The organism is Polaribacter sp. ALD11 (genome assembly GCF_002831685.1).
Taxonomy (GTDB): Bacteria; Bacteroidota; Bacteroidia; order Flavobacteriales; family Flavobacteriaceae; genus Polaribacter.
Genome location: NZ_CP025119.1, coordinates 842,400 through 900,070, shown reverse-complemented (window position 1 = coordinate 900,070; position 57,671 = coordinate 842,400). Strand labels below are relative to the sequence as shown.

Below are 57,671 nucleotides of genomic sequence, written 5' to 3'. Positions count from 1 at the left end.
AGAATAAAAAATAATTAACCAAGGAATAAAAAGTAAAACACAAACTAAAAGATACATATACTCCATACTAGCAAATATAAAAATATAAAATTACCAATTTATTTTCGATTGAATAGGGAAGTGGTCTGAAAATTCTTCAGAGAAAGTTGAAAACTGATTTATAATAGCATTTTCATCAGTTAAAATAAAATCTATTCTTAATGGAAACCAGTAATTATAAGACTTTCCAAAACCTTTACCAGCTTCTATAAAAGCATCTTTTTTGTTTTTAGAAACTTCGTGATACATCCAAGAGTAGGCGGTATTATTAAAATCGCCACAAATTATTTTCTTGCCTTTCCATTGTTGCTCATGCTTTAAAAATAAGTCGGTTTGTTCTGCTTGTTTTTTAAATGATGTAGAAATCCGTTTTATTAATTTTTCTGAATTTTCTTGTCCAAAATTCTCTTCATTAGGTTTTATTCTTAGAGATTCGAAATGTGCATTATAAATTCTAATGGTATCTTTCTTTTTTAATATATCTACAAAAATAATATTATTACCAGGGCTTTGTAAATTTAATGAACCAGAATTTATAATTTTATATTTAGAATAAATAGCCATACCGTATTTACCATTTTCAGTTTTAAATTTCACATATTTATATGGAAAGGAAAGTTTTATTTTTTTCGACTGGTAGTATTCTTGAATCGCTATAACATCGAGGTTTTTGTTGGCTATGAAATCGAAACCATTTTTAGAACTTGTAGTATCCTTTTTTTTTGTAAATAAATCAAAGGCCTTTACGTTATAACTCATCACTTTTAAATCGGAATTTAAGGATGAATTATTACTAGATATTTTATAAAACGGACTTGTAAAAAGCCATCCTATAGTTAAAATTATAAAGGATAAAAGAAATTGTTTTTTTAATTTAATAAGCCAATATACAGCAAAAGCCGCGTTTATTATGAGTAGAATTGGTACAAAAAGGCTCAGTATTGCAAATGCAGGAATAGTTTTTGGGGAAATAAAAGGCAATAGAAATGATAACAAAAGTAACGTTGCCATTAATGAGTTCACTAAATAAAGAATTTTGTCTAAAAAGGATAGGTTCTTCATTTATCTTTTTCCTTGTTTAAACAAAAACTCCTTTTCAGTTTTTGTAAGTGTATCGTAACCAGACTTACTTATTTTATCTAATATGGTATCTATTTGTACTTGGTTTGGTGCAGGTGTTTTAACTGTATTTTGTTTTCTTTTAGCAGATTTATGAACTGTTTTTAAAGGTTTCTCTTTTCTTTTGAAAAAGGAAGAAAACATGCTTGAAAGATCTATCTTTTTATTACTTGCTTGATTCACATATAAAAAGCCGAATAAACTTCCCCCTAAATGAGAAAAACTACCACCAGCATTATCTCCAATTAAACCAATAAAATCGAAAGCCAACCATATTACTGCCAAATGCCACAATTTTAAAAAACCTAAAAGAGGAATTTTAATTTGATAATTGGGAATATAGGTAACAATACCAATAAATATTGCCGAAATTCCTGCTGAAGCTCCAACTAATTTAAAAGAATCTCCTTCAAAAAGAGGAAAATAATTCTGACTTAATAGATAGAAAATTCCTCCAAACAAAGTTCCTAAAATGTAAAAAGTCAACGCTTGTTTCTGTGTAAAATATTGAATAAAAAGATTTCCAATAAAATATAACGTAATCATATTGAAAATTAGATGAATAAAATCAGCATGTAGAAAGCCATAAGTAATTATCGACCAAGGTCTGGTAAGAAATATATCTAAATTATCATCTAATGAAAACCATTTTGTAATAAAGCTAGCCTCTTCTTTGTATAAGCCTAGAAAAACAGTTAATAAAAGTGTAATCGCAAAAACTGCAACATTTAGGTATATTAATTTTTCAATTATCGTACCTGTTTTATACTTGTATTTTAAAGTGTCTATAAAACTCATTAATTCATTTTAAATTGATTTTTTCTTCCAATAATAGGCAATAATAAATCCAATTAAAGCACCACCAATATGTGCAAAGTGGGCAACATTACCAACAGAGTACTTCGTCATTCCGAAGAATAAATCTCCTAAAATCATTACAGGAATAAAGTATTTTGCAGCGATTGGAATTGGTAAAAATATCAAGGCTAACTTCGCATCTTTAAAATACAAACCAAAGGCTACTAAAACGCCATAAACGGCACCAGAAGCACCAACTGCTGGTGTGTTATATAAGGACGTTATTTTGTTAAATTGTTCTTGTGTTATTGAGCTAACAATTCTAGCATCATTTGTGCTTCCTTTTTCTAAAACAGATAAAATTTCAGAAGGATTTAGTCCTGCATTTAAAAAAAGATCATAAATACCATTAAATTGATAATAGTTTACTAGGGTATAAATTAATCCTGCACCAAGACCTGCAGAAAAGTAAAAGAATAAAAATTTCTTTTTTCCCCACATTTGCTCTAAAGGCGTTCCAAAAGCCCATAAACCATACATATTAAATAAAATATGTGGCAAACTACCATGCATAAACATATGTGTAATATATTGCCAAATTCCAAAATGCTCATTCTTAGGAAAATGCAATGCTAATATGTTTGTAACATCTAATTGTAGCAATTGTGGTGCTACAAACAAAATTACATTTATTATAATTAGGTGTTTTATACCGTCTGTAAGTTTCCCCATAATTAGCTATTAAATAGGTTGTCTATTTGGTTTAGTGTTAATGTTTTAAATGTTGCTTTACCGAAAGGAGAAACTGTTGGTTCTTTACAAGAAAACAAATTATTTACTAAGCTTTCTTGTTCTCTTTCAGATAATAATGTTCCTGTTTTTATAGACAATGTTTTTGCAAATGATTTTGCCATTACATCAAAATGACTAAAACTTGCATCTGGAACTTCTAAATTCATATCATTTAACAATTCTTCTAAAATAATAGTAATTTTGCTCTCAGTTACAGAAACCGGAATTCCTTTTATCGTAACACTGTCTTTTGTAAATTCATCAAAAGAAAAACCTGCGTTTTCTAACTCTGTTTTTATTGTGTAAATCATTTCTATTTCTGCAGAAGAGAAAGATATTTTTACAGGAAACAATAATTGCTGACTATTTGCTTCTTTAACGGTAATACTTTCTAAAAATTGCTCATATAGTACTCTTTGATGTGCCAAAGATTGGTTTATTAAAACCACACCAGATTTTATCAAACTCATTACATATTTACGCTGAATCTGAAACGTTTTTTGTGTTTTCTCTTCTTCTTGATGCTCAAATAAACTAGCATTTGGTTGCTCGTTCGAACTTTCTACTGAAGTGTATAAAGATTCCCAACTCTCCGTTGGTTTTTCCTTTTTAAAAGAAAAATTACTTTCTTTTTGGTATTGCTCTTCTTTAAACGGGTTAAAATCTGGGTTAACAGAAATTTTAGGAACAGAAGCTGGTTTTGCATCCGATTTAAATGCATAAGGTGTGTCTAAACCTGCATCTCTATTAAAATCTAAAACAGGGGCAACATTGTATTGCCCTAAACTATGTTTTACGGTTGCACGCAACATCGCATACAAAGCTTTTTCATTATCAAACTTTATTTCTGTCTTTGTTGGGTGAATGTTAATGTCTATTGTATTTGCAGGAACGGTTAAATATAAGAAGTAAGAAGGATGTGCTCCTTGTTCAAGTAAACCATCAAAAGCACTTACAACTGCATGATTTAGGTATGAACTTTTTATAAATCGGTTATTCACAAAAAAGAATTGTTCACCTCGTTTTCTTTTAGAAAACTCAGGCTTTGCAACAAAACCTTCAATAGCAACAATATCTGTTTTTTCATCAATAGGAACTAATTTTTCATTCATTTTAGTTCCAAAAACAGCCACAATGCGCTGACGAAGATTTCCACTTTTAAGGTGATATACTTCGTTGTTATTATGATGTAATAAAAATGAAATGTCTGAATGTGCCAAAGCTACCCGTTGAAATTCATCAATAATATGGCGCGTTTCTACCGTATCTGATTTTAAGAAATTTCTTCTTGCAGGAATATTGTAGAATAAGTTTTTTACAGCTAAACTTGTGCCTTTACCAGTAGAAACAAATTCTTGAGAAATTATTTTACTTCCTTCAATTTTTATACACGTACCTAGTTCTTCGTCAGTAGGTTTTGTTTTTAGTTCTACATGTGCAATGGCAGCAATAGAAGCCAAAGCTTCTCCACGAAAACCTTTGGTGTTTAAATTGAATAAATCTTCTGCCTTCTGAATCTTAGAAGTTGCATGACGTTCGAAACTCATTCTAGCGTCTGTAGTGCTCATTCCTTTACCGTCATCAATTACTTGAATAAGCGTTTTACCAGCATCTTTTATTAATAATTTTATATTGGTTGCACCTGCATCAATTGCATTTTCTAGTAATTCTTTTACTACAGAAGCAGGGCGTTGTACCACTTCTCCTGCAGCAATTTGGTTTGCTACATGATCTGGTAAAAGTTGAATGATATCAGACATTAATTATTTATGAATATAGATAAATCGAAATCGATGATGTAAAGAAAAACCAAAACTAAGATAGTAATGATAATTAAAAGTGTTCTGCTGGTTGTTCTATCAGGGTTTTTTAAATCGTCAATAGCATCACCAAACTTGCCTTTTAAGCCCTTGTTTTTACCAGCTGTAGTTCTGTATTGATCTAGTTTGTGCTCAATTTTAAAAGGACTTCCTTCTCCTTTGTAATAACGAGGTTGGTAATCAAATTTCTTGTTTGTACGTTTTAAAAATCCCATAATTTTAGAATTAATTGATGAATAGATTTTTAGAATAAATCAATTTTCACACCAATTGCAAAAGCATTTCAAATTTAAAGAATTTAAAGGAATTCGCCTAACTAAGATGTTAAAAGTATTCTTAAATCCTACATGGTTTAAAGTTTTGTAGGCCTAGAGAAAAATGAGTATACTAATACAATACCTGCAAGATTAAAAAAACTTGCAGGAAAAAGGCTATAATTTAAAAACCGATACTATCGTTTTTTCTGTCTATATTTTTTAATGCAGCCATTTTTACTGCAGCAACAGCACATTCTATTCCTTTATTACCTAAGTTTCCGCCAGATCTATCTAAAGATTGTTGTTTTGTATTGTCTGTTAATACACAGAAAATTACAGGAACATCATGTTTAATATTTAAGTCTACAATGCCTTGTGTAACACCTTCACAAACAAAATCGAAATGTTTTGTTTCTCCTTGAATTACATTTCCAATGGCTATAATAGCATCAACCTGTTGTGATTGAATCATTTTTTTGCATCCAAAAACCAATTCAAAACTTCCAGGAACATCCCAAGAAATAATGTTTTCTTTGGAAGCTCCACAGTCTATTAAAGTTTCAATTGCTCCTTTTTGAAGGTTTCTAGTAATTTCTGGATTCCATTCAGAAACAACAATCCCAAATCGAAAAGACTTCGCATTTGGGATAGTTGTTTTATCGTAATATGATAAGTTTGTTGTTGCCATGTTTTAGTTTTTAGTCATTAGTTTTAGTAGTTAGGTTTTACTAATTCCTAAAACCTAATTTCTAAATACTAGTTTGCGTATTTAGCAGCATTTATAAATTTCACAACATCTCTACCTTGGTCAGATGTTGGGTAGTTTTCTTTTATTTTAGTAAATAAAGATTCTGCTTTGTCAAACTTTTTTAACTCCATAGCAGTCATTCCTGCTTTGTATAAAAATAAAGGAGTTGTAAAATCATTTTGTTTTTTATTAGCAGCTTTTACATAATAGTCTAAAGCATCTTCAGGTTGGTTGATATCTGCAAAAGCATCTCCAACAGCACCTAAAGTAACAGGACCTAACATTTCGTCATCAGAATTAAATTTTTCTAAATACTCAATTGCTTTGTCATACTGTTTCATTTCCAAATAAGAAACACCAGCATAATAGTTTGCTAAATTTCCAGCGTTTGTACCGCTAAAAGAATCTGCAATGTCTAAGAAACCGTATTTACCATCTGCGCCTTCTAAACCTAAAGTTAACAAAGAATCGATTCCAGAACCAGCAGTTGAAGCTTGGTCGTAATATTTTCTTGGGAAAGCTAATTCGTTAGAAGCCTCTATTTCATTTGGCTCAGAGATGTATTTAGTATATCCTAAGTATGCTAAAAAGATAACAACTACACCAACTAAAGCATAGAATAAAGGTTTGCTGTTTTTTTCGATCCATTTTTCAGATCTCGAAGCAGTCTCGTCTAAAGTGTTTAAAACACCAGCTGTTTCGAATTCAGATTCGTCTACCTGTTGTTGTTCTTTTTTACCTTCTGCTTTATATTTTTTCTTGTAAGTTGCCATATTTCCTTAAAAATTAGTGGCGACAAAAATAGTTTTTTTAATTGGATTTTAAAAGGACATAATTCGCAAAATTTTCAATAATTTGCAAATCCTTTTAAAGACCCTTTTTAATTCATGTATTTACAGAAACTTTCTTTACTTAATTTTAAGAATTTAGAATCGCAATCTTTTGATTTTCAGCAGAAAATAAATTGTTTTGTAGGAGATAATGGTGTTGGCAAAACCAATGTCTTAGATGCTATCTATTATTTGTCTTTTGCTAAAAGTTATTTTAATTCTGTCGCAATTCAGAATATTAAACATGATGAAGCTTTTTTTATGATAGAAGGAGATTATGTTTTAAATGATAGAAATGAGAAAATTGTTTGCAGTTTAAAAAAAGGGCAAAAGAAAGTTTTAAAACGAAATGGTAAGAGTTACGAAAAATTTTCTGATCATATTGGGCAATTGCCTTTGGTTATTATTTCACCTGCGGATAGAGATTTGGTAACAGAAGGAAGTGACACGAGAAGAAAATTTATTGATGGCGTAATTTCTCAGCAAAATAAAAATTATTTAAAAGACCTGTTAGCGTATAATAAGGTATTAAGTCAGCGTAATGCGTTGTTAAAATATTTTGCAGCAAATAGAACTTTCGACGCTTTAAATTTAAGTGTTTATGACGATCAATTGTCTGAGTATGGTACAAGAATTTTTGAAGTTAGAAAAGCTTTTCTAGAAAGATTTATTCCTATCTTTAACGATAAATATCAGGTGATTTCTGATGATAAAGAAACTGTTAATCTTTTGTATAAAAGTCAGTTACTTGATTTTTCTATGAAAGATTTATTACAGAAATCTTTAGAGAAAGATAAAATATTACAGTACACATCATCCGGAATTCATAAAGACGATTTGAGTTTTGATATAGGCGAATACCCTATTAAGAAATTTGGTTCTCAGGGACAGCAAAAATCGTACTTAATTGCATTAAAATTTGCTCAGTTCGAGTTTATTAAGCAGCAAAATGAGGTAGTTCCTATTTTATTGTTAGATGATATTTTTGATAAGTTAGATGAAAAAAGAGTTTTGCAAATTATCAATTTAGTAAATAATGATGAGTTCGGACAAATTTTCATCACAGATACACATTCAGAAAGAACTGAGAATATTGTAAAACAGAGTAATAAACCATATCAAATTTTTAAGCTTTAGTTTTAAAGTTTTAAAAACCGAACAATACAATAATCTAAAGTATGTCTAAAAGAGAAAACGATTCTTTATCTATAGAAGATTTAATGCAATTCTTTATCAAAGAAAATAATTTGACGAAAGGGATGCAGAAATTAAAGATTGAAGAAACTTGGAACAAGATGATGGGACCTGGTGTTGCAACACATACAACATCTGTTAAACTACAAAACAAAACTTTAGTGATACAATTAACATCTTCTGTTTTACGCGAAGAATTAAGTTATGGAAAAGAGAAAATTGTAAAAATGATGAATGAAGAAATAGGAGAGGAAGTAATTTCTAAATTAATGTTGGTTTAGGTTTTTCGCTAATGGTTTGTATATGAAGCGTAGGAGAGTAGATCAGTAGTTGCATTTCAGTTTTGTACTTAACCAAATATAAATGTTGCTTGTGTTTTTTCAGTATTAAATATTAAAACTTTATACTTGAAGGACTTTGTAAATACAAAAAGACGTTTGGTTTAGCATCAAACGCCATGTTTTATATACATTGCTAGTAATAGTTTTTCTTAATTTTTTTGATTAAAAGGCAACTTATTTACATCAACATTTCCGCCAGAAATGATAACCCCTATTGTTTTGTTTTTATATGTTTCTTTTTCTTTTAATAAAGCGGCAAGTGCAACAGCAGATGATGGCTCTGAAACAATTTTTAAACGCTCCCAGATTATACGCATTGCATTTACAATTTCATTTTCGGTTACACGTATTATCATTTCGACTCCTTGTAGGATAATAGGGAAATTTATGTCTCCTAATTGTGTTTTAAGCCCATCGGCAATTGTATTAGTGGACGTGTTTGATTCAATATAGCCACTCTTTAACGAGCGATATGCATCGTCGACTTCAAATGGTTCTCCACCAATTACTTTACAATTATTACCAAAATAACGAGCAGATAGTGCTGTTCCTGCAATTAAACCACCTCCACCAATAGGTGTAAAGATATACTCTAAATCTGGATGCTCTTCTAATAATTCTTTAGCAGCAGTTCCTTGCCCTAAAATAACATCCATATCGTTAGAAGGGTGAATAAATGTAGCGCCTTCTTTTTGCTCAATTTTTTTTGCAGTATTTTCTCTGGCTATTAGGGTTGGTTCGCATTCTATAATTTTACCGCCATAACTTTTAACGGCATCTTTTTTAACCTTCGGAGCAGTAGAAGGCATTACTATAAATGCTTTAACTCCTAAACTTTGAGCAGCCAAAGAGAGTGCTTGAGCAAAATTTCCAGAAGAGTGCGTTACCACTCCTTTTTTTCTTTGTTTATCAGATAACTGCATAATAGCATTAGTTGCTCCTCGCATTTTGAAGGCTCCCATTTTTTGAAAATTTTCGCATTTAAACACCAAAGAGGCTCCCGTAATTTCGTTGATTAACCTTGAGCTCAAAACTGGGGTGTTGTGTATATAAGGTTTAATTCTTTGATGAACTTTAATAAGATTTTCTTTGTACATGATTTTAAGTATTTGATATGGCTGTTACTTCTATTTCAATTAAGCATCCAAAATGTAATTTTCGTGTTGGGATAATACTTCTTACTGGTTTATGATTTCCAAAAAAACGTATATACTCGTTGTTAACTTTGTCCCAGAGTTTTATATTGGAAATATATAGGCGTACTTGTAATATATTGCTTTTATTACTTCCTGCTTCTTTTAATATGGCTTCAGTGTTCTGTAAAGCTAAAATTGTTTGTTGTTCAATTGTAGCAGGAATAGCTTTAGTTTCCTTCATAATAGGTAGCTGTCCTGATAAATATAAAATACCATTGTACTTTATACATTGTGAGTAGTGGCCGTTACTAATAGGCATATTAGGTGTGTTTATAATTTTCATATTAATAATCTTTCTAATTTTGTCATTACAACTCCGTTTATTTTTATGAAACGCCATTCTTCTATTAAATTTGTCTTTACAATAAAACAATCTACATTTTTGATGGTTTCAGAATTGTTCGGGCACGCACTAGCTGTAATTACAGTTAACTTGTTTCTAGTACCACACTCTTTATCAAGATTAGCAGCTTCCATAATTGTATCGGTTTTGTGTCTAATCATGAATTTATTTTCTTCTATTATTTTGGACTTTAAAAAAAAAAAATGTTGCTGTCTTATCAAATAAAAACTTATTATTTACTTTTGTAAGTATAATTTTTATTAATAGGTTTTCTACCTCGAATAGATACATTAGTTTTATTAAATTCTGCTAAGCATTAAATATATCTTTATATTAAGATACTTTGCAAATATATAATTTATCTTTATATAAAGATAAATATATTGTAGTTTTGTTTCTATAAGAGTTATTTGAAGAAATTATGGAAGAAGAAAAAGACGTTATAGACAAGCTTATTGTCGAATGGAAAAAGGAACGACCAGAGCTTAATACTGAAGCTATGCAAATAGTTGGTCGGATTATTAAAATTGGTAAAATTTTGGAAAGAAGGGCAAGTAATATTTTAAGAGATAGTGGTATCTATTATACAGATTTAGATGTTTTAGCGACTATAAGACGTTCGGGAAAACCCTATGAATTAACACCAAAGCAATTAATGGAATCTGTTTTAATTACTTCTGGAGCTATGACAGCTCTATTAGATAGACTTACGAAATTGAAATTGGTTTATAGAGCGACAGATAAAAAAGATGGGCGTATAAAATTGGCTGGTTTAACAGAAAAAGGAATTTCTATAATTGATGAAGCGATAGAAGTAAGATTTAAAGAGGCTAACTTATCGGTAGAAATATTTAATAAAAAGGAGCATTTGATACTATCAAGTTTACTAAAAAAATTATTAATCTCATTAGAGCCAAATAGTTTAAAATAATAATCTTGATGTTGAACAGTGTTCATTAGTGTGAGATATGGTCGACTTAATGATATCAAAATGTTTCAATATTCCGCCTCAGAATTTAGCAAAGTTAGAGGAAATAAGTTTAGAAACTAACTAAGTTCTCTGTCGATTTGATCAATTAAAAGACAATAAAAAAAAACTCGCAACAATTAAGTTACGAGTTTTAATAAATATTTTTTGGTCTAAAAAATTCTAAAATTCTTAAAACTGCTCTCTTCCAGAAAAGTGAAAGTTTCCTTCAATTTGTGCATTTTCGTCAGAATCAGAACCATGTACAGCATTTTCTCCCATAGAAGTTGCGTATAATTTTCTAATAGTTCCTTCAGCAGCATCCGCAGGATTAGTAGCACCGATTAAAGTTCTAAAATCGTCTACAGCATTGTCTTTTTCTAAGATTGCAGCTACAACTGGTCCACGTGTCATGAATTCAACTAATTCTCCAAAAAACGGACGCTCATTATGCACAGCATAAAAAGTTTCAGCATCTGCTTTTGTCATTTGTGTTTTCTTTAAAGCTACAATTCTAAATCCTGCAGCGTTAATTTTGTCTAAGATTGCGCCAGTGTGTCCGTTTTCTACAGCATCTGGTTTAAGCATTGTAAATGTTCTATTTGTTGCCATTGTATTTTTTATATTTTTTTGCAAAAGTACACTTTTTTATATTAACAATAAATTATGGGTAGGTTTGAGATAATTCTTGTAATAATTTATTGTTTTTACCTCGCATTTGCATCGTAATTTTATGAGTATCAAAATCAAACTTTAAGATGCCAAAACTAATTTCAGAAACTACCTCTTGTACTCTAGATTTGTTTACTTCCGAAGTAAAACCATTGTAAGAATGTGTTAGTCCGCTAGAAGTAAAATCTATAAGAGGGAAAGAAAGGTCTGTGACTTTAGTTTTTGAAAACTCAGAAATATGTCTATCTCCAGAGAGTAATAGGACTCCTTTGGCATTGCTTTTAATAATCGTTTTTTTCAGTTTATCTACTTCATGAGGAAAATTTCCCCAGGTTTCAAAACCGTGTTCTGCGGCTAAAACTTGAATACTACTTACAATAATATTAAAATCTGCTTTAGATTCATTCAACTCATCGGTAAGCCATTTCCATTGGGTTTCTCCTAAAACAGTTCCATTTCCATAAGTGTTGGGTGTAAATCTCTTCTTCTTTTTTGTAGATTTTGTTAATGCTGTTCTAAAATACCTGGTATCTAAAACAATTACTTTAACACTTCCTTTTTCAGATTTAAAAATTTCTGAATGATAAATACCTTTTTGATTTCTTCTAGGACTTTTTATACCCACATTAAAAAAATCTAAAAAGATTGCTTGTGCTTCATCTTTTTTAGGAGACTCAATGCCACTATCATTTTTACCATAATCATGATCGTCCCAAGTAGCCATTACTGGAATGTTATTAACCAATTCTAAATATCCTTTTTGGTTCTTTAAAGTTTCGTAATCTTTTTTTAATTTATTCATGTCATGGGTATCAGAATAAATATTATCACCACCCCAAATCCATAAATTTGGTTTATTTTTTTTGATTTGTTTCCATAAAACATTTTCTACATATTGTTTATTACAAGAGCCAAAAGCAATGGTGAAGTCATTTGTATTACTATGCTTAACGTTTTTAGAAGGCGAACAAGAAATTAGAATAATAGACGCTATTAAACAGGTGATTTTTATGAAATTTTTCAAGACTAAATTGTTTAAGTTTAACGCAAATGTAAAGCGAAATATATTTTGAACAATGTTATTAAATTGTATATTCGCAAACTATGATTTTAAAGGGATTTGAAGCGTTAAAATTATTTCTTAAAAAACCAAGAAATATTGTAATAATTGGGCACAGAAATCCAGATGGAGATGCAATGGGTTCAACTTTAGGACTACAACATTATTTGTCAAAAAAAGGTCATAAAGCTACCGTTGTTGTACCAAATGAATACCCAGATTTTTTACATTGGTTACCAGGTTCAAAAAATACATATCGTTTCGATTGGCAAAATAGTCAGTCGAAAAAAGCAATAAATGCATCAGAAATTATTTTTCTATTAGATTTTAATGCGCTGCATAGAGTTGGTAATGACATGCAAAAAAACTTAGAAAAATATCCGAATGATTTTGCAATGATAGATCATCATCAACAGCCAGATGCTGTAAAATATATGTATTCTGACGTAGAAATTTGTTCTACTTGTCAGATGGTGTATCAATTTATTGAAATGAATAATGATTTGGATTTGATTGATGCTGATATTGCAACTTGTTTGTATACTGGAATTATGACAGATACAGGTTCTTTTAGATTTAGATCTACAACCAGTACAACACATAGAATTATTGCAAACTTAATAGATAAAGGTGCAGAGAATAATAAAATTCATAACAATGTGTATGATTCAAATTCTTACGGAAGATTATTGTTATTAGGGCAAGCGCTTAGTAATTTACAAATATTTCCAGAATATAAAACAGCTTTTATAACATTAACAGAAGTAGAAAAAAAGAAGTTCGATTTTCAAAAAGGAGATACAGAAGGTGTTGTAAATTATGCACTTTCTTTAAAAGGAATTACTTTTGCTGCCATTTTTATTGAAGATGCAGAACAAAACATGATAAAGATATCTTTTAGGTCTAAAGGTAAATTTTCTGTAAATAAACTTTCTAGAAACCATTTTAATGGTGGTGGTCATGACAATGCAGCTGGAGGCAGGTTTGATGGATCTTTAGAAGAAGCAATCACATTTTTTAAAGAACTTTTACCAACTTATAAAAATGAATTAAATATCTCTTATGAAGAATAAACTACTTTTTCTTTTCGGAATTTTATTTTTAATGAGTTGTACCACCTCTAAACCGAGAAGACCCATAAATCCAAAACCTTCAACTACTATCTTTCAAGATAATATCGAAGCAACTAAAAAAATCTTTGAACTAGAAGAGAGTGAAATTCTAGAATTTATTAAAAAAGATACTACTAAGCTATACGAAACTTCTTCCAGTGGTTTTTGGTATACTTATAATACTAAGATTGAAGAGAAATTAGCAATGCCAAAAACAGGTGATGTTGTTCGTTTTGAATACGATATTAAAGATTTAAATGATTCCGTTCTATATAGTAAAGCAATATTAGGCGTTAAAAATTACAAAGTAGATAAAGAAGATTTTATTTCAGGAATTCAGAAAGGAATAAAGTTGATGAAAATAGGAGAAACAATTACATTTGTAATTCCGTCTTACAATGCTTTTGGCATTTCTGGTGATGGAAATAAAATTGGAATTAACAAAACAATAAAGAGTACAGTAACATTATTAAATATAAATTAAATTAATCAAAAAAATGAGAATTGTAAAAAATTTAGCAGCAGCAGCAATAACAGTAACCATGTTTTCTTGTGGAAACCAAGTAAAAGAGGTGAAGTCTTTAGAAACAGAATTAGACTCTGTAAGTTATGCAGTTGGTATAAGTATGTCTAGTCAATTAAAATCTAACTTTAGTGAAGTAAACAAAACACTTTTAAACCAAGGGATTAGAAATGGTTTAGACTCTACCAATTTATTAATTGAAACGAAAGATATTCAGAAAATTTTAAGTTCTTATTTTCAAAAGAAACAAGAAGCTCAAATGAAAGAGCAGCAAGCAAAAGCGGCGAAAGCAGCAGAAGCTAAGTTTGGTGAAAATAAAAAAGCTGGTGAAGATTTTTTAGCAGCAAATAAATCTAAAGAGGGTGTAAAAACAACTGAAAGTGGTATACAGTACATCGTAATAAAAGAAGGAACAGGTGAAAAACCAGCAGGACCATCAACTAGAGTAAAAGTACATTACCACGGTACAAATATAGAAGGTAAAGTATTTGATAGCTCTGTTGATAGAGGAACACCATCTGAATTTGGTTTAAACCAAGTAATTAAAGGTTGGACAGAAGGTGTGCAGTTAATGAATGAAGGAGCAAAATATAAGTTTTTTATCCCTCAAGAATTAGCTTACGGACCACAACAAAAAGGAGAAAATATTAAACCATTTTCTACTTTAATATTTGAAATTGAATTATTAGAAGTTTTAAAATAAAATTATGAAGAACATTTTCTTTATTACGACCGTATTTGCAGTTTTTATTTCTTGTACACCAAAAAAGTATAAAGATTTAAAGGAAGGTTTGTACGCCGAAATTGAAACCAATAAAGGAAATATCTTATTAGAATTATATGCTGATAATGTACCCAAAACTGTTGCAAATTTTGTTGCTTTAGTTGAGGGTACAAACAGTAAAATGTTAGATTCTTTAAAAGGTAAAAACTTTTATGAAGGGATTCTTTTTCATAGAGTAGTTCCTAATTTTGTAATTCAAGCAGGTGGTTTTACTTCGGAAGGAAGAAAAAGTACAGGCTATCTTTTCGGAGATGAATTTCCAAGAACTGAAAATGGAGAGCTTATTTATAAGCATGATGACCAAGGAATTATTTCAATGGCAAACGGAGGGCCAACAACAAATAATAGTCAGTTTTTTATAACGCACCGAGCAATACCTCATTTAAATGGTAAGCACAGTGTTTTTGGTAAAACGGTTGTTAATTCTTTTGAATTAAAAAAAATACATAAGAAGTATACAGACTCTCTACAATTAAAAAATGCAATAGACTCTACTAGAATGGCAGTTGTATTAAATATATCACAAAATGATACCATTAATACTATAAACATAATTAGAATTGGTTCTAAAGCTGAAGATTTTAATGCTGCAAACATTTTTGATGCAGAAGTAGCTAACTTTAATAAATCTCAAGAAGAGAAAGTTAAAGAAGAAAATAAAGTTGAAGAGAAACGATATGCTAAATACTTAGAAGCTAAAAAGGCTTTTTTAGTAGAAAAAAATGAATCTAAAGCTGTAAAAACAGGTACAGGTTTACGTATTTTAAAACTTAAGGAGACAAAAGGTAAAAGGGTTATAGCTTCAAAAACAGTTACGGCAAATTACACTTTGTACATTGCAGATGGTAAGAGAATGCAATCTTCAGATGATGTTGGTAAACCCATTATTTTTGATTTAAATGATGAAGAAAAACCAATGATTAGTGGTTTAAAAGAAGGCGTTTTATCTATGAAAGAAGGCGAGAAATCTAGATTGTTTATTCCTTACACTATTGGGTTCGGAGATAAAAAATTTGGACCTTTTCCTGCAAAATCAGATTTAGTTTTTGAAATAGAAATCTTAAAAATCGGCAAATAATTTGATAGACATTATTCAGAAGGACAAAGAATTACTAGTTTTTTTAAATAACTTAGGAAGCGAACATTGGGACGCTCTTTGGTTGGCAATTACCCATCAACTAAATTGGGCACCATTGTTTATTTTTATAATTTTTTTAGTTATAAAATCTTTTGGTTGGAAACGTGGCGGGGTTATGATTCTTTCTATGATTGTATTGGTTGCTTTCTCAGATCAATTTACAAACTTAATTAAAAATTCTGTAGAAAGGCTACGACCAAACAATGACCCTGAAATAATGTATTCTTTAAGAACCTTAATCAATCCACAGAGTTTTAGTTTTATGTCTGGTCATGCAACAACATCAACATTTTTCTCTGTATTTGTTGTTCTTTTACTAAAAGAAACACACAAGTATATTTATCTTATCTTATTGTTCCCTTTAATATTTGCATACAGTAGAGTATATTTAGGAGTTCATTTTCCAATAGATATTTCAGTAGGAATCATTATAGGAACTATTTTTGCTAATTTGTATTATTTTTTATTCAAAAAAATTGATAAAAAATTATTTAACTGATTTTTTATTATTAAAATACAAGTACTTTGTTGCATGATAATACCCTTCCAATAAGCTATCCATTTCTTTAGCTCTTATCGGGTATTTTGCCTTCAAATCAATCAAATCTTTTTCATTTAAATTATACAGACCAATAGTTTTTGTAACATTGGTTTTAGAATAGTACAAACTGTCTTTTAATAAACCAACAGCAGGTTCTCCGTTAATTCCTAAGTAGACAAATGAAACTGAATTTGTATAGTTTACATCTAATAAATCGTTTCCTAAAGTATAATTTGTGTGATTAATTTTGGCTAAACTAATAACTGTAGGAAAAAGATCAATTAATTTTCCGTTTTTATGAAGTATTTTTGGGGCTACAAATTTTGGAGCATGAATTAAAAAGGGAACATGTTGTAATTGAATATTTAAATCGTATTCTTTTGTGTATAATTCTGTTTTTTTCATAGCGGTGTTGTGATCTCCAAAAAATGCAAAAATGGTGTTTTCATAATAACCAGATTCCTTAGCTCTTTCTAAAAATCGACCAATGTTAAAATCTAAATATCGTAAAGCATTTAATTGTGCAACAGATTTAAAACCACTTTTTTCTAGTAATTCAGAAGAAATTTCATTCTCTTTTAAAGGTTTGTAACTCTCTTTTTCATCTGGAACAGTAAATGGCATGTGATTAGAAGCTGTTTGAATATAAGCTACAAAAGGCTTCTCTTTTTTTGCTAATTTTTCTAATTCTTTATTCGTTTCTTTAAAGAGTTCGTAATCATCTATTCCCCAAACATCTGCTCTGTTTTCCGTTTCGTAGCTTCCTTCTTCAAAAATATTTAACCCCTTTATATTCGATTGAAAAACACTTCTAATATTTGCCCAATTTGCACTTCCCCCTAAAAAGTATAGTTTTTCATAATCTGTAAACTGGTCAAACAAAATGCGTTGGTCTTGTATTAATGGATTTCTAGAAGCTGTTCTAATATTTTCAATATCTGGTAAACCTGTAACACTTGCAAAAACACTTGCTGCTGTACCAGATTTATGAACATAAAAGTTAGAAAAACTTACGCTTTTGTCAATTAAAGAATCTAAAACAGGCGTACTTTTTATAGCATTTCCGTAATAACTCATAGGTTTAACTCCCACAGATTCCATCATAACAATTACAACATTTGGTTTTTTAGTATATGTTGAATCAAAAATTACTTTTCTTTCAAATGAAATTTTGTCTTTAGATAAATTTAAATGTTTTGCAATAACGGGGTAATATTTCTTGAATTCGGCCATATCTACACCCTCACTTCTATAAGCAAAACTGTCAAAGAAATATAAAACAGGGTTTAGAGTAAACTGATTCACAGCATTTTTTTTAGAGAAGAAGGCTTCACTCCAACGCAACGGATAATGGGTTAGACTATTATAAATTCCGAATGAAAGCAATAAAATAGTACTAATAAAGTATAAGGATTTAACTTTTTTAGAGAAGAATGTATTCTGATTTTTAAAGGAAGAATATATAAAGTTAGTCAGTTTGTAAATGATAAAGCACAAAATAAGCAAACCAAAAAAGCCTTTATATATTGGATAACTTTCTACTAAAACCTGACTAGATATTTTTAAATTACTTAAAAAACGAAGCGAAGAAGCATCTAAACGAATACTTAGATAATCATAATATCCAAAATCAAATAAAAAGAACAATGTAAGAACTAAGTATGCTAAAATTAGATAAGTAGTAGCTATCTTTTGATATATTTTTCGTTTTAAAAAATTGTAATTTGTTATTAAAACCAATATTGCTAATGGAAAAAAACTAATTACAGCTAACTTAAAATCAAAACGAGAACCTAACCAAAAGCCCTTTTGTATTTCTAATGAAGAAACACTTTCTAATTGTGCAAATAAATAGTAAAAAAGAACTCTAAAAGAAAAGATATAAAGAAAAAGTAAGAGAACATTTGTAAAAATGTATTGAATGTAATTGGGTATTTTTTTTAACATTATTCGTATTTATTTTGCAAAGATATTTAATTTTCACTGATTAAAAGATTTAGAAAGTTTTTGAGCTTTTTTTATATACAGTAAAAAGGAGTAATTACTTTTTTACTATATGAAAAACAGATGATTATATAAATAAGAGTTGAAGAAATATTTTCTATATCTTAAGATTATAAGTTTTCTTAATTTTTTGCAAATAAACTTGTGCTTTTAAGCAAAAAAGGGACTTGAAAAACCATAAAAAGCAGTAAATTTGTAGCTGAAAACATCAAAAAAAGTATATGAAAATTTCATACAATTGGTTAAAACAATTTTTACAAACAGATTGGGATGCTGTAAAAACAGGTGAATTATTAACTGATTTAGGTTTAGAGGTAGAAGGTATTGAAACTAAAGAATCTATTAAAGGAAGCTTAAAAGGGATTGTTGTTGGTAAAGTTTTAACCTGCATACAACACCCAAATGCAGATAGACTTAAGGTTACAACTGTAGATTTAGGATCTGGAGAGCCTGTACAGATTGTATGTGGAGCACCAAATGTAGCTGCAGGTCAGAAAGTACCGGTTGCAACGATTGGTACTACTTTATATGATGATAAAGGTGAAGGTTTTAAAATTAAGAAAGGAAAAATTAGAGGAGAAGAAAGCTATGGGATGATTTGTGCCGAAGACGAATTAGGTTTAGGTTCTGGTCATGACGGTATAATGGTTCTAGATGAAGATTTAATAGTTGGTACATCTGCAGCAGAAGTTTTCAACATAGAAATGGATGAGATTTTTGAAATTGGACTAACACCAAATAGATCGGATGCAATGAGCCATTTTGGTGTTGCTAGAGATTTACGTGCAGGTTTAATGCAACAAGACATTAATTTAGAGTTAATCTCTCCTTCTGTGAGCAATTTTCATGTAGATGAAAGAACGTTACGTTTTGACGTTGAAGTAGAAAGTAAAGAACAAGCACCAAGATATTGCGGAATTACTATTACAGATGTTACTGTAAAAGATTCACCAGAATGGATTCAAAACAGACTGAAGGCAATTGGTATAACTCCAAAAAATAACATTGTAGACATTACTAATTATGTTTTACATGAACTTGGGCAGCCATTGCACGCCTTCGATGCTCAGAAAATTAAAGGGAATAAGATTCTTGTTAAAACGTTAGAAGAAGGTACAAAGTTTACTACTTTAGACGCTGTTGAAAGAGAATTATCTTCAGAAGATATTATGATTTGCGATGCAGACTCTAATCCGCTTTGTATTGCGGGAGTTTTTGGAGGAAGTAAATCTGGAGTTACAGAACATACGTCATCAATTTTCTTAGAAAGCGCTTATTTTAACCCCGTTTCTGTTAGAAAAACAGCAAAAAGACATGCCTTAAATACAGATGCTTCTTTCCGTTTTGAACGTGGAATTGATATTAATTTAACAGAGTATGCTTTAAAACGTGCTGCTTTACTAATAGAAGAATATGCTGGGGGGAAAATGGGGTCTGATATTTCTGATTTTTATCCAGAAAGAATTGAAGATTATCAAGTTTTTCTTTCTTATGAGAATTCATATCGATTAATAGGTCAAGAGATTCCGAAAGATACTATTAAGAAAATTCTAGCTTCTTTAGAAATTAAAATAAATAGCGAAACAGCAGGAGGTTTAGGTCTAACAATACCTTCCTATAGAACAGATGTTCAACGTGAAGCAGATATAATTGAAGAAATATTAAGGGTTTACGGATATAATAATATTGAGTTTTCTCATAAATTAAACACGTCAATTTCTTTTGACTCCAATAAAGAAACGAAGATTGAAAACATTGTTGCAAACCAATTGTCGGCCTTAGGTTTTAATGAAACCATGGCAAATTCATTAACCAAGCCAGAATATGCAACATTGTCTGAAAATATTAACGAAGAAGCGAATGTAGCAATGTTAAATCCGTTAAGTAACGATTTAAAAGTAATGCGCCAATCTTTGTTATTTAGTGGTTTAGAATCTGTTTCTTACAATATTAACAGAAAAAATAATTCATTAAAATTTTATGAGTTTGGTAAAACCTATCATAAATACAATGAAAAATACCAAGAAGATAAGCATTTAACTTTATTTGTAACGGGAAATAGAACAAGTGATAATTGGAAAAATGAAAGTAAAACTTCAGATTTCTTTTATTTAAAAGGAATTATTACAAATGTTTTAAGCAGATTAGGAATAGATAAATTAAAAACGACGCCAACAAAACAAGATGTTTTTTCTGAAGGAATTACCTTGAGTTTAGGTAAAATGAAATTGGTAGAATTCGGAGTTGTAAAAAGAAGTTTACTAAAAGAATTTGGTATAAAACAAGAGGTCTTATTTGCTGATTTTAATTGGGATACTATTTTAAAATTGACAGGGAATAAAAATATAAAAGTGGTTGCTTTGTCTAAATTTCCAGCTGTAAAAAGAGATTTAGCGTTGTTATTAGATAAAAAAACTGAATTTAAAGAAATTTATAATTTAGCTTTTCAATCAGAGAAAATCTTGTTAAAAGAAGTCGATTTATTTGATGTTTATGAAGGCGATAAGTTGCCAGAAGGTAAGAAATCATATGCAGTTAGTTTTTTAATTCAAGATGAAACTAAAACATTAGCAGACAAACAAATTGATAAAATAATGCAAAAATTACAGCAAACATTTGAGAAAAATTTAGATGCTGTTTTAAGATAATTTAAAAGCTCCATTTATTTGGGGCTTTTTTTATAACTAATAAAGTTTCCTCGAACGCAGACGAGAGATGATTACAAAAATATTTTTGGTTTAGACTGTGCTAGACCTAACAAACTGTAATTATGTATAAACTTATAATCCGTCCTATTTTATTTTTATTTGATCCAGAAAAGGTTCACTATTTTACTTTTTCTTTGATTAGAATCTTATGTAAAATTCCTTTTGGAGCTTCTATTTTTAGAAATTTATATCAAGTAAATGATAAAAGGTTAGAACGTACTTTATTTGGGTTAACTTTTACAAACCCTGTTGGTTTAGCTGCTGGTTTCGATAAAAATGCAGTTTTATATAATGAATTAGCCAATTTTGGCTTCGGATTTATAGAAATAGGAACTGTTACACCAAAAGGGCAAATAGGCAACCCTAAGAAAAGATTGTTTCGTTTAAAAGATGATCAAGGAATTATTAATCGAATGGGTTTTAATAACGATGGAGTAGAAGAGGCTATTAAAAACTTAAAAAAGAACAAGCATAAAGTAATTATTGGTGGTAATATTGGTAAGAATACAGACACAGCACCAGCAGATTATACGCAAGATTATTTAGCAGTTTTTAAAGAATTACACCCTTTTGTAGATTATTTTGTATTGAATGTTAGCTGCCCTAATGTTGGTAGTCACGCAAAATTAAATGACAAAGAGTATTTAGTTGAATTGATTACTGAATGCCAGAAAGAAAATAATCAGTTTAAAATTAAAAAACCAATTTTATTAAAAATTGCTCCAGATTTAAATAATGCTCAGTTAGACGAAATTATAGAATTGGTTGCAGAAACAAAAATCGATGGTGTTATTGCTTCTAATACATCAACTACAAGAGATAATTTAAAAGCTTCAAAAGAACGTCTAGAGGAAATAGGAAATGGAGGCGTAAGTGGGCAACCAATATTAGAGCAAAGTACAAAAGTGATTCAGTATCTAGCAGACACTTCTAATAAATCGTTTCCAATTATTGGTGTAGGGGGTATTCATTCTGCAGAAGACGCTTTAGCTAAAATTGAAGCTGGTGCAGATTTGGTACAGATTTATACGGGTTTTATTTATGAAGGACCAAGTTTGATAAAGGAAATCAATAAAGCAATTCTTAATAGTTCTCTTTAGGTTAAATTTTTGATATCACTTTAAACGCAATTAAAAAATATTTTTTTCAATATTTCTTAGTTTTCTTTTTTTTATAACAATTACAAAAAGTGTATTTTTACTTTAATGATAGAAACACTTTTATCTTTTGCATTTGCAACATTAATTTTAGCAATCTCGCCAGGACCAGACAATATTTTTGTTTTAACACAAAGTATTGTAAATGGTAAGAAATATGGTTTAGCTACGGTTTTTGGTTTAATTTCTGGCTGCTTAATACACACAACATTACTAGCTTTTGGTGTTTCAGCAATTATAAAAGAATCTGAAAACCTATTTACTGTTATTAAAATTTTTGGAGCATTCTATCTATTATATTTAGCTTACAAAGTATACAAGTCGGATGCTAGCATTTCTTTGTCGGAAGAAAACACACCTAAGAAAACCACAAAACAATTATTTAAACAAGGATTTATAATGAATGTTTTAAATCCGAAAGTATCTATATTTTTCTTAGCCTTTTTTCCTGGGTTTCTTTTTAGTGAAACTTTAAATACGGTATTTCAGTTTTATGTTTTAGGATTTGTATTTATGTTTATTTCATTTATCGTTTTTTCAATGATAGCAATACTTGCAGGTTCAATTTCTGAGACTATAAAGGAGAATAACAAAATAGGATATTATCTAAAATGGACACAGATTATCGTTTTTATTTTAATAGCTATTTTTATGTAAATTATCAATTATTAAAGTCAATTTTCTTCATAAAAAAACCTCATAAACTTTTTAAGGCTTATGAGGTTCATATTTTTCTAGAATGTATTTTTAACTATCTCTACGTTTTCTACCGAAACCGCCAGAAGATTTTCTCTCTCCACCACCAGAACTTCTATCTGGTCTATCAGAAGAACGTCTATCAGAAGAACCTCCTCTGCTTCCAGAATCGCTTCTTCTAGAAGAAGATGATGAACCACCTTCTCTACGTCTTCCGAAACCACCACCTTCTTTTTTAGCAAAAGGTTTTTTACCACCTCTTCTTCCACCACCAGAACGTTCTTTTTTAGTAATTTCTATATTAACAGATCTTCCATCAAAATCTGGTTGATTAGAAGAAAAAGCCTCTAATGTTTTGTCTTCGAAGTTTTTATCGATTTCAAAGAAAGAAAAAGTATCTAAAATATCTATAGATCCAATTTCAACTTTATCACCAATATTTTGTTCGTTAATTAAACCAATTAATTTTCCTGGGTTTAAATTGTCTTTTCTACCAATGTTGATGAAAAAACGAGTCATATTTTCGTTTTCTGTTCTTGCTCTAGAATTATCTCTTGAAGATAAATCGTTTAAATCTTTAGCATTTTCATAATACGCTAACATTGTATTAAACTCTAAAGAAACAAACCTCTGAATTAATTGTTCTCTATCTAAAGTCTCTAGTTTTTCATAAATACTTGGTAAGAACTCATTTATTTGAGATTCATTAACTTCAATATTTACAACCTTGTCAATTAAACTCATTAATTGATTTTGACAAATATCTTTTCCAGAAGGTACTTTAGCTTCTACAAATTTCTTTTGAATGATTTTTTCGATAGGACGTAATTTTCCTTTCTCTTTTCCATTCACTAAAACAATAGAGATACCTTTGTTACCAGCTCTACCAGTTCTACCACTTCTATGTGTGTAGTTTTCTATCTGATCTGGTAATTTATGGTTTATAACGTGTGTTAATTCAGTAACATCTAATCCACGAGCTGCAACATCTGTAGCAACTAAGATTTGAATTGTTTTCTTTCTAAATTTACCCATTACAGAATCTCTTTGCCCTTGAGATAAATCTCCATGCAAAGCATCTGCACTGTAACCATCTTTAATTAAGTTGTCTGCAACTTCTTGTGTTTCTCTACGAGTTCTACAAAAGATAATTGCATAAATATCAGGGTTTAAATCTGCTATTCTTTTTAAAGCTGGGTAACGAGTTCTTTCTGTAACTGAATAATATTCATGACTTACATTATCTGAACCTTGATTTTTTTGACCAGAAGTAATTTCTACTGGATTTGTCATATAGTTTCTAGCAATCGACTCAACCTCTCTTGGAAAAGTTGCAGAAAACAATAATGTTTGTTTTGTTTCTGGTGTTGCTTCTAAGACTTTATCTAATTCATCTTTGAAACCCATATTTAACATTTCATCAGCTTCATCTAAGACTAACCATTGAACGTTTCCTAATTTTAGGGCTCTTCTTTTAATTAAATCTACTGTTCTACCAGGAGTTCCAACAACAATTTGAGAACCTCTCTTTAAAGATCTAATTTGATCTTCCATACTAGAACCACCATAAACGGTAGTTACTTTAACATCTGGTAAATATTTACAGAAATCTTTAATGTTATTACCAATTTGAACTGCAAGTTCTCTTGTTGGTGATAAAATAATAGCTTGTACATTACCACTATTACTATCTAAAAGTTCTAATATTGGCAAACTAAAAGCAGCAGTTTTACCTGTACCTGTTTGTGCAAATGCTTTTAAATCACTTTTTGATGAAATAATTTGTGGAATTGCTTTTTCTTGTATAACAGTTGGTTTTTCGTAACCTAAATCTGTTAATGCTTTGTTGATAGGTTCTTTTAAACCTAATTCTAAAAATGTTGACATTACTGTGTTTTTGTAGATTCACAGAACGCCGACCTGCAAACCCAATTATAAATTTCGACTTGATTTTCTATTGAGTTTCCTCAAAATTAAAATCGCGCAAAGGTACAGGAAAATAACGAAAAAACAACCATTACTGTGTTTAATTTATTTTACTCAATTCCTTTAGCTGTTTGTATATGTTTCCAGAAGAAATAGCAGCGTAACCATTTTCTACAATTCCGTTTTTATTCACGAGAATTGTTCGATTCATTTTGCTTGATAGAAAATTATTTTTAAGCGTTTTAGAATTGATAAAATATTGATTTTTAATATCGATATTTTTAATTCTATTTGTGTTGTCGCCGTCTATTTCTATGATAGCAAAATTTAAAAGTGGATATTTTTTTTGTAAAAAAGGGATTCTAGACCCAATAAAAGATGTAGACATATATTCTTTGCTCCAAAATAGTAAAACAGAGTTTTTATTAATCGTAAAATCTTCAATATTTATACCTTGATTTGTAAAATCTGAAATTGTAAAACCTTTTATCTCGTCACCTTTAAGAATAATTTTATTATCTTCTAAAATGTTTTTTACTAGAATTTGATCTTCTTTGTTTGAGGATAAGTCGAAAAAGACATCAAATGCTTTCTCATTAACATCACAGCTAGATTTTCTATAAAAATGATCTAAAACTGTTCTTTTTAAAAATGCATTCTTAGAATCTCTAGAACTTATTTCAGTGTTAATGGTGTGTAACAAATCTACTGTGAATTCAGATGAAAATTCTTCTTTCATAGGTTTATGACCCATTGCATAAGTTACATTATAAAGATAATTTGTAATATACCTTGCATAAGGAGTATAGTACATTAAAGAATTATTATTGTAATCTATTGTTTTTCTATATGCATAAAAAGAGGAGTTAATTTTCGGAAAATCACTTTTTCTAGAACTATAAATATGATTTATAGGGTATCTTTCTGCTCTAGAATAAATAGGATATGTTAAAGACGTTTTTAGAATTTCTAGGTATTTGGTAGTTTCATTTGGATGCCTCTTTATATACTCATTATAGGTAATTAATCTAGAATCTATAACGGAATCTATCTTACTTATATATGCTGTTGGAGCAAGTCTATTCAATTGATAAAAAAGTTTTCTTTCACTTTCGTCTTCTAAAAAAATATCTATTAAAATATTATTTCTTTCAGCTCCTCTGCCAGCAAAGACTATAGATTCATCAAAATCCCAAGTATTTAAACGTAGCATTAAACTATCTTTTGGTTCTAAATAGAGATACTGATTTTCATTACCGTGCTCAAAATAATACAAACCTTCTTCTAAATTATCATAAGTGCCTAAAAATTTATTTCTACTATCTAGCAAAAGTGTATCAATTACCTTGTCATTAGAATAAAGGACAACAAATTTCGTTTTAGGGTTTATTATCTTCCCTCCAAAAAAAGTATTAGAGTTTTCTTTGCTCGTACAACTGATTAAAGATAATAATAGATAAGATAAAGCGATAAAATTATATATTTTTCTTGTCATAAATAGTATTACACAAAGTGTACAACAAATGTAGAAATTTGAAATAGGTAAAGTTGTTAATTCACTGTTAAAATACCATATTAGAATCTGCTTAATTTCAAAAGAATACCTTATAAAAGTATTGAAATTATAGGCTGTAAAGAAAAATGGAATTTGTACTTTTGCACAAAATTAAAAAAAGTTTATTTATGTTATCAGTTTCTAATTTATCTGTTCAATTTGGAAAACGTATTTTGTTTGATGAAGTGAATACAAAGTTTCTTCACGGAAATTGCTACGGTATTATCGGAGCAAATGGAGCAGGAAAATCTACATTTCTAAAAATTATTTCAGGGGTACAAGAGCCTACATCAGGACAAGTTCACTTAGATAAAGGAAAGCGTATGTCTGTTTTAACGCAAGATCATTATGCGTTTGATGAATTTCCTGTTTTAGAAACGGTTGTAATGGGAAACAAAGATTTGTTTAAAATTAAAAAACAAATTGATGCATTATATGCTGACTATACCGATGAGAATGCAGAGAAAATAGGAGAGCTACAAATTGTTTTTGAAGAAATGGATGGTTGGAATGCAGACTCTAACGCAGCTGCTATGTTGTCTAATTTAGGTATTAAAGAAGATTTGCATTATACTTTAATGAAAGACTTAGATGGGAAACAAAAGGTACGTGTGTTAATAGCACAGGCGCTTTTTGGGAATCCTGATGTTTTAATAATGGATGAGCCAACCAATGATTTAGATTTTGAAACGATTTCTTGGTTAGAAAATTTCTTGGCAAATTTTGAAAATACAGTAATTGTTGTTTCGCATGACAGACACTTTTTAGATGCTGTTTGTACACATATTTCAGATATCGACTTTAGTAAAATAAATCATTATTCTGGGAATTATACTTTTTGGTACGAATCTAGCCAGTTAGCAGCAAAACAAAGAGCACAACAAAACAAAAAAGCAGAAGACAAAAAGAAAGAATTAGAAGATTTTATTAGACGTTTTTCTGCCAATGTTGCAAAATCTAAACAAGCAACTTCTCGTAAGAAAATGATTGAGAAGTTAAATGTAGAAGATATTAAGCCATCGAGTAGACGTTATCCTGCCATTATTTTTGATAGAGATAGAGAAGCAGGAGATCAAATTTTAAATGTTGAAGGTTTATCTAAGAATTTTGAAGACGAAAAATTATTTGATGACGTACATATAAATTTAAATAAAGGAGATAAAATTGCAATTATTTCTAAAAATTCGAGAGCAATTAGTGCTTTTTATCAGATAATAACTGCGAATGATAAACCAGACGCTGGTGAGTTTGCTTGGGGGGTTACAACCACACAATCTTATTTACCCTTAGATAATTCAACTTTCTTTAATGATGGAGAATTAAACCTAGTAGATTGGTTAAGACAATATGCACAAACTGAAGAAGAACGCGAAGAAGTTTTTATTCGTGGTTTTTTAGGGAAAATGATTTTTTCTGGTGAAGAAGCTTTAAAGAAAAGTGATGTACTATCTGGAGGGGAAAAAGTACGTTGTATGTTGTCTCGAATGATGATGAAAAGAGGAAATGTTTTAATTTTAGATGAACCAACAAACCATTTAGATTTAGAATCTATTCAATCTTTAAACAATGCTTTAATTAATTTTAAAGGAACTATTTTATTATCTACTCACGATCATGAGTTTGCGCAAACCGTTGCTAACAGAATTATAGAACTAACACCAAAAGGAGTAATCGATAGATATACAACTTTCGAAGAATACCTATCTGACCCAAAAATTAAAGAATTACGCGATAAAATGTATTCATAAAAAAGAGACACCAATTTATTTAATTATATTGATGTATTTTTGAGTCAACTACACGTTTACTAATGCTTTAATGAAAAAAAAGACCTTACAATTTTAAAATTGTAAGGTCTTTTTTTATTATTTAAATTGAAGTTAATACCTACTTTGTAAAATAGAATATGGGTTTTACTGTAAATTTAAAGAATTTATAGTAATTTGAGAAGTTCATCTCTTTTTATTTTTTAATCGGACTAATAATTTTTACATCAGAAAAAGAAATTGCCCCCCTTATAACACCATCAATTGTCTTTTTTAAGGCTTCAATTAATTGCATTTTTAATTGAGATTTATGGTAAATTAAACTTACTTCTCTTGCAGGTGGCGGATTTTTGAATTCACGCAAATGTGTTTTATCAACATTATTTAAGTCTAAAGTATGTAAATAAGGTAACAAAGTCATTCCTAACCCCTCTTTAGACAGTTTAATTAAGGTATCAAAACTTCCGCTTTCTAACTGAAATCTTTTTTTATTATCAATTTTATGGTTTCTACATAAATTAAGAACGTTGTCTTTAAAACAATGGCCATCTTCTAATAATAAAATATCTTCCATTTCTAATTCATCCGGAGAAATTTGTTTGTTATTGAAAAGTCTATGGTTTTGTGGAATAAAACCCACAAAAGGTTCGTAATATAAGGGTCTTTCTTTTATTGCTTCATTCTCTAAAGGTGTTGCAGCAATGGCAGCATCTATATGACCATCTGTTAATTTTCTTATAATATCTTCTGTTGTTAATTCTTCTATCACCAATTTAACTTTTGGGTACTTTTTAGTAAAACTCTGCAGAAACATTGGTAATAAAGTAGGCATTATGGTTGGTATAATTCCTATTTTAAATTCGCCTCCAATATATCCTTTTTGTTGATGTACTATATCTAAAATTCGATTGCTTTCATCTACTATTACCTTGGCTTGTTCTACTATTTTATTTCCAACTTCAGTTAATTCAATTGGTTTTTTAGATCTGTTAAAAATCTTAACTCCTAACTCATCTTCTAATTTCTGAATTTGCATACTCAATGTAGGTTGAGTAACAAAACTATGTTCTGCTGCTACCGTAAAATTCTGGTATTCTGCAACAGATAAAACGTATTTTAATTGAGTGATTGTCATGCGTATAAAATATTTTGATAAAGATATTAAAACTATCAATAATTATTATAGTTTAATGTCGGAAATTTCTATTAAATTTGAGGTATCAAATAAAAAACATATAAAAATGAACAAGTCAATATTAGGATTAGACAAAAAGGAAAGTGCAAATTTAGTAGATAATTTAAATGGATTGTTATCTAATTTTCAAATATACTATCAGAATTTAAGAGGTCTACACTGGAATATTAAAGGAAAAAACTTTTTTGATTTACACATTAAGTTTGAGGAATTTTATACAGACTCTCAAGTAAAGATAGATGATATTGCAGAACGTATTTTAACGTTGCAAGGTAAGCCTTTACATACGTTTTCAGACTACTTAGCAACATCTTCAGTAGCTGTTGGTAGAGATATCTCTAACGATGTAGAAGCTGTAGAATTAGTTGTAAATTCTTTATCAGAATTATTAAAAATCGAGAGAGAAATTTTAAATGCATCTGAGAAAGCAAATGATGAAGGTACAAATTCTATGATGAGTGATTTTATAGCAGAACAAGAGAAAACAATTTGGATGTTGAATTCTTGGTTGGGCAAATAATATTATTGTTGGTTTAAGTTTAAACTAAAGCATTTAAAAGCAAAAATAGATTATAAAAAAAGGAACTCAATTTTTGAGTTCCTTTTTTATTTCAATAGATAAGAAAACCCAACCTCAAAACCTAAAAAGGAATAACCGTTATTTGGTTTTTGTGTATCTAAATTAGAGACATGGCCAACATTACTGCCAAGGTATAAAAAAGTTTTCTGTGTAGTTTTATAAGATAAGCCTAAAGATGCATTTTCAATAAATGTAAAACCTTTTGCTAAGCGTTCTGTTCTTGTATTTATAGTTGCCAGACCTAGACCAATAGTTACAAGGAAATCTAATTTATTTAAAATCTCTTTTTTTATTACAAAACCCAATTCAAAAGCATATAAATGTATCGTTTTATGTGTTGTGAATTCGGTTCTTTTTTCTAGATAATTTTCTTCAGAAGGCAATACAAATTGCTCATTAATTAATTGATGTTTTATGGCTTGATACTGAGGCTGTATTATCAATTCAAAATCAAAATACTTCCAAGAGCCTAAATTATAAAATGCTTGTATTTTGTAAGTATTTGTTTTATAGGAGTAATCTTCATCATCAAAAATAAAATTTTGCTCATTTGCATTGTTATATAAAAGTCCTATTTTTTTAATGTTTAAAATTCCTTTTTTTGTTTCTTGCGCAGCACAAAAAAAACTAGCAAATACTAAAAAAAATAGCACTTTTTTTTTCATAATAATAAATTCTTAAAGAAAAATTTGTAAAATAACTTAAAATGATTCTAATTTAATTATTAATATTATACAAAAATTCACCAAGAACTTCTCCTGCATTGTAAAGTTTTCCAATAATAAAAAGAGCTAAAAAGAGATCCAAGCATAAATTAATAATAGATTTTTCTTTCTTTGACAGTGCTTTATATTTTAGAATAACTGTATTAACAAAAAAGTCATTTTCTTTCGATTTCATAGCATTTTTTTTGTTTAACTAAACATTTTTGCAACTTCTTCTGCTTTTCTATTTTCTGAATAATCATAAAAACCTTCACCAGATTTAACACCTAATTTCCCCGCCATTACCATGTTAACTAACAAAGGACAAGGCGCATACTTAGGGTTTTTAAAACCGTCGTGCAATACATTTAGAATAGATAAACAAACGTCTAAACCAATAAAATCTGCTAATTGCAAAGGTCCCATTGGGTGAGCCATTCCTAGCTTCATAACCGTATCAATTTCCGCAACACCAGCAACACCATTGTATAACGTTTCAATAGATTCGTTAATCATGGGCATTAAAATTCTGTTTGCCACAAAACCTGGGTAATCATTTACTTCAACCGGCGATTTTCCAATTTTCTTAGATAAATCTAAAATGGTTTGCATTACTTCATCAGATGTGTTGTAGCCTCTAATGATCTCAACCAATTTCATAATTGGCACTGGATTCATAAAATGCATTCCAATTACTTTTTCTGGTCTGTTAGTAACTGCAGCAATTTGAGTAATAGAAATAGAAGACGTATTTGTAGCTAAAATTGTTTTCTCAACGCAAACAGCATCTAGTTCTTTAAAAATCTTCAATTTTAAATCCAAATTTTCAGTGGCAGCTTCTACAACTAAATCCATGTTTTTTACACCTTCCGTAATAGAAGTAAAGGTTGTTATATTGGCTAAAGTTTGTGTTTTATCTGCTTCAGAAATTTTTTCTTTTACAACCATTCTATCTAGATTCTTCGAAATAGTTGCGATTCCTTTTGCTAAGGAAGCATCAGAGATATCTATTAAATGTACGTTATAATTAAATTGAGCAAATGTATGGGCAATTCCATTTCCCATTGTTCCAGCACCAATTACAGCTATGTTTTTCATCAATAATAATTTAAATATTTATATTTTCTGGGCGTTACCTATAGGTCGGGCTTTACGTTACAATCTTTTTTTTATTGCTGTTATTGCGAAGAAAATTTTTTTTATTCTGTGGCAATCTCTTAATTAAAAAGAGATTACTTCGTCATACTTCCTCGTAATAACGTGATACTAAAAAAAAAGGATTTCCACTTCAATCCCTAACGCACTTGTTTATGTGTTTTTTTTAAATCTAAAAGTATTGTTTATTTTTTGAAATTATGAATTAAAAACAATCAATAATCATTTGTGCAACTCTTAAAGCTTCTGCACCTTGACGCAAAGAAACCACAGGTACTGTTTTGTTATTAATAGCATCTGCAAAAGAGTCTAATTCGTCTAAAATAGCATTGTTGTTTTCGATTTCAGGATTGTCAAAATAAATTTGTTTCTTAACACCTTCTGCATTTTGCAAAATCATTGCAAACTCATCCGGATTATTAGGAACCTCTTTCATTCTAACAATCTCAGATTTTTTCTCTAAAAAATCGACAGAAATATAAGCGTCTTTCTGAAAAAAACGTGTTTTACGCATGTTTTTCATAGAAATTCTACTTGCCGTTAAATTGGCAACACAACCGTTTTCAAACTCTATTCTTGCATTTGCAATATCTGGAGTTTCAGAAATAACAGAAATTCCACTTGCATGTACATTCTTAACTTTAGAATCGATCACAGAAAGAATAATATCAATATCATGAATCATTAAATCTAACACCACAGGAACATCGGTTCCTCTTGGGTTAAACTCTGCCAATCGATGCGTTTCAATAAACATTGGCGTATCAATTTTATCTTTAACGGCAGTAAATGCTGGGTTAAATCGCTCTACATGACCTACTTGACCTTTTACGTGAAACTGGCTAGCCAAAGTATTTATAGCTTCTGCTTCTAAAACGGTTTTAGTAATTGGTTTTTCTATAAAAATATGGCGTCCTTTTTCAATGGCCATTTTAGCACACTCAAAATGAGATAATGTTGGTGTAACAATATCTACTACTTCTACCGCAGCAATTAATTCTTCAATAGAACCGAATAATTTATAACCAAATTCCTTGGCTACTTTTTCGGCATTTTCTGTAAATGGATCAAAAAAACCAACCAATTCGTATTTTTCTGATTGTTGTAATAAACGTAAATGAATTTTTCCAAGATGACCAGCACCCAAAACTCCAGCTTTTAGCATATATGTATGTTTTTTGTCATTTCTAAAGTTATCTAAACTTCAAGAGAAGAAAACTTCAAAAGAAGAATTTGCTTTGCTATTTTCTGTTTATTGCAGAAAACTCTTAGTAATGACGTTATATTGTTTGTTTTGAATTTCCTGAAGAAATATCAGAAATTATCAACGAAAACAAAGATACAATTTTATAAGAATGTAATTCAAATTATTACTATTTTTAGACTTTAGAAAACGATTAAAATTGAAAGATACTTCAAAACACCAAGGGCTTAGAAATCAACTTGCTACTGTACTAGAAGCAAAAGGTATTACAGACAATAATGTACTGAATGCGATACGAGAAATTCCGCGTCACTTGTTTATAGACTCAAGTTTTGAAGCACACGCGTACCAAGACAAAGCATTTCCTATTGCTGCAGAACAAACTATTTCTATGCCATATACTGTGGCTTTTCAATCGCAGACCTTAGAAATAAAACCAGGTGATAAAGTTTTAGAAATTGGTACTGGTTCTGGGTATCAGACAGCTGTTTTGTTAGAGTTAAAAGCCGTTGTATATTCTATAGAAAGACAAAAAGAATTGTTTAAAAGAACCTCATTATTCTTGCCGAAAATTGGTTATAAACCAAAACGATTTATTTTTGGTGACGGTTATATTGGTTTAAAGGAACAAGCGCCTTTCGATAAAATTATTGTGACTGCTGGTGCACCTTTTGTACCAAATCCGTTATTAGCACAATTAAAAATAGGAGGGATGTTGTTAATTCCTGTTGGTGATAAAACTCAAATAATGACACTTTTTATTAGAAAATCTGCCAAAGAATTCGAAAAACACGAATTAGGAGATTTTGCTTTTGTACCGATGTTAGAAGAGAAAAATTAATCTTATTTTTTTACGCGTCCTAAAGAACCTTTCTTTGAGGGCATTAGCTCGTATGTATAGTTCGGTTGTAAGTTTTTCACGCTTCTGTGGGAAACAAATAGAACTGTTGTATCACTTTCTAAGGCTATTTTATTTATTAAAGTCACAACGATTTCAGTTCCTTGGTTGTCTAAATTAATTAAAGGTTCATCTAAAATTAATAGAGGTGGGTGTTTAATCATAGCTCTTGCAATTAAAACCATCCTTTGTTTTGTAGTTGATAAATCTTGAAAATAACCATTTTTATTATTTTTTAAGCCCAGTAGCAGCATCCAATCTTCGGCAACTTTAACCTGTAAATTGGTTGGTGTGTTGTATAAGCCAATACTATCAAAAAAACCAGAAATAATCATTTCTAATATGGCTACTTTTCTTTCAAATAATTCTAGTAAAACCGGACTAAAATATCCTATTTTTTGTTTTATATCCCAAACACTTTCTCCAGAACCTTTTTTCTTACCAAATAAGTATATTTCTTGTCCATAAGCTTTTATATTATTGCCATAAATCATCGATAAAATGGTGGTTTTTCCTGAGCCATTAGGTCCAATTAATTGCCAGAATTCATTTTTATTAATTGCCCAATTTATGTTCTGCAAAATGCAGTTTTCATCATAATTTACATTTACATTTTGAAATGATACTAATTGTTTTGGTATGCTATTGTAAAAGGTTACAGATTTTGGAATTTGTCCTTTAAAAACAACATTATTTTCATTGAATTTATATTTTTCTATAGGAATATTAGTGATAATTTGATCCTTTTCAATTTCTAAAATATGTGTAATTATAGGTAAAACTTCTTCTTTTCTATTAAAAACTTGAACAAGAGTTAGGTCTGATGCTAAATTTATAAGTATCTCTTTTAAATCTGATACAGAAGAAACATCTAGACTTTCAAAAGGACAGTCTAAGATTAAAAAATCGGGCTTTTGTTGAATTAAATAATGGAGAAATGTTTTTTTTTGTTCTCCATTAGAAAAAGTACGAATCTCCCTTTTCCCTTTAGTAGGGATGGTTTTTATGTTGTATTTAGCTTCTTTTTCTATGATTTTATCTAAAACGGAATTAGAAAAAAGAAGCCCTTTTTTATTTTTTAAATTGGGTAAATTATGTTCGCCGTTTAAAAGAAAGTCGAAAAATGAGCATTTAGCTGAACTGTCGTCATTTTTAATAGCAAAATGGATTTTCTCCATATTTTTTCATAATTTATTAGAACAATTACTTTACTCTTTCCCAATAATTCGTTTTACCAAAGACAGAAAGACCTATAAAACCTCTTAATTTTAGTTTATTTGGTTTTACAAGTTTGATGTAGCATTTATAAACTTTTCCATTTCTAGGGTCTATAATTTGACCATCAGACCATTCATCACCATCTTTTTTTAAACCAGAAAGTATGTTTAGTCCTAAAATAGGTTTGTCTTTGTATTCGCCTTCGCAATCTACACAAAGTGCCTTTTTTCTTGCAGGATTCATTATTTCTACAACTTTAGCATACGCTTTACCATCTTTTTTATAAATTTCTAAAACGGAATCGACATTTCCGTCGTCATTTTTAGAATTCCATTTCCCAAAAATTGTTTGCGCATTTATAGAAATTGATATAACCACAAATAGAAGAGTAAAAAGTAATTTTTTCATGTTTTAAAAGTATAGATTAATAAATAATAAAGCTAAAAATATAATTTTTTTTTGAAATATACCGTTTTAATAATTATAAACTCGCATCAAAGTTTTCATCCCATTTTTGCTGAACTCGTAAAACCTGTTCAATTACGTCTCTAACACAGCCTTCTCCACCTTTTTTATAAGAAATATATTTAGAAATACTTTGTATCTCTGGAACAGCATCATTTGGGCAAGCAGCCAAACCTACTAATTTCATTACGGGATAATCTGGTACATCATCTCCCATGTACAATACATTTTCTGGCTGTAAATTGTATTTTTTAACCAACTCTCTGTATTGTTGTATCTTATTATGAGCACCTAAATAAATATCTTCAATTCCTAAAGCAGTCAATCTTTTTCTTACGCCTTCGTTGGTTCCACCAGAAATAATGCAAACTCTATAGCCTTTATTTAAAGCATTTTTCATTGCATAACCATCTTTTACGTTCATGTGTCTTACCAATTCTCCATCTGGCATTATGGTTAACATTCCGTTTGTTAATACTCCATCAACATCAAAAATAAACGTGTTAATTTTAGGTAGTAATTGTTTGTAACTAATTTCCATATTGTTCTTTATAAATCTTTAAAATGTTAAAATCTTTGTTTCAATTTAATAATTATTGAAGTTATTCTATAGAATCTCTAATAGATTTTGTTAAAATAGTATAGATTTTCTGTTGTTCATTATTCAACAAATCTAAATGATTTTTAATTGTTTTTTTATCATTTCTTACTGCAGGACCTGTTTGTGCTTTCTTTGGAGAAAGTGTTTTTATTTTTTGTGCTGTTTCATCAATTAAAGGTTGTAAAATTTCAAAAGGAAGCTTATTTTCAATACAAATATCATTCCCTATTTTATAAAGATGATTTGTAAAATTATTTACAAAAACAGCAGCAACATGTATGGCCTTTCTTTGTTCCGAATTAATAGCATAGCTATTTTTTCCTATTGATTTGGCAAGTTTCTCAAGTAAAAGATAGTCTTCTTTATGTTGAGCTTCCAAACAAAAAGGAACCTTAGAAAAATCGACTTCTTTGTCTTTAGAAAATGTCTGCAACATATAGAAAACACCTTTGTTTGTTGTGTTTTTTAAATCATCCATAGAAAAACTACCAGAAGTATGTACAACAAAAGAGTTTCTAATTTTTGCTGAAACTGCTGCAATGGCATCATCTGAAACGGCAAGAATGGTAATGTCTGCTTTAGGAATGTCTTCTAATTTTCTTGAATTTATTTGTGTAACAGTAATAGTATCAACTTTTAAGAAAGCATTTACTAAATGTTTTGCTACATTGCCATTTCCAATAATTACAATTGATATCATTATAGCGAAGATATTCAAAATTTATAGAAATTTAGAATTGCTTTTACTAAATTAGCTGATGTAAATTCAATTGAATGAAAGATAGTAAAAAACTAGGAATAAATACAATATGTACCCATATTGGTGAAGTTAAAGACGAGCAGTTTAAAGGAGCAATTTCACCTATATATATGTCTACTTCTTATGCTTTTGATGGTGTAGATGTAAAACGATATCCAAGGTATTTAAACACACCAAATCAAGAAGCGTTAGTAAAAAAAATTGCCGCTTTAGAAAAAACAGAGAATGCATTAATCTTTGGTTCTGGAATGGCAGCTGTTAGCACCACTTTATTTGCTTTTTTACAGAAAGGAGATCATATTGTCTTACAACAAACGTTGTATGGAGGAACGTATAACTTAGTGGTTGAAGAGTTTGATAAATTCGGAATTGAATATTCATTTACAAATGATTTATCTATCGATTCTTTTCAGAAAGAGATTAAAAAAAACACCAAGGTTATATATATAGAGACCCCTTCGAATCCGTTATTAACAATTACAGATATGAAAGCAGTTTCTAAATTGGCAAAGTCCAAAGGAATTGTAACAATGATAGACAATACGTTTGCATCTCCAATAAACCAAACACCAACTGATTTCGGAATTGATATTATGCTGCACTCTGCAACAAAATATATGGGAGGACATTCAGATATTTTAGCAGGAGCAGTAGCTGCTTCTAATGAACATGTTGAAAAAATTTGGAATACTGCCAAAAATCTAGGTGGAAGTTTGAGCGATATAACCGTTTGGATGCTAGAAAGAAGCTTAAAAACATTGAATTTACGTGTGAAACGTCAGAGTAAAAATGCCTTAAAAATGGCGAAATACTTGGCTGTAAATCAGGAAGTTTCTTACGTGTATTATCCAGGTTTAAAAGGGCATCCTGATTATAAGTTAGCAAAAAAGCAAATGAAAAATTTTGGTGGAATGTTGTCTTTTGAACTTAAAGAAGGAATTGACGCCATGGAGTTTCAAAATAATTTAAAATTGATAAAACCTTCGATGAGTTTGGCAGGAGTAGAAAGCACAATGTTGAGTCCGACACAAACTTCGCACGCATTATTATCTGCGGAAGAAAGAGTAAACCAAGGAATAAAAGATGGCTTAATTCGATTTTCTGTCGGAATTGAAGAAACGAAAGATTTAATTGCAGACATTGAACAAGCGTTAAAAAAGTGTAAATAAAATAATTAGCATTGTGAGTAACAGAGCAATCTCTTAATTAAAGAGAGATTACTTTATTATTCCTTATTTGTAATGATTAAAAGATGAATAAATGAAACTAGATATATTAGCTTTTGGTGCACACCCAGATGATGTAGAGTTAGGTTGTGGCGCTACAATTACGAAAGAAGTTTCTTTGGGTAAAAAAGTAGGAATCGTAGATTTAACGCGAGGAGAATTAGGAACGCGTGGTTCTGGGGAATTAAGAATTATAGAAGCAAATAATGCGGCAAAAATAATGGGTGTTTCTGTGCGTGAAAATTTAGGTTTTGCTGATGGATTTTTTACCAACGACAAAGAACATCAGTTAGAAATTATAAAAATGATTCGTAAATATAAACCAGAAATTGTTTTATGTAACGCAATTGATGATCGGCACATTGATCATGGAAAAGGAAGTAAATTAGTTTCTGATGCTTGTTTTTTAAGCGGGTTGTTAAAGATTGAAACGCAAGTAGCAGGGGAGCAGCAAGAAAAATGGAGACCAAAACAAGTCTATCATTATATTCAATGGAAAAATATAGAACCGGATTTTGTAGTGGATGTAACTGGTTTTATTGATAAAAAAACGGCTGCGGTTTTAGCGTATTCGTCTCAGTTTTACGATCCTAAGAGTAGTGAACCAGAAACACCTATTACAAGTAAAAACTTTATAGATAGTATAAATTATAGAGCAAAGGACTTAGGAAGGTTGATTGGGGTTGAATACGCAGAAGGTTTTACGTCAGAGCGTTACGTTGCTGTAGAAAATTTAAGTAAATTAATTTAAGTTTTTGTTGTTTTAGAATATAAAAAAGAAGTATATTTGCACCCGAAATTACATGGTGGTTGTAGCTCAGTTGGTTAGAGTATCGGTTTGTGGTACCGAGGGTCGCGGGTTCGAATCCCGTCTTCCACCCAAAAATTAAATCCTTCTCATTTGAGAAGGATTTTTTTGTTGCTTTCATTTTAAAAAGAACTCAGAACTTCTAAAACTTCATTTCGTTTTCTAATAGAAACAGGTACATTAGAATTGTCTGTTAAAATTAAATAACCTCCATCAGACTTTATAAATTCTTTAATGTATTTTGTATTTATTAAATGACTTTGATGTATTCTTAGAAAACCAACTTCCTTTAGTAAGTCTGCATAAAATTTTAATGTTTTAGAAACAAGTAGCTTTTCTTTATTTTTAAAATAGAAAGTAGTATAATTATTGTCTGATTTACAACGAATAATATCACTAATATTAGCAACAATTATTTTATCTGAAGTATGCAATGAAATCTTCTCTAACCTAACATTTGGTGTTGTAATTGCTTGTTTTAATACATTTAACTGTGCATTTTCTGGTTGTAATTGATTTCTTGCTTTATCTATAGCTCTCGTTAAATCATCATCTGAATAGGGCTTTAAAATGTAATCTATTGCAGCAAACTTAAAAGCTTTAATTGCATAGGCATCACTTGCGGTTACAAAGATTATTTTAGAGTTTAAATTGGGGAATATTTCTAGAATGTCAAAACCAGTTCCGTCACCTAACATGATGTCTAAAAACAAAATATCTGGTTTATTTTTCCGTAATAATTTTGCAGCTTCTACTACCGATTGTGCAGTTCCAATAATCTCAATTTCTTTATGATTATTAGAAATGTCATTCGTCAACATTTCTAAAGCTAAAGAATTATCTTCTACTAAAATAGCGGTTGTTTTTTTCATGAATTTATGATTTAGATATTGTAAAAACAGTAATTTCTGGTCTTACATTAAACCGTACTTGATATAAATTACCCAATGCTCTATTGATATATAAAGTTCTGCCATCGTTTAAATCAATTTCTCCTGCACTGTATCTTTTGTTTTTAACAGGTAAAATTGGTGGCTTCAAAAAAGGAGGTTTTACTTGTCCTCCGTGAGTATGTCCAGATAAAATCCAACCTTTATAATTATTCCAAACATCTAAATCGCACACATCAGGGTTGTGACATAAAACAATATTGGCTTTGCTATCATCATATGCAGACATTCTTTTCTTCGGATTAAAATTCATACCCCAATAATCATCAATGCCCATAATATTTAAGCCGTTCATTTCTTTTTGTTCGTTAATTAAAATAGAAATACCAGCATTTTCTAAGATAGTTGTAATTGTATCTGCAACATTTTGTTCTAACCAATCTCCTCCATAATCATGGTTTCCTAAAACACCAGCAGTTCCTAAAGTTCCTTTAACAGCAAACTTCATTACTTTTTTAAGTTGTTCAAATTGTTCTTCGTTTTCATAGGAAACAAAATCACCTGTATAGACAACAAAATCTGGATTCAGTAATTTTGCTTTTTCAAAAGATTCTATGATGTATTGGTAATTAAAACGATTTCCTACATGAATATCGCTAATATGCATTACGGTTTTACCAATTAAATTCTTTGGTAAGTTTTTAATAGGCATTTTTACATGAACAAATTCTAACCAAAAAGGTTCTATTTGCCAACTATATAAACCTGTAGTTAGGCCAATACCAGCAGCACCTAAAATTGTGTTTTTTATAAATTTTCTTCTTTCCATGGTTTTTTAATAATCAGTTTTTAGAGGAACTTTAAACCAAACTTTAGTTCCGGAAATTGTGTTTTCTTTCTTAATTTCTTCCACAGAAAAAGCACTATATTTTGATAAATTCTCAATTCTTTCTTTGGTTACCTTTAAAGCAACAGATGCATGGTTTTTATTTATATTTCTTTTTTGAGATTGATAAATTCCAATACCATTATCTAGTATAGAACATTCTAAAAAACGATGTTTTACGGTGAAATGAATTCTAATAACTCCTTCGGAAGTCGTTTTAGAAATTCCATGTTTTATTGCATTTTCTATAAAAGGTTGTAATAACATTGGTGGAATCAAAATTTCTTCGGCATCAATATTATTTAGATTGGTTTCAATAGAAAAATTAAACTTTTTTGAACTCATTTTTTGTTCTAGATTTAAGTAGTTTTCTAAGGTTTCAATTTCTTCTTTTAAACTAATTTCTTCCAATCTAGAATTGTTTAAAACACTTCTTAAAAGTATCGAAAACTGAGAGATTGTTTTATTTAACTCTTGTTTGTCTTCTGAATTTCCCAATGCTTTTATTCCGTTTAAAACATTAAAAATAAAATGTGGATTCATTTGTAGCTGTAACGCCTTTTGTTCTAAAGATAACAAATGATTTTCTAACTTTAAAGCCGCTACTTTTTGTTGATTTTTCTTGTGGATACTTCTAATATAAACTTCAATAATTCCTGCTAAAAGCAAGCAAAAAACAACGCCACACAAAATTAGAAACCAAACCTTTTTGTAAATGGGCGTCTCTATGAAAAATGAAAAAGTTTTAGAGTTTATTTTTGTACTATTTTTAAATCGAGATTCAATAATAAAATGATATTTACCAGGTTCTAAACTAGCAAAATTCACTTGATTGCTCATGTTCCAAGGAGAAAAGGCTTTTTTTAATTTATATCTAAATTCGATATTTTTGGTATTGCTAATAGAAACACTTTGCAATACAAAAGAAATGTTATTTTGACTTGGTTTTAACTTTAAAACATGGTTGTAAGAATTCACATTTATAGAATCTATAGAAATGTAATTTACAATTATATCTGAAATTTCTAAGTTTGGGCTTCCTAAAATAGAAGTAGTCTTTTTTATATATAACTGATTTTCTGTTGCTATAAAAATATTCTTTTCTCTATCTTCAAATACCGCTTTTATAGCATTAGAATTTAAGTTGCTATTGTATTTATTGATTCTTTTTTCAAAAATAAAAGTAGTCGGATTTAAAACATCAATACCGTCTTTTTTAGAAACAACATATATTTTATTATTAATGGTTGAAATACTCGAAATTTCACTTTTAGAATACTTTTCTATAAGTTCATTTTCATCATTTAGCTCTTGAATTTTTAAATTGTTTTTTACAACAAATAGTTTGTTATCAATTTGTAATAAAGAGGAATAATTCCCTTTATGAATTAAATCTATTTTTTTAGGTTGAAACAAATCTGATAAAGCCCAAAGGCCGCTATTTGAAGCAATAATAAACTTTCCTTTGTAGAAAATAATATCGTTTATAATAGAGAAATCTAGATTATAAGTTGTCTTTAAAGGTTGTAAAAAATTTTTATTAAAATGCAAAATCCCTTGGTTAGAACCAATGAAATACTTGTTGTTATGATTAAAAATTTTATGAACTCCTTTTGCCTCAAAAGTTAAAAGTTGCTTGCGCGTTTTTAAATGTAATTTCTTGTTTTTTCCAATAAAAAGGGAATCATTTTTAGAGAAAATTGTATTTATTTTTTGTGAAGATTCTCCTATTTTAAAATCGTATTCCTTTATTGAAACTCCATCAAACTTTAATAAACCTTTGTTCGTTGCTAACCAAATATTATTAAATGTATCTTGTGTTATTTCTTTAATTGTATGGTTTTTAAATTCTTTAAAAGCCGCTACTTCTTCAAAACTACTTTCTTGAGCATGAAGAATGTTTATCAGAAAAAAAGAAAAAATTAAAATTAGATTCTTCGTTACTCTTCCTTCCGAATGACTTATTGAAGATAAATTTTTGAGAAAGATTTTCATATACACAAACTTACTAATTAAAACGTCATTACACCATTTTTAATGCTGTGTAATGACGTTTATCAACCTACAATTTCCATTTCAAATTACTTTAACGCATATAAACGTTTATTACTTGTATCTGGTTCTACGTGTTTTAAATCTCCGTACGGTTTAATTAATGGCTTCAAAACACACAAACCCGTTGTTCTTCCTCTAATTACTAATTTGCTTCCTTTTACAGACCAATTCCATCTAAATTTTTCTACAGAAATGTTGTATTCTTTTAATTCAGAAAGCAACTCGTCTCGAGACTCAATCCAATCCATAACATCTTCTACAATTGTAAATTTTGGCATTTCATTATCCGAATTAAAGTAATCAAATTCCCATTTAATTGGTATTGTAAATTGCGTTGTGTACGCTTCACCAACATATCTTTCTTCTTCATTATTTAATGCGTCATACCAATCGATGCCCTTTTCTTCCGGATATTTCTTTGCAATTTCTTTCGATAAATCCATTTTTCCTGGAGAATATGCTGTTGGATAAAAAACATAATAAGGTTGTGCTAAATAATGGTCCGAAAATTTTCCGCCAAATATGGTATGATATGGAGAAGCAACAACTTTAGGGTTTTCTGCTGAATGAAATGCATCTTTTAAAGTTTTTAAAAGCGCTTTGTTTTCTACCAAACCAGAGGCGTGAAATACAATTTTAGAGTTACCATTTACCACATTTTTTAACTTAGGCAAAGTACCTTGTGTAATGGTTTTTCTTAGGGTTTCTGCAGTAATTTTGTCTCCTCTAACTACCGTTTCTAAATTCATACCTTTATAAGGGTTGCTCTTATTTACAATATGAATATCGCTAAACGGATGCTGATTTCCATTTTTATTTAGCCAAACAATTATTTCTTCTAAAGAATACTGACCATCAATTACTTTTAAACCTTTTTCTTGAAAATAGGTTCTTGCTTTCGAATAAAAAGTTTCATTTCCTTTGTCGAAACCTGCAATAAAAACAATTGGCTTCTGATAGATTATTTCTATATTTTCTTTGGAAATAGGAATGCTATTATCTGCAATAATTTGATTTTGGTTCCCTTCTTTTGATACTGATGAATCGCAACTAATAAAAGCACTTGTTGCTAAGAATGCTGCGGTTACAAATACTGATTTTTTTAAGAATGTTTTCATGATTTCTACTTTTTTAAATGTTAATACACTGTAAAAGTAGTAGGGAAGTAGTATTAAATTTTAGTTGTTTTAGAATTCGTACACTATGAATTAGAATTCGAAAAAACTAATTCAAAATTAACGTATAATCTACATCTTCTGGAGATAAAACTTCTTTTTTAAAAATGTTTTTAATTTTTAAAAGCACTTTTAGTTCTTCAAATTCATAGACATTAAAAAGCAAAATTAAATTTTGATGATATGTTTGTATGGGTATTTTTCTTTTTTGAGTTGTGTTTGCATAATGTGTTAACCAATATTCTGTATCTACTTTAGATATGTATTTTTTAAACTGAATTAATTCTTCTAATTCAAATTGAAAAAAGACATTATTAAATGTTAAACTGTAAGTTTCACAACCTTTACAAAAAGACAATTCTCCACTTTTAACTCTTGATATAATAGTTGTTTTATGACACATTTTTTTTATTTTAGTAACAATCGGTTTTTATTTGATTATTTTTCTCAAACTTTTCTAAAGGAGTTTTTAAGTAGGAAATTGTTATTTCTTCCAAAGACTTTAAGACACCTTTTTGCATATGTATAGAACCACAAATCATAATACAATTTCCCTTATCTAAAGTCTTTGCAATTAATTTTGGATGATTTAGTATGATATCCTGCACATAAATCTTTTCTTTTTGTTCTTGTGAATATGCAGTACAAAATGTGGTTAGAGATTTGTTCTCAATTGCTTTTTCAATAGTATCTTTATAGATTTCGAAAGATTTTTTTGTTCTTGCACCCCAGAATAAATGAATTTTTGTTTTTGAACTTTTTTTATGTATCATGCCTAAAAAGGGAGCTATTCCTGTTCCATTGGCAATTAAAATAACCTCTTTTGTTTTTTTAGGAAAATGAAACTTCTCATTAGTTTGAATCTTAGCTACAATTTCATCATTTGTATTTAAACTATTAAAATAAGTAGAACAAAGACCAAATTCATGTTTTTTAATACTTAAAAGAAGAGTATTATCTGTTTTTCCTACAGAATATAAACGGCTCCTAGTTTCATCTTTTGGAGTGATAGAAAGTAAATCTCCAGAAACAAACGTTGTTTTATTATTTGGTTTTAATTGAATTAAAAAGGTGTCATCAATATTCACTTCCGTTTTATTTAAAACAGTAAAAACCTGTTCATTTTTTTCTGATACAAGGAGGCTTTCTTTTTCTATTTTAAGTGCTATTTTATTAAATGTACTCCATTCTTTTGTCCAATTATTAAACTCAGAAAAAGATTGATTGTTTATCTTAAAAACGGGTGAAATTGGTATAAAATTTTCGTGTAACTGCAAATGAGCTTGAACCAAAATGGCATATTTGCAAAATTCTTTATAGTCTGTAGATCCAAAACCAACAACAGAGAATTTCAAAATGTTGTTTTGCGGTATTTTATTAATTTTTTTAAGAAATTTAGTCGCATTTACTGGGGCTTCTCCTTCGCCATAAGTAGCTGTAAAAATAACAATATTTTTAGCTTTGTTATAAGTTGTGTATTCATTTAACTGTGTTATATAAGCGGTTTTACCAATAGCAAGTAAAGCCTTGTAAAATATAGTTGCAAAATTAAATGTACTACCTGTTTCAGAACCAACTAGAATAATATATTCAGCTTTGTCTTTATTAAACTTATTTTTAATGAGTGTTGTTGCTTTCTTTCTTTTTAGTGTCATAGAAAAGCCTGAAAAGATAAAAAATAAGATGGCAAAACAGGCTAATAATAAAATCAAAGACCAGATAATAGATCCTTTTCCTGTATGCAAGATTAAACTGTAATAAGAGCCAAGAGAAGCTAAAGACTGTTTTTTCTGACTCACAATTTGCCCTGTAAACTGATGAATTGCTATTTCTTTATCAGTAAATTTTGCGAAAAAATAATCTTCTTCATCAGTAGAAAATGGAAATTCTATTTTTTCGACATCCGATAAACTGGTCTCTTTAAAAACTTTAAAATCTGCTACATTAATTTTTGAGATTACATTTTTTTGTTCAATATTTTGGTGAGTTGCAGTCTCTTTTGGTAATAAAGAGAACTTTTCTAAAGACAAATAAACGCCTGTTATGGTAATAATTATAATTGGAATTAACGCATATCTACCAATAATGATATGATAATATTGATTAAAATCTTCTTTCACAATTTTAGAGAAGAACTTAGAAAACCCACCTTGTCTTTTTGCTATTAAAAGTACGCCAGTAACAGCTATTAAGAGTAATAATAAGGAAACAAAACCAATAATAAACCTTCCTGTAGATTTTAAAAATAAAGATCGATGCAAGTTTGTGGCAAATTCGAAAATTGGCTTCTTTTCTATGATCTCTCCAATTTTGTCTCCTGTTTTTGGGTTGATGTAAAAAGTTTGACTTTCTCCCTCTAGAGTAATAACATCTGCTGAAACAAAATCATTTTCATCTATTTCGATTGTTAGTACTTCATCATATTTTTGTTGTAACACAGTAACTGTTTCAGAAATAGAAACATCATTTAGATTTATCGTATCAAAAGAATGTAACTTATCTGAAATAGGTTCAAAAGCTAAAACGATGCCTGTTATTGCGGCAATTAGAATAAATAAGGAAGAAGATATAGCCAGGGTTAAGTGGCTATATCTCCAAATAGAAATTGTCATTATATTATTTTTTATTTGGCATCATCCTTATGTATCGGATAAACCCTTTTCCTTCAATTTTAGATTTTAAATTTTCTGCTGTCAAATCAAATTCGACATCATCTTTATGATATTTTTGATCTTCTACCGCTGTTTCAAAACGAATTTTATACCCTTTATCTAATTTATCATCGTCAATTCTAATAACACTAATTGTGCGTTGGCCACCACTAATTGTTGCTCCCGTAATAGCATCGATATCTGCTCTTTTTTTACCTTGAAAATTCCACCATTCTGTAATATCAAAATACCATTCGTTATCATCTCCTTGCACATACAAGGTTTCTTCATATTCGCCTTTTGGGTTTAATAAAGAAATTACAATATAGGCACCTTCTCCGGTGTAATTCTTCATCTGAATCATACATTTATAAGGAGAACTTTCGCTATATTTTTTAAAACTGAATAAAGCAGTTATCACCAATAAGAAAGCAGGAATTATAAGTAAGAGTTTTTTAGTTTTCATGTTCGAATTTTATTTTAAAAAGTTAATGTTGTGTTTTCTTAACAATTCATTTTCTGAAGCTAAATCATAAATAGATTCGCCAAATGTTGTTTTTACATTTTTATCTGCTCGAATACTTAACAAATATTTAATAATCTTGTTGTCTTTAGCTTTCATAACTGCTATTTGTAAAGCAGATAAATCTTCTTTATTTATAGCATTTACATCAATTTTAAAAGCTGCTAACCTTTTTAATAAGGGTAAATTATTTCTTTCAGCAGCAATATGTAATAATGTGTTTTCAGAATTTTGAAGCTGATTAATAACCAATCCATTTTTCTCTAAAACGTTTAATTTTGATTCAAAAATTGCTGGTTTACTCGCTCTAAAACTGTTTATTAAATAATATGAAAGCGTATTACCATCTTTATCTACTGTATTAATATCAGCATTTTTTTCTAATAAAAACTGAACAACATCAATCGAATTCCTGTTTACAGCCATAGCTAAAGCAGAAAGCCCATCATTATTTTTTAGATTAATGTTTTTTACATTTTTAGATAAAAATTGAACAACTTCTAAAGAATTGTTATTTGCAGCATTCATAAATGGAGAATTTCCATCTTCATCTTGTAAATTAACAGCTACATCTTTTTCAATAAAGTATTTAAAAACAGAAATATCTTTACTACTTCTTGCAATAAAATGAAGCGGATTCCTGTTTTTATGGTCAACTACATTAGGGTTTACACCATTTTTCTCTAAAAATTGATATGTTTCAAGTGTGTTTTTATTGTTTCTAGAACCCTGACTTGCAAATAGCATTGCATTGTCTCCTTTATTAACTCCTTTTTCTAAAAGAGTTTTTAAGAATTTTGTGTTCCCTCCTTTTGCAGCATATTCGAAAAGCCCATTTCCGTTGGTATCCTTATCATTTAAAGAAGCACCTTTCGTAATTAAATACTTTATGAGTTTAAAATCTTCTAAATGTGAAGCAACCAACAATAAAGCATTTGCTCCATCATGATTTTTCTCTTTGGTAATATCTGCACCAATTTCAAAACTATATTTATAGAGTTCTAAATTTAATTGACCTGCTGAAGCAGCAAAGTTTAAAAATGTATTTCCATGTGTATCAATTACAGTTGTTTTCGCACCTTTAGAAAAAACATGTTTCATTATTTCTATGTTGTCTTTGTATGCGGCCCAGAAAATGTAAGTTCGCCCATCATGCGTTTTTTTATTAACGCCATTTCCTTCTTTAGATAAAAGATATTTTATGGTTTTATTATCTGTCTTGTTCAAAATAGCATAAACTACAGCATCAAAAGCATTGTTACTTAAGGCAGAAACATCATTTCCTTCATTAATTTTTTGATCTATAGTTTCTATACTGGGGTTCGTTTTCCAAAATTTAGCATCCAAAAAAATATTCTTTTTTTGAGCTGAAATAGAAATACTAGAAATTATAGTAATAACTACTACTAGTTGTTTTAATGTATTCATTTTTTTATTTTTTTACAAATGATTCAATAATATCGTTTAATTCTTTCTCTTCAATAACAGTATCCGTAAATAAGTGTTTGTATAAAGGTTTGTTGTTTACCTTAGTGTTTAAAGATAAATTTGTGTTTCTACCGTATACTTCGTCCCATTTATTTCTAACTATTTGCCATTTATTATTATTTGCAACCCACCAGTCTTTTGAAGCCTTGCATCTATTATCATCAACTTTAACATAGGTATTGTATCCTTTCTCTTTTGCTATTATTAAATCTTCTTTACCTGGTTTACGTTGCACTTTGCTATTATCTTGGTCATGAACCCAACCATAATTAGTAATTTCATGTCTGTTTCCTCTCAAAGTAATATTGTAATCGCTTCTTTTTGTATATTCTCTTCTTGGTAAAGGAGCAGTCGTTTCGTTTTCCCAATAGCTTTTTCCATCTACGTGCACCCAAGTTCCAGAACCTTCGTAACGCGGACTGTCATCTACTTGATATACTTTTTGAGTCCATTGTTTCTTAACACTTTTCTTATCCTTTCTGTTGAATGTCCAATTATTATCACCATTAAAAGTATAAAAATCAGTGTTTTGATACATCCAATCTTGTCTCCAATGCTTTATAATCATTGGGTCTGCAGGATTACCAACTTGTAATATATGCTGAATAGAAATTTTATTATTTTCATCTTCTACCAAACCAGCCCATTCTAAACCTTTATCAATCTTAGTTTTAGAAGCCTTGTAAGTAGAATCTTTACTGTAATTAAAAGTTTCAGCAAAATTAAAAGTCACTTCAAAACAACCACACATTTCCTTGATGGCATTTTGGTCTTTAGTTTTTTTACTTTGAGCATTTACTGATATAGCTAATAGCAATATTAAGCTGTTAAAAAATAATTTATTCATTTTATGTTATTTATGGTTTGAAATAATTTTTGACAAAAATATAAAATTTATTTAGATTGAATTAAAATAACAACATATATTTGTCGAAAATTATTAAGAATGTTTCTAAATAAAGAAATTACAATTGCATTAATACTATTTTCTTTTGCTACTTTCGGTCAAGAGAGAAAAAAGGATTCCACAAAAATTACCACTTTAGATGAAATTGTAATTACTGGACAATACAATCCGCAGTCCATAAAAAAATCAGTTCATAACGTAACAGTTATTAAAAGAGCTCAGATAGAAAGGCAAGCGGCCAACAATTTAGCAGATTTATTAAATTTTAATTTAAACCTAACAATTGTACCCAGTTCTCAAACAGGAAAATCGACTATTTCTTTCTTCGGATTAGATGCTCAATATTTTAATATTTTGATAGATAATATTCCTTTAGTAAGTGATAACGGACTTGGAAATAACATCGATTTAACTCAAATTAATTTAGATGATGTAGAGCGTATAGAAATTGTAGAAGGAGCAATGGGAGTAGCGTATGGTGCAAATGCAGTATCTGGGGTTATAAATATTATCACAAAAAAATCGATAGATAATAAGTGGAATATAAAAGCATCTTTACAAGAAGAAACAGTTAGTAATGAATATGCTTGGTTTGATGAAGGTAGACACATACAAGCGTTAAGTGTTGCTAATAATATTACTAAAAATTGGTTTGCTAGAGTTGGCGTAAACCGCAATCAATTTGCAGGTTTTTATAATGGAAAACAAGGTGGAAGCTATTATAAAAATGATGGTTTAAGAGGGTATGATTGGTTGCCAAAAGAGCAATTAAATACCAATGCTTTTGTACATTATAAAAAAGAAAAATTTCAACTATTTTATAAGTTAGAATACTTTAATGAACTTATCAATTACTATGATGCTACTGTGAGAGCTAATATAGATACAGATGCACAAACGAGTAATCCGTCTGCAACAGATAAGAATTTTAGAACGCATCGGTTTGTAAATAATGTAAACCTTATAGGAAGTTTAAATTCTGGTGCTAATTACAATGTAGCCCTTTCTTATCAAGAACAAAAAAGATATTTAAATGAATACAATTACTACATTTTAAGTAAAGAAAGAAGTAATGAAACAGATGAAGTGTATCAATCTAGTAAAGTTTTCTTTTCTAAAGGAAGTGTAAATAATCTTGTAAAAAGTGATTTTTTTAACTTTGAATTAGGCTATGAAACAAGGTTTATAAGTGGTTTTGATACGCAAGCTTCTGGAGATGTTACACAACAAGATAAAACACAATCACAACAGAACTATGCTATTTATGGTTCCTCTGAACTCAAGTTTTCAGAAGCTTTTTTAGTAAGACCCGGAATACGATATGAATACAACTCTTTATTCAAATCTAAAATATTAGCATCTGTTAGTGCGCGTTACTTAATGAAAAAGGGTTTTGAATTGCGAGGAAATATTGGGACTTCATACAGAACTCCCAATTTTGAAGAACTGTATTATTACTTCGTAGATTCTAATCACGATGTTAGAGGAAATGCAAATTTAAATCCAGAAAACGGAATTACAGCATTCATCAACCTAAAAAAATACAGTTACATCAACGAATTTTCATTATTAAACACTTTAAAAATCAGTTATCTAGACGTCTCCGATAAAATAGATTTAGCCATTGTAAATCCTACTCCGTTACAATATCAATACATTAATATCGATGCCTATAAATTATGGGGAATTTCTTCTGAAAACAGTATAAAAAAAGACAATTGGACCTTTAATTTAGGTGCCACATTGCAAGGTATTTCTAGGATAGCAAACAATGAGGTAAATGCAGAAAACGACTTTTTGTATTCATTTCAATTAAATACAAGTGCAAATTATAACATAAAAAAATGGAACACTGCAGTTACTATTTTGTTTAAACACAATGGAAATCAGCAAAATTACATTGCATCAGGTGTAGATACAGATGGACACTCGATGTTTTCTAAATCAACTACAAGCGCCTATAATTGGTTAGATGCTTCCCTAAAAAAATCATTCTTTAAAGGTAAAATTCAAGCCACTTTGGGTGGAAGAAACTTATTTGATGTTACGAATGTAAATGTAAGTAACGCAAATACATCAGGAACTCATTCATCTAATAATAGCACTCTCTTATTGGGTTACGGGCGCTCTTATTACTTAAAACTATTGTATAACCTTAATTTTTAAATAACTAATTATCAAATATTAAAATCATGACAAACAAATTTTTAACTTTTATTTTATGTGCAGCTGTATTTTCTTTTACAAGTTGTAATTCAGAAGATACGCCAATAGCACCAATAATTGTAGTGATTGATGGCGCAGCAGTTTCACCAGAAGTTGGTGGACCAAATGAACCAAACCAAGTTTATATAGATTTAAGTACAAATACTTCTACACCAGTGCGAAGAGATTCTTGGGATTTAGGTTTTTATGGTGGTTCAGAATTTAGAGTAGTATTAAATGGAGCTATTTATATGGCAGTAGCAAAATTAAAATCAACAGATATAGATGCTGTTAATGCTAGTTCTGCGGAGGTACAAGAACTACAGCCTAAAGTAGCTGTTGGTACTTTTGATGCTGAAAATACGGCTTATGTAGATACTCCAGACGGAACAGTAACAAACACAGCTATAGCAGAAATTTCTACTTCAAATACAAATAATAATGTGTATCTATTAAATTTAGGAGAAGAAATTGGTACTGAAACTCCTGCTACAGGAAGTGTAGATATTTCTGATGATGCTAGAGGGTGGAAAAAAATAAGAATTTTAAAAAATGGAAATAATTATGTTTTACAATACGCAGATTTAGATGCTACGACTCATAAAGAAGTAACTATTTCTAAAAGTGAAACGCATACTTTTACTTATTTCAGTTTTACTACAGAAAGTGAAATTATGGTTGCTCCAAAAAAGGCAAATTGGGATTTGAATTTCACTGTTTTTACAAATGAAATTAAGGGCTATGGTTCTTATGGATATTCAGATTTTGTTACAAATAATACAAAATCAGAAGCTAAAGTTTATATGATTGACATAGAGGCAACTTCTTTTACTTATAACAGCTTTTCTTTAACAGATGTAGATAATTCAAACTTTACAAATGACCAACGTAGCATAGGAAGTAGTTGGAGAAATGGAGGTGGACCAGGAAGTTTACCATCCTTAAAAGAAAATGTATTTTACGTTGTAAATGATACAGATGGTAATTTATATAAACTACAGTTTTTAGCTTTCACAAATGAAGCAGGAGAGCGAGGATATCCTAAATTTGTATACAGTTTATTACAATAATTAAAACTTTAAGTGATTCTTTAAATTAGAATTATAAGTTGGAAGAGTCATTTGAGCGAAAGTTTAAATGGCTTTTTTAGTTTATTTATTATAGATCTAGATATAATTATCTGGTTGAATATAGTCGAGACCTAAGTTTAACCTCTCGACTGTGCCCAACGAGGCATCATTAAACTACAATTTTTCCGCTAAATATTTAGCCGTATAAGATTCCTTATTTTTGGCTAACTCTTCTGGCGTTCCTTGAAAAATTAGGTTTCCACCATTTTTTCCACCTTCTAAGCCTAAATCAATTATATAATCTGCACATTTAATCAATTCTATATTATGTTCGATGACAACAATAGAATGTCCGCGATCTATTAACGCATTAAAACTAGCTAATAATTTTTTGATATCGTGAAAATGCAAACCTGTTGTAGGTTCATCAAAAATAAACAACGCTTTGTCTTTTGTATTTCCTTTGACTAAAAATGACGCTAATTTTATACGCTGTGCTTCACCACCAGAAAGGGTAGAAGAAGATTGCCCTAATTGCACATACCCCAAACCAACATCTTGCAAAGGTTTTAGTTTATTTGCGATTTTTGTCACCAAATTTTCTGAGAAAAATGCAACTGCATCGTCAATGGTTAAGTTTAAAATATCATCAATAGATTTTCCATCAAACTTTACTTCTAAAACTTCTTTTTTGAAACGCTTTCCGTTACAAACATCACATTCTAAATGCACATCTGCCATAAATTGCATCTCGATGGTTACTTCACCCTCACCTTTACACACTTCACAACGACCCCCTTCTACATTAAAAGAAAAATGTTTTGGTTTGTAGTTTCTAATGCCAGATAATTTCTGATTCGAATACAACGCACGAATATCATCATACGCTTTAATATATGTTACAGGGTTAGAGCGAGATGAACGCCCTATAGGATTTTGATCTATAAATTCTACATGTTTTATAGTCTCGAAATTTCCTTTTACTGCGGTGTGTTGTCCAATTTTCTCTCCATAACCAACTAGCTTTTTTTGCATTGTTGGATAGAGTATTTTCTTGACCAATGTACTTTTTCCAGAACCAGAAACTCCGGTAATTACAGACAAGCAGTTTAATAGAAACGTAACATCTATATTTTGTAAATTATGTTCTCTTGCACCAATAATTTCTATTTTATTTACAGATGTTCTTCGTTTTTTAGGAACTTCAATCTTTAAATCTTCGTTTAGATACTTAGCCGTTAAAGAATCTGATTTTAAAATTTCTTTAAAATTTCCTTCCGCAACTACATGTCCGCCAAAAGTACCTGCTTCTGGACCAATATCTACAATATAATCTGCTTCTCTCATGATATCCTCATCATGTTCTACCACAATTACGGTGTTTCCTAGATCACGTAAGTCTTTTAAAACACCAATCAATCTTTCGGTATCTTTTGGGTGTAAACCAATACTTGGTTCATCTAAAATATACATAGAACCGACCAAAGAACTCCCTAAAGAAGTGGCTAAATTTATACGCTGACTTTCACCACCAGAAAGTGTGTTGGAGGTTCTGTTGATGGTTAAATAATTTAAACCAACATCTGTTAAGAATTGCAATCTATTATTGATTTCTGTCAACAAACGTTTTCCTATTTTTTCTTCGTATTTGTCTAACTTTAGGTTATTGAAAAATACTGCCAATTCATCTAAAGGAAGTGCTACTAAATCAGAAATGTTCTTCTCATTTATTTTTACATAGTTGGTTTCATCTCTTAGACGTTTTCCATGACAGGTCGTACATTTTGTTTTTCCTCGATAGCGAGAAAGCATCACTCTATTCTGTATTTTATAACTTTTTTCTTCTAAAACTGAAAAGAAGTGATGAATACCATGAAAAGATTTATTTCCTTCCCAAACCAATTCTTTTTGTACTTCTGATAATTGAAACCAAGGTTTATGAATTGGAATATCAAATTGATACGCAACAGCTATTAAATCTTCTTTATAATGAATATAAGAAGGTGTTTTAAAAGGGAAAATAGCGTCTTCCATAATAGATAAACCTGTATTTGGAATCACTAAATCTTCATCAATACCAATTACATTTCCGTAACCTTCGCAAGTTGGGCAAGCACCATAGGGATTATTAAAACTGAATAAATGTGTGTTTGGTTCTAAAAATGTAAGTCCGTCTAAAGCAAATTTATTACTAAACTCAGTAACTTTATTATCTGCTAAGTTTTCGATAAAGCAAATTCCTTTTCCTTCAAAAAAAGCGGTTTGAATAGCATCTGCTAAACGGTTGTAAAAATCTTCATCGTCTTTAGTAACAACTCTATCAACTACCAAAAGCAAAGGTTCTTCTTTAAATTCTTCCTGAGGGAAATCTGAAATTTTATAAACGGTATCATTCCATTTTAAACGTGCATAGCCTTGTTGCTCTAAAACTTGTAAAACAGTTTTTAAATCGCGATTTTCATCAATAATAACAGGTGCAAGTAGTAAGAGTTTTGTTTTATCGTTAAATTTTTTTATAAACTTCACAACATCAGAAACGGTATCTTTTTTAACTTCATCACCAGAAATAGGCGAGTAGGTTTTACCAATTCTTGCAAATAATAATTTTATATAATCGTAAATTTCTGTCGAAGTACCAACCGTAGAACGCGGATTTGTAGAGTTTACTTTTTGCTCAATTGCAATTGCAGGAGCAATCCCTTTTATATAATCTACTTTTGGTTTGTGTAGCTTTCCTAAGAACTGTCTTGCATACGAACTTAAACTTTCTACATAACGCCTTTGCCCTTCTGCATATAGTGTATCGAAGGCCAAAGAAGATTTACCAGAACCAGAAAGTCCTGTAATTACTACTAATTTATTTCTAGGAATTACAACATCAATATTCTTTAAATTATGGAGTTTTGCTCCTTTTATAATGATGTTTTCTTTAGGATTTACTGTTGAAAGATCTTTCTTCATGTATCAAAAAATATAAGCTATAAATTTACCAAAAAATAAACTCATTTTATACTGCGTAAAATCTTTTTTACAAAAAGTTTGTTGTATTAAGAAAAAATAAGCATATTTGTAACTTATAAACTACACTAAATTAGACGTATATAGCATAAAATTACTTTAAAAATTATTAATCTTTAATAATATTGGAAAAGCCCTTTCGCTCTTCTAAAAGTAGTTATGATACGTAAAAATTCGATTTCAGATAGCGTTTTAGTTAGCGATTATATAAATGGTAAAGAAGCTTCTTTATCTATATTAATTAATAAACACCAACAACGTTTATTTAGCTTTATTTACAGTAAAGTGCAAGACAAAGACTTAACAGAAGATATTTTTCAGGATACCTTTATAAAAGTAATTAGAACTTTAAAAAAAGGAAATTACAACGAAGAAGGTAAGTTTTTACCTTGGGTAATGCGTATTGCGCATAATTTAGTGATTGATTATTTTAGAAAGAATAATAGAATGCCTTCTTTTAAAAACACAGACGAGTTTGATATTTTTTCGGTATTACATGACGGAAGCCTAAATGCCGAAAAACAATTAATACAAGAACAGATTTATGATGATGTTAGAGAGCTTATAAATGAACTTCCAGAAGAACAAAAAGAAGTGTTGGTTATGCGAATGTATAAAGACATGAGTTTTAAGGAGATTAGCGAAAATACAGGTGTTAGTATTAATACCGCCTTGGGTAGAATGCGTTATGCATTAATAAATATGCGTAAATTAATAGAAAAGCATAACATTATTTTAGTGAATTAGCAATAGACATAATTATTTTTATTTTAAAACCTTCGTAACTTAACTACGAAGGTTTTTTTATGTTTATGAATTTGTTAATATGGCAATAATAATTATTTAATTTTAGACAAAAAGTTCATTCACGACAAAAACTTGGCAATTCACGACATATTTTTTGTAACCATTTATTTCTTTTTTAGTTTTGATACAACAGTTAATTTAAAACAAATAAAAATGAGGAAAAAATTATTTTTTATCTGCTTATGTATGTGTTTATTTCAAATACAAAGTAGTAATGCTCAATGGGAAATTGTTGGGGAAGATTACGAAGGTGATCAACAAAATCAACAACTAGAAGTTGATGGAAACGGTAATGTTTATCTTGCTTACACTACAGATAACATTAATGACAATGGAGGTAAAATAACAGTAAAGAAAAGAGATGCTTTATCTGGAAATTGGGAAATTGCAGGAAATGCCAAGTTTTCTTCTGGTTATGCATCAGATTTAAGTTTAGCAATTTATAATAATGTACCTTATTTAGCTTATAAAGATGGTGTTACTAAAGCTACTGTCGTAAAATTAGTTGAATCTACTTGGGTTACTGTTGGTGCTGCAGATTTTACATCTAATAGTGCAAAATCACTTGATTTAGCAATAGATAATTTAGGTATTCCTTATGTTGCTTATTCAGATGGCGCTAATTCTAGTAAAACGACTGTAAAGAAGTTTGACGATATAACTTCTACATGGATTACAGTTGGAAATATCGGTTTTACTGCTGGTAACACAGCTTTTAATAGTTTAGCCATTGATAGTAACAATGTAGTCTATGTTGCATATCAAATGACAGGAACAGATTATTCGAGGAGAGCTTATGTTTCTCGTTTTAACGGTACTTCTTGGGAGTTTGTAAAAACAGCAAATTTAGAGTATGCGTCACTTAAAACCTATACAGCAAATTTAAGTCTGGCTATAGATAGTGATAATAAACTTTTTTTAGCTTTAAGTGAAGGTGGTGGCCTTGGTGGAGAAAATGTTGTGTTGTCGCATGATGGAACAGCTTGGTCTTATTACGGAAGTAATTATGGAGAGAATGTTGATCAAATAGATTTAGTTATAGGAAATGACAATGTGCTTTATGAAGTCTATAGAGACAACGGGAATAGTAAAACAA

Annotated in this window: 55 protein-coding genes and 1 tRNA gene (2 of these 56 cut by a window edge); 21 read left to right on the top strand and 35 right to left on the bottom strand. The window is 29.6% G+C overall.

Annotated elements, in window-relative coordinates:
- The 8 genes from CW731_RS03945 to CW731_RS03910 all read right to left on the bottom strand — a co-directional run.
- On the bottom strand, positions 1-66 hold the 5' portion of the coding sequence (locus CW731_RS03945; protein WP_100945508.1) for a hypothetical protein. Its footprint begins 627 nt before the window's first position; the window shows 66 of its 693 coding nt (coding positions 1-66); the start codon lies at positions 64-66; its stop codon lies beyond the left edge, outside the window.
- Positions 67-90: 24 nt separating this feature from the next.
- The gene (locus CW731_RS03940) at positions 91-1,101 is read right to left on the bottom strand and encodes an endonuclease/exonuclease/phosphatase family protein (protein ID WP_100945507.1); all 1,011 of its coding nucleotides are present in this window, start codon (positions 1,099-1,101) and stop codon (positions 91-93) included.
- Positions 1,102-1,956, bottom strand: coding sequence for a rhomboid family intramembrane serine protease (locus CW731_RS03935; protein ID WP_100945506.1), 855 nt, complete (start codon positions 1,954-1,956; stop codon positions 1,102-1,104). It abuts the gene before it with no gap.
- A gap of 9 nt (positions 1,957-1,965) precedes the next feature.
- A complete protein-coding gene (locus CW731_RS03930; RefSeq protein ID WP_100945505.1) occupies positions 1,966-2,688 on the bottom strand; it encodes a rhomboid family intramembrane serine protease in 723 nt (240 codons plus the stop codon).
- A 2-nt stretch (positions 2,689-2,690) separates the two neighbouring features.
- Entirely contained in the window at positions 2,691-4,508 is a 1,818-nt protein-coding gene (gene mutL / locus CW731_RS03925; protein ID WP_100945504.1) for a DNA mismatch repair endonuclease MutL, read from the bottom strand.
- Positions 4,508-4,783: a riboflavin synthase subunit beta gene (locus CW731_RS03920; protein ID WP_100945503.1), complete on the bottom strand. Its 276-nt coding sequence runs from the start codon at positions 4,781-4,783 to the stop codon at positions 4,508-4,510. The genes mutL and CW731_RS03920 overlap by 1 nt, the downstream gene beginning before the upstream one ends.
- Before the next feature lie 223 nt (positions 4,784-5,006).
- Complete coding sequence (gene ribH, locus CW731_RS03915) at positions 5,007-5,513, bottom strand: 6,7-dimethyl-8-ribityllumazine synthase (protein WP_100945502.1); 507 nt, start codon at positions 5,511-5,513, stop codon at positions 5,007-5,009.
- A gap of 68 nt (positions 5,514-5,581) precedes the next feature.
- Positions 5,582-6,346 carry a tol-pal system YbgF family protein gene (locus tag CW731_RS03910; protein ID WP_100945501.1) on the bottom strand — a complete coding sequence of 255 codons (765 nt, stop codon included), beginning with the start codon at positions 6,344-6,346 and terminating at the stop codon, positions 5,582-5,584.
- A gap of 114 nt (positions 6,347-6,460) precedes the next feature.
- On the opposite strand from CW731_RS03910, the gene CW731_RS03905 reads away from it, so the two are divergent.
- Together CW731_RS03905 and CW731_RS03900 are read left to right on the top strand one after the other, a co-directional pair.
- Positions 6,461-7,540: a DNA replication/repair protein RecF gene (locus CW731_RS03905; protein WP_100945500.1), complete on the top strand. Its 1,080-nt coding sequence runs from the start codon at positions 6,461-6,463 to the stop codon at positions 7,538-7,540.
- A 41-nt stretch (positions 7,541-7,581) separates the two neighbouring features.
- Positions 7,582-7,878, top strand: a complete 297-nt coding sequence (locus tag CW731_RS03900; RefSeq protein WP_100945499.1) for a DUF721 domain-containing protein — start codon at positions 7,582-7,584, stop codon at positions 7,876-7,878.
- 209 nt (positions 7,879-8,087) lie between these two features.
- Here the strand turns inward: CW731_RS03900 and CW731_RS03895 are convergent, their stop codons facing one another.
- From CW731_RS03895 to CW731_RS03885, 3 genes are read right to left on the bottom strand one after another with little or no spacing between them, the layout of a single operon-like run.
- Positions 8,088-9,035, bottom strand: coding sequence for a threonine/serine dehydratase (locus CW731_RS03895; RefSeq protein WP_100945498.1), 948 nt, complete (start codon positions 9,033-9,035; stop codon positions 8,088-8,090).
- Positions 9,036-9,039: 4 nt separating this feature from the next.
- Positions 9,040-9,417 carry a RidA family protein gene (locus CW731_RS03890; RefSeq protein WP_100945497.1) on the bottom strand — a complete coding sequence of 126 codons (378 nt, stop codon included), beginning with the start codon at positions 9,415-9,417 and terminating at the stop codon, positions 9,040-9,042.
- Positions 9,414-9,638, bottom strand: a complete 225-nt coding sequence (locus CW731_RS03885) for a hypothetical protein (protein ID WP_100945496.1) — start codon at positions 9,636-9,638, stop codon at positions 9,414-9,416. Before CW731_RS03885 ends, CW731_RS03890 begins: the two co-directional genes overlap by 4 nt.
- 260 nt (positions 9,639-9,898) lie before the next feature.
- Between CW731_RS03885 and CW731_RS03880 the strand changes: the two genes are divergently transcribed.
- Positions 9,899-10,408: a MarR family winged helix-turn-helix transcriptional regulator gene (locus CW731_RS03880; RefSeq protein WP_100945495.1), complete on the top strand. Its 510-nt coding sequence runs from the start codon at positions 9,899-9,901 to the stop codon at positions 10,406-10,408.
- A gap of 228 nt (positions 10,409-10,636) precedes the next feature.
- Here the strand turns inward: CW731_RS03880 and CW731_RS03875 are convergent, their stop codons facing one another.
- Both CW731_RS03875 and CW731_RS03870 read right to left on the bottom strand, forming a co-directional pair.
- Positions 10,637-11,056, bottom strand: a complete 420-nt coding sequence (locus CW731_RS03875) for a nucleoside-diphosphate kinase (protein WP_100945494.1) — start codon at positions 11,054-11,056, stop codon at positions 10,637-10,639.
- Between the two features lie 52 nt (positions 11,057-11,108).
- Complete coding sequence (locus CW731_RS03870; protein ID WP_100945493.1) at positions 11,109-12,140, bottom strand: alkaline phosphatase D family protein; 1,032 nt, start codon at positions 12,138-12,140, stop codon at positions 11,109-11,111.
- A gap of 80 nt (positions 12,141-12,220) precedes the next feature.
- Here CW731_RS03870 and CW731_RS03865 point away from each other — a divergent pair, with 80 nt between their 5' ends.
- Genes CW731_RS03865 through CW731_RS03845 form a run of 5 tightly spaced genes read left to right on the top strand, consistent with a single transcriptional unit; the run spans position 12,221 to position 16,232 of the window.
- Positions 12,221-13,249 (top strand): bifunctional oligoribonuclease/PAP phosphatase NrnA, encoded by a 1,029-nt coding sequence (locus CW731_RS03865; RefSeq protein WP_100945492.1) that lies wholly within the window; start codon positions 12,221-12,223, stop codon positions 13,247-13,249.
- Positions 13,239-13,772, top strand: a complete 534-nt coding sequence (gldI, locus tag CW731_RS03860; RefSeq protein WP_100945491.1) for a gliding motility-associated peptidyl-prolyl isomerase GldI — start codon at positions 13,239-13,241, stop codon at positions 13,770-13,772. The genes CW731_RS03865 and gldI overlap by 11 nt, the downstream gene beginning before the upstream one ends.
- Before the next feature lie 13 nt (positions 13,773-13,785).
- Entirely contained in the window at positions 13,786-14,514 is a 729-nt protein-coding gene (locus CW731_RS03855; protein WP_100945490.1) for an FKBP-type peptidyl-prolyl cis-trans isomerase, read from the top strand.
- Positions 14,515-14,518: 4 nt separating this feature from the next.
- Positions 14,519-15,673, top strand: coding sequence for a peptidylprolyl isomerase (locus CW731_RS03850; RefSeq protein WP_100945489.1), 1,155 nt, complete (start codon positions 14,519-14,521; stop codon positions 15,671-15,673).
- 1 nt (position 15,674) lies between these two features.
- Entirely contained in the window at positions 15,675-16,232 is a 558-nt protein-coding gene (locus CW731_RS03845) for a phosphatase PAP2 family protein (protein ID WP_100945488.1), read from the top strand.
- Here the strand turns inward: CW731_RS03845 and CW731_RS03840 are convergent.
- Positions 16,221-18,221, bottom strand: coding sequence for an LTA synthase family protein (locus tag CW731_RS03840; protein ID WP_100945487.1), 2,001 nt, complete (start codon positions 18,219-18,221; stop codon positions 16,221-16,223). The genes CW731_RS03845 and CW731_RS03840 overlap by 12 nt on opposite strands.
- Positions 18,222-18,499: 278 nt before the next feature.
- On the opposite strand from CW731_RS03840, the gene pheT reads away from it, so the two are divergent.
- From pheT to CW731_RS03825, 3 genes are all read left to right on the top strand, one after another.
- On the top strand, positions 18,500-20,926 hold the full coding sequence (gene pheT, locus CW731_RS03835; RefSeq protein WP_100945486.1) for a phenylalanine--tRNA ligase subunit beta: 2,427 nt from the start codon (positions 18,500-18,502) through the stop codon (positions 20,924-20,926).
- A 122-nt stretch (positions 20,927-21,048) separates the two neighbouring features.
- Positions 21,049-22,086, top strand: coding sequence for a quinone-dependent dihydroorotate dehydrogenase (locus CW731_RS03830; protein ID WP_100945485.1), 1,038 nt, complete (start codon positions 21,049-21,051; stop codon positions 22,084-22,086).
- 105 nt (positions 22,087-22,191) lie between these two features.
- Positions 22,192-22,800, top strand: a complete 609-nt coding sequence (locus tag CW731_RS03825) for a LysE family translocator (RefSeq protein WP_100945484.1) — start codon at positions 22,192-22,194, stop codon at positions 22,798-22,800.
- A gap of 90 nt (positions 22,801-22,890) precedes the next feature.
- Here CW731_RS03825 and CW731_RS03820 read toward each other — a convergent pair whose 3' ends face one another.
- Together CW731_RS03820 and CW731_RS03815 are read right to left on the bottom strand one after the other, a co-directional pair.
- Positions 22,891-24,726 carry a DEAD/DEAH box helicase gene (locus tag CW731_RS03820; RefSeq protein ID WP_100945483.1) on the bottom strand — a complete coding sequence of 612 codons (1,836 nt, stop codon included), beginning with the start codon at positions 24,724-24,726 and terminating at the stop codon, positions 22,891-22,893.
- Positions 24,727-24,865: 139 nt separating this feature from the next.
- Positions 24,866-26,260, bottom strand: a complete 1,395-nt coding sequence (locus CW731_RS03815) for a hypothetical protein (protein WP_100945482.1) — start codon at positions 26,258-26,260, stop codon at positions 24,866-24,868.
- A gap of 188 nt (positions 26,261-26,448) precedes the next feature.
- On the opposite strand from CW731_RS03815, the gene CW731_RS03810 reads away from it, so the two are divergent.
- A complete protein-coding gene (locus CW731_RS03810) occupies positions 26,449-28,068 on the top strand; it encodes an ABC-F family ATP-binding cassette domain-containing protein (RefSeq protein WP_100947618.1) in 1,620 nt (539 codons plus the stop codon).
- 214 nt (positions 28,069-28,282) lie between these two features.
- On the opposite strand, the gene CW731_RS03805 is transcribed toward CW731_RS03810, so the two are convergent.
- Positions 28,283-29,221 (bottom strand): hydrogen peroxide-inducible genes activator, encoded by a 939-nt coding sequence (locus tag CW731_RS03805; RefSeq protein ID WP_100945481.1) that lies wholly within the window; start codon positions 29,219-29,221, stop codon positions 28,283-28,285.
- Positions 29,222-29,327: 106 nt separating this feature from the next.
- Between CW731_RS03805 and CW731_RS03800 the strand changes: the two genes are divergently transcribed.
- Complete coding sequence (locus CW731_RS03800) at positions 29,328-29,801, top strand: Dps family protein (RefSeq protein WP_100947617.1); 474 nt, start codon at positions 29,328-29,330, stop codon at positions 29,799-29,801.
- Positions 29,802-29,887: 86 nt separating this feature from the next.
- Here the strand turns inward: CW731_RS03800 and CW731_RS15735 are convergent, their stop codons facing one another.
- The 4 genes from CW731_RS15735 to CW731_RS03775 all read right to left on the bottom strand — a co-directional run bounded on the left by CW731_RS15735 (position 29,888) and on the right by CW731_RS03775 (position 32,885).
- Positions 29,888-30,526, bottom strand: a complete 639-nt coding sequence (locus CW731_RS15735; RefSeq protein ID WP_232734716.1) for an acyloxyacyl hydrolase — start codon at positions 30,524-30,526, stop codon at positions 29,888-29,890.
- Between the two features lie 52 nt (positions 30,527-30,578).
- Positions 30,579-30,761: a hypothetical protein gene (locus CW731_RS03785; RefSeq protein WP_100945480.1), complete on the bottom strand. Its 183-nt coding sequence runs from the start codon at positions 30,759-30,761 to the stop codon at positions 30,579-30,581.
- Positions 30,762-30,775: 14 nt separating this feature from the next.
- Positions 30,776-31,663: a 3-hydroxybutyryl-CoA dehydrogenase gene (locus CW731_RS03780; RefSeq protein ID WP_100945479.1), complete on the bottom strand. Its 888-nt coding sequence runs from the start codon at positions 31,661-31,663 to the stop codon at positions 30,776-30,778.
- A 262-nt stretch (positions 31,664-31,925) separates the two neighbouring features.
- Positions 31,926-32,885: a Gfo/Idh/MocA family protein gene (locus tag CW731_RS03775; RefSeq protein WP_100945478.1), complete on the bottom strand. Its 960-nt coding sequence runs from the start codon at positions 32,883-32,885 to the stop codon at positions 31,926-31,928.
- 238 nt (positions 32,886-33,123) lie between these two features.
- Here CW731_RS03775 and CW731_RS03770 point away from each other — a divergent pair, with 238 nt between their 5' ends.
- Positions 33,124-33,765, top strand: a complete 642-nt coding sequence (locus tag CW731_RS03770; RefSeq protein ID WP_100945477.1) for a protein-L-isoaspartate(D-aspartate) O-methyltransferase — start codon at positions 33,124-33,126, stop codon at positions 33,763-33,765.
- Positions 33,766-33,767: 2 nt separating this feature from the next.
- Here the strand turns inward: CW731_RS03770 and CW731_RS03765 are convergent, their stop codons facing one another.
- From CW731_RS03765 to CW731_RS03750, 4 genes are all read right to left on the bottom strand, one after another.
- A complete protein-coding gene (locus CW731_RS03765; RefSeq protein WP_100945476.1) occupies positions 33,768-35,000 on the bottom strand; it encodes an ATP-binding cassette domain-containing protein in 1,233 nt (410 codons plus the stop codon).
- A 25-nt stretch (positions 35,001-35,025) separates the two neighbouring features.
- Positions 35,026-35,448 carry a DUF2147 domain-containing protein gene (locus tag CW731_RS03760; RefSeq protein WP_100945475.1) on the bottom strand — a complete coding sequence of 141 codons (423 nt, stop codon included), beginning with the start codon at positions 35,446-35,448 and terminating at the stop codon, positions 35,026-35,028.
- Between the two features lie 73 nt (positions 35,449-35,521).
- Complete coding sequence (locus CW731_RS03755) at positions 35,522-36,046, bottom strand: HAD family hydrolase (RefSeq protein ID WP_100945474.1); 525 nt, start codon at positions 36,044-36,046, stop codon at positions 35,522-35,524.
- Between the two features lie 61 nt (positions 36,047-36,107).
- A complete protein-coding gene (locus tag CW731_RS03750) occupies positions 36,108-36,806 on the bottom strand; it encodes a Rossmann-like and DUF2520 domain-containing protein (RefSeq protein ID WP_100945473.1) in 699 nt (232 codons plus the stop codon).
- 74 nt (positions 36,807-36,880) lie between these two features.
- On the opposite strand from CW731_RS03750, the gene CW731_RS03745 reads away from it, so the two are divergent.
- From CW731_RS03745 to CW731_RS03735, 3 genes are all read left to right on the top strand, one after another.
- On the top strand, positions 36,881-38,035 hold the full coding sequence (locus tag CW731_RS03745; protein ID WP_100945472.1) for a PLP-dependent aspartate aminotransferase family protein: 1,155 nt from the start codon (positions 36,881-36,883) through the stop codon (positions 38,033-38,035).
- Between the two features lie 91 nt (positions 38,036-38,126).
- Positions 38,127-38,843, top strand: a complete 717-nt coding sequence (bshB1, locus tag CW731_RS03740) for a bacillithiol biosynthesis deacetylase BshB1 (RefSeq protein ID WP_100945471.1) — start codon at positions 38,127-38,129, stop codon at positions 38,841-38,843.
- 54 nt (positions 38,844-38,897) lie between these two features.
- Positions 38,898-38,973, top strand: a tRNA-His gene (locus tag CW731_RS03735).
- 49 nt (positions 38,974-39,022) lie between these two features.
- Here the strand turns inward: CW731_RS03735 and CW731_RS03730 are convergent.
- From CW731_RS03730 to CW731_RS03690, 9 genes are all read right to left on the bottom strand, one after another.
- A complete protein-coding gene (locus tag CW731_RS03730; protein WP_100945470.1) occupies positions 39,023-39,772 on the bottom strand; it encodes a LytTR family DNA-binding domain-containing protein in 750 nt (249 codons plus the stop codon).
- Between the two features lie 4 nt (positions 39,773-39,776).
- The gene (locus tag CW731_RS03725) at positions 39,777-40,619 is read right to left on the bottom strand and encodes a metallophosphoesterase (RefSeq protein ID WP_100945469.1); all 843 of its coding nucleotides are present in this window, start codon (positions 40,617-40,619) and stop codon (positions 39,777-39,779) included.
- Between the two features lie 6 nt (positions 40,620-40,625).
- Positions 40,626-42,671: a histidine kinase gene (locus CW731_RS03720; protein ID WP_100945468.1), complete on the bottom strand. Its 2,046-nt coding sequence runs from the start codon at positions 42,669-42,671 to the stop codon at positions 40,626-40,628.
- An 86-nt stretch (positions 42,672-42,757) separates the two neighbouring features.
- Positions 42,758-43,849 (bottom strand): hypothetical protein, encoded by a 1,092-nt coding sequence (locus tag CW731_RS03715; RefSeq protein ID WP_100945467.1) that lies wholly within the window; start codon positions 43,847-43,849, stop codon positions 42,758-42,760.
- 106 nt (positions 43,850-43,955) lie between these two features.
- On the bottom strand, positions 43,956-44,309 hold the full coding sequence (locus tag CW731_RS03710) for a DUF6686 family protein (protein WP_232734715.1): 354 nt from the start codon (positions 44,307-44,309) through the stop codon (positions 43,956-43,958).
- Between the two features lie 10 nt (positions 44,310-44,319).
- Entirely contained in the window at positions 44,320-46,518 is a 2,199-nt protein-coding gene (locus tag CW731_RS03705) for a PepSY domain-containing protein (RefSeq protein WP_198519847.1), read from the bottom strand.
- Between the two features lie 4 nt (positions 46,519-46,522).
- Entirely contained in the window at positions 46,523-47,023 is a 501-nt protein-coding gene (locus CW731_RS03700) for a DUF2271 domain-containing protein (RefSeq protein WP_100945466.1), read from the bottom strand.
- Between the two features lie 9 nt (positions 47,024-47,032).
- The gene (locus tag CW731_RS03695; RefSeq protein WP_100945465.1) at positions 47,033-48,508 is read right to left on the bottom strand and encodes an ankyrin repeat domain-containing protein; all 1,476 of its coding nucleotides are present in this window, start codon (positions 48,506-48,508) and stop codon (positions 47,033-47,035) included.
- A gap of 4 nt (positions 48,509-48,512) precedes the next feature.
- Positions 48,513-49,415: a DUF6607 family protein gene (locus CW731_RS03690; protein ID WP_100945464.1), complete on the bottom strand. Its 903-nt coding sequence runs from the start codon at positions 49,413-49,415 to the stop codon at positions 48,513-48,515.
- Between the two features lie 99 nt (positions 49,416-49,514).
- Between CW731_RS03690 and CW731_RS03685 the strand changes: the two genes are divergently transcribed.
- Positions 49,515-51,641 carry a TonB-dependent siderophore receptor gene (locus tag CW731_RS03685; protein ID WP_100945463.1) on the top strand — a complete coding sequence of 709 codons (2,127 nt, stop codon included), beginning with the start codon at positions 49,515-49,517 and terminating at the stop codon, positions 51,639-51,641.
- 26 nt (positions 51,642-51,667) lie between these two features.
- The gene (locus CW731_RS03680) at positions 51,668-52,750 is read left to right on the top strand and encodes an HmuY family protein (RefSeq protein ID WP_100945462.1); all 1,083 of its coding nucleotides are present in this window, start codon (positions 51,668-51,670) and stop codon (positions 52,748-52,750) included.
- A gap of 174 nt (positions 52,751-52,924) precedes the next feature.
- Here the strand turns inward: CW731_RS03680 and uvrA are convergent, their stop codons facing one another.
- The gene (uvrA, locus tag CW731_RS03675) at positions 52,925-55,711 is read right to left on the bottom strand and encodes an excinuclease ABC subunit UvrA (RefSeq protein ID WP_100945461.1); all 2,787 of its coding nucleotides are present in this window, start codon (positions 55,709-55,711) and stop codon (positions 52,925-52,927) included.
- 216 nt (positions 55,712-55,927) lie between these two features.
- On the opposite strand from uvrA, the gene CW731_RS03670 reads away from it, so the two are divergent.
- The gene (locus CW731_RS03670) at positions 55,928-56,515 is read left to right on the top strand and encodes an RNA polymerase sigma factor (RefSeq protein ID WP_100945460.1); all 588 of its coding nucleotides are present in this window, start codon (positions 55,928-55,930) and stop codon (positions 56,513-56,515) included.
- Between the two features lie 213 nt (positions 56,516-56,728).
- On the top strand, positions 56,729-57,671 hold the 5' end (the start) of the coding sequence (locus tag CW731_RS03665) for a T9SS type A sorting domain-containing protein (RefSeq protein WP_157812181.1). It continues 2,828 nt past the right edge of the window; 943 of the gene's 3,771 nt are visible here — the first part of the coding sequence; it begins with the start codon at positions 56,729-56,731; the stop codon falls past the right edge of the window.

Coding starts and splice junctions, on each gene's coding strand:
- CW731_RS03785 (WP_100945480.1), bottom strand. CDS start 30,761: ATGAAATCGAAAGAAAATGACTTTTTTGTTAATACAGTTATTCTAAAA.
- gldI (WP_100945491.1), top strand. CDS start 13,239: ATGAAGAATAAACTACTTTTTCTTTTCGGAATTTTATTTTTAATGAGT.
- CW731_RS03720 (WP_100945468.1), bottom strand. CDS start 42,671: ATGAAAATCTTTCTCAAAAATTTATCTTCAATAAGTCATTCGGAAGGA.
- CW731_RS03930 (WP_100945505.1), bottom strand. CDS start 2,688: ATGGGGAAACTTACAGACGGTATAAAACACCTAATTATAATAAATGTA.
- CW731_RS03745 (WP_100945472.1), top strand. CDS start 36,881: ATGAAAGATAGTAAAAAACTAGGAATAAATACAATATGTACCCATATT.
- CW731_RS03890 (WP_100945497.1), bottom strand. CDS start 9,417: ATGAAAATTATAAACACACCTAATATGCCTATTAGTAACGGCCACTAC.
- CW731_RS03900 (WP_100945499.1), top strand. CDS start 7,582: ATGTCTAAAAGAGAAAACGATTCTTTATCTATAGAAGATTTAATGCAA.
- CW731_RS03670 (WP_100945460.1), top strand. CDS start 55,928: ATGATACGTAAAAATTCGATTTCAGATAGCGTTTTAGTTAGCGATTAT.
- CW731_RS03800 (WP_100947617.1), top strand. CDS start 29,328: ATGAACAAGTCAATATTAGGATTAGACAAAAAGGAAAGTGCAAATTTA.
- CW731_RS03730 (WP_100945470.1), bottom strand. CDS start 39,772: ATGAAAAAAACAACCGCTATTTTAGTAGAAGATAATTCTTTAGCTTTA.
- CW731_RS03830 (WP_100945485.1), top strand. CDS start 21,049: ATGTATAAACTTATAATCCGTCCTATTTTATTTTTATTTGATCCAGAA.
- CW731_RS03750 (WP_100945473.1), bottom strand. CDS start 36,806: ATGATATCAATTGTAATTATTGGAAATGGCAATGTAGCAAAACATTTA.
- CW731_RS03815 (WP_100945482.1), bottom strand. CDS start 26,260: ATGACAAGAAAAATATATAATTTTATCGCTTTATCTTATCTATTATTA.
- CW731_RS03755 (WP_100945474.1), bottom strand. CDS start 36,046: ATGGAAATTAGTTACAAACAATTACTACCTAAAATTAACACGTTTATT.
- CW731_RS03700 (WP_100945466.1), bottom strand. CDS start 47,023: ATGAAAACTAAAAAACTCTTACTTATAATTCCTGCTTTCTTATTGGTG.
- CW731_RS03895 (WP_100945498.1), bottom strand. CDS start 9,035: ATGTACAAAGAAAATCTTATTAAAGTTCATCAAAGAATTAAACCTTAT.
- CW731_RS03935 (WP_100945506.1), bottom strand. CDS start 1,956: ATGAGTTTTATAGACACTTTAAAATACAAGTATAAAACAGGTACGATA.
- CW731_RS03695 (WP_100945465.1), bottom strand. CDS start 48,508: ATGAATACATTAAAACAACTAGTAGTAGTTATTACTATAATTTCTAGT.
- CW731_RS03725 (WP_100945469.1), bottom strand. CDS start 40,619: ATGGAAAGAAGAAAATTTATAAAAAACACAATTTTAGGTGCTGCTGGT.
- CW731_RS03920 (WP_100945503.1), bottom strand. CDS start 4,783: ATGGGATTTTTAAAACGTACAAACAAGAAATTTGATTACCAACCTCGT.
- CW731_RS03805 (WP_100945481.1), bottom strand. CDS start 29,221: ATGACAATCACTCAATTAAAATACGTTTTATCTGTTGCAGAATACCAG.
- CW731_RS03865 (WP_100945492.1), top strand. CDS start 12,221: ATGATTTTAAAGGGATTTGAAGCGTTAAAATTATTTCTTAAAAAACCA.
- CW731_RS03715 (WP_100945467.1), bottom strand. CDS start 43,849: ATGAAAACATTCTTAAAAAAATCAGTATTTGTAACCGCAGCATTCTTA.
- ribH (WP_100945502.1), bottom strand. CDS start 5,513: ATGGCAACAACAAACTTATCATATTACGATAAAACAACTATCCCAAAT.
- CW731_RS03825 (WP_100945484.1), top strand. CDS start 22,192: ATGATAGAAACACTTTTATCTTTTGCATTTGCAACATTAATTTTAGCA.
- mutL (WP_100945504.1), bottom strand. CDS start 4,508: ATGTCTGATATCATTCAACTTTTACCAGATCATGTAGCAAACCAAATT.
- uvrA (WP_100945461.1), bottom strand. CDS start 55,711: ATGAAGAAAGATCTTTCAACAGTAAATCCTAAAGAAAACATCATTATA.
- CW731_RS03710 (WP_232734715.1), bottom strand. CDS start 44,309: ATGTGTCATAAAACAACTATTATATCAAGAGTTAAAAGTGGAGAATTG.
- CW731_RS03685 (WP_100945463.1), top strand. CDS start 49,515: ATGTTTCTAAATAAAGAAATTACAATTGCATTAATACTATTTTCTTTT.
- CW731_RS03705 (WP_198519847.1), bottom strand. CDS start 46,518: ATGACAATTTCTATTTGGAGATATAGCCACTTAACCCTGGCTATATCT.
- CW731_RS03780 (WP_100945479.1), bottom strand. CDS start 31,663: ATGAAAAACATAGCTGTAATTGGTGCTGGAACAATGGGAAATGGAATT.
- CW731_RS15735 (WP_232734716.1), bottom strand. CDS start 30,526: ATGAAAAAAAAAGTGCTATTTTTTTTAGTATTTGCTAGTTTTTTTTGT.
- CW731_RS03880 (WP_100945495.1), top strand. CDS start 9,899: ATGGAAGAAGAAAAAGACGTTATAGACAAGCTTATTGTCGAATGGAAA.
- CW731_RS03875 (WP_100945494.1), bottom strand. CDS start 11,056: ATGGCAACAAATAGAACATTTACAATGCTTAAACCAGATGCTGTAGAA.
- CW731_RS03775 (WP_100945478.1), bottom strand. CDS start 32,885: ATGCTAAAAGCTGGAGTTTTGGGTGCTGGTCATCTTGGAAAAATTCAT.
- pheT (WP_100945486.1), top strand. CDS start 18,500: ATGAAAATTTCATACAATTGGTTAAAACAATTTTTACAAACAGATTGG.
- CW731_RS03905 (WP_100945500.1), top strand. CDS start 6,461: ATGTATTTACAGAAACTTTCTTTACTTAATTTTAAGAATTTAGAATCG.
- CW731_RS03850 (WP_100945489.1), top strand. CDS start 14,519: ATGAAGAACATTTTCTTTATTACGACCGTATTTGCAGTTTTTATTTCT.
- CW731_RS03885 (WP_100945496.1), bottom strand. CDS start 9,638: ATGATTAGACACAAAACCGATACAATTATGGAAGCTGCTAATCTTGAT.
- CW731_RS03810 (WP_100947618.1), top strand. CDS start 26,449: ATGTTATCAGTTTCTAATTTATCTGTTCAATTTGGAAAACGTATTTTG.
- CW731_RS03855 (WP_100945490.1), top strand. CDS start 13,786: ATGAGAATTGTAAAAAATTTAGCAGCAGCAGCAATAACAGTAACCATG.
- CW731_RS03760 (WP_100945475.1), bottom strand. CDS start 35,448: ATGAAAAAATTACTTTTTACTCTTCTATTTGTGGTTATATCAATTTCT.
- CW731_RS03680 (WP_100945462.1), top strand. CDS start 51,668: ATGACAAACAAATTTTTAACTTTTATTTTATGTGCAGCTGTATTTTCT.
- CW731_RS03910 (WP_100945501.1), bottom strand. CDS start 6,346: ATGGCAACTTACAAGAAAAAATATAAAGCAGAAGGTAAAAAAGAACAA.
- CW731_RS03690 (WP_100945464.1), bottom strand. CDS start 49,415: ATGAATAAATTATTTTTTAACAGCTTAATATTGCTATTAGCTATATCA.
- bshB1 (WP_100945471.1), top strand. CDS start 38,127: ATGAAACTAGATATATTAGCTTTTGGTGCACACCCAGATGATGTAGAG.
- CW731_RS03765 (WP_100945476.1), bottom strand. CDS start 35,000: ATGGAGAAAATCCATTTTGCTATTAAAAATGACGACAGTTCAGCTAAA.
- CW731_RS03840 (WP_100945487.1), bottom strand. CDS start 18,221: ATGTTAAAAAAAATACCCAATTACATTCAATACATTTTTACAAATGTT.
- CW731_RS03820 (WP_100945483.1), bottom strand. CDS start 24,726: ATGTCAACATTTTTAGAATTAGGTTTAAAAGAACCTATCAACAAAGCA.
- CW731_RS03940 (WP_100945507.1), bottom strand. CDS start 1,101: ATGAAGAACCTATCCTTTTTAGACAAAATTCTTTATTTAGTGAACTCA.